Raw genomic sequence first — 54,927 nt, forward strand, 5'->3', positions numbered from 1 at the left:
GCGTCGTCTGGCGACAATGGAAGCGGCCCTCAACGAGGGCACGTAACTTGATGCGCCTGGGGCTTAGCGAAGCTCGCGCCTGCAAATCAGCCTTCAATGGCCGAGGCCCATGGTGGAGCTCAGGCGCATCTCATATGAATCAGGCGCTGCCGAAGAAACTATGGGGTCAGCTTGGGTTAGTTTCGGTACTGGATACGATAAACCGGCTTAGCCGCATAGCTTGAACCGCCGTATACGGATCCGTACGTACGGTGGTGTGAGAGGACGGCGGCTGTAAAGCCGCCTCCTACTCGATCTGGGAAACAGGCTGGGAGTTCCCTCCGTAATCACATCTGCTTTGTAGTCTCTCGCTGTAAGTGTTTGCTTACTCTTTCGTAAGTGTTCGCTAATTCCATGGGTAGCAGCCGTACATATTCCTACGTGAGAGATGATTAACTAATTGATTTATATGCTTATTTTTTAAGATTAATAGCTTGTGACAGCCAGTTTCAGCTAACGGGGGTGATTGCTCTTGGTAGGGAACTCTCTAATATCTGAACTGTGTCGACGGACAGACACGCCCTTCAAGGAAGAGGGGAAAGGACGTCGCAGGAAGCGATTCATCAGGACGATGAAAAGGAACACAGGGAATAGGGAAAAAATGTGGGCGGGTCAAACCGCCCCTTTTTTTGCCTGCAGAAAAGCAAAAAGGCCCGCAAGGGGCCTTTTCGAGAACGCGGGGGTAATCAGCGTTCGAGATCTTTGATCTTGCCTTTGACGCCATCCCACTCTTCGGCATCGGGCAACGATTCTTTCTTCTCGGTAATGTTGGGCCAGATTTCCGCCAGCTCAACGTTCAGCTGAATGAATTGCTGCATGTCTTCCGGGACTTCATCTTCGGAGAAGATGGCCACGGCAGGGCATTCTGGTTCGCACAGTGCGCAGTCGATGCACTCATCCGGGTGAATCACCAGGAAGTTCGGGCCTTCGTAAAAGCAGTCCACCGGACAGACTTCTACGCAGTCGGTGTACTTGCACTTGATGCAGTTGTCGGTGACGACGAAGGTCATTTCTAATTTTCTCCTCAGGCGGCGGCAGCGGAGCCCCTTCACGTTGGGGTCGCCAGGTTTGGGAGCGATAGTCTGCTGGTCAGGCTATAAGCCAGCAGCATCCCAAACCGCGCGAGATTCTAACAGCTTGCAGGCAAGTGCGTTAGATCCGTGTCTTTAGTGTATAGAGCATTTCTAGCGCCCGACGCGGTGTCATGTCGTCCAGATCAAGTTTGGCCAGATCATCCAGCACCGGATGCGGCAGGCTGGCGAACATGTCGCTCTGCTGCGGCGCGGCCGGTTTGCCTTTGGCAGTCTTGGGAACTTCATGAGGCAGGGCGGTCGCTTCCAACCGGCCCAGGTGTTCGCGAGCGCGCACGATCACTTCGCTCGGCACACCGGCCAACTGCGCAACCGCAAGGCCGTAGCTCTGGCTGGCAGGCCCTGGCAGCACGTGGTGCAGGAACACGATGCGTTCGTTGTGCTCGGTAGCGTTGAGGTGGACGTTCGCCACCAGCGGTTGGGCTTCCGGCAATACGGTCAGCTCGAAGTAGTGGGTTGCGAACAGCGTATAAGCTCGCAGATGCGCCAGGCGCTCGGCGGCAGCCCACGCTAGGGACAGACCGTCAAAGGTGCTGGTGCCGCGACCGACTTCGTCCATCAACACCAGGCTGCGCTCGGTGGCGTTGTGCAGAATGTTCGCGGTTTCGCTCATTTCGACCATGAAGGTCGAGCGCCCGCCGGCCAGGTCATCGCTGGAACCGATCCGGGTAAAGATCCGGTCCACCAGAGACAACTCGCAACTGGCTGCCGGCACGAAGCTGCCGATGTGTGCCAGCAGCACGATCAGAGCGGTCTGGCGCATGTAGGTGGATTTACCGCCCATGTTCGGACCGGTGATCACCAGCATGCGGGTGTTGTCGTCGAGGCTCAAGTCGTTGGCCACGAACGGCGTGGTCAGCACTTGCTCGACCACCGGGTGACGACCCTGGCTGATGCGCATGCACGGCTCACTGACGAAGCGCGGGCAGTTCAGATCGAGGTTCAGTGCACGTTCGGCAAGGTTGGTCAGCACGTCCAGCTCGGCCAGTGCCGCGGCGGTGTCTTGCAGCGGTGGCAACTGGGCGATCAAATCTTCGAGCAGTGCTTCGTAGAGCATCTTCTCGCGCGCCAGGGCGCGGCTCTTCGCTGACAGCGCCTTGTCTTCGAACGCCTTCAATTCCGGCGTAATGAAGCGCTCGGCACCTTTCAGCGTCTGGCGACGGATATAGTCTGCCGGCGCCGACTCAGCCTGCTTGCTTGGCAACTCGATGAAGTAGCCATGAATGCGGTTGTAACCGACTTTCAGGTGTGACAGACCGGTACGGGCCTTCTCGCGTGCTTCGAGGTCGATCAGGAACTGCCCGGCGTTCTCGCTGAGCGATTGCAAATCGTCCAACTCGGCGTCGTAGCCGGTTTTCAACACGCCGCCGTCACGGATGACTGCTGGCGGGTTGTCGATGATGGCTTTTTCCAGCAGGGCCGCCAGTTCCGGGTAGGTGCTGGTGGTCTTCGCCAGTTGAATAATGTGCGGAGCTTCCAGCTCGGTCATCGCAACCTGCAACTCAGGCAATGCACCCAGCGCATCGCGCAGGCGAGCCAGGTCACGAGGACGGGCATTGCGCAGGCCGATCCGCGCCAGGATCCGCTCGATGTCGCCGATCTCCTTGAGCTGCGGTTGCAGTTTCTCGAAGCGGTAACCGTCGAGCAGGCAGGTAATCGAGGTCTGGCGCGCCAGCAATACGGTCAAATCCCGCAGCGGACGGTTCAGCCAGCGGGTCAGCAGACGGCTGCCCATGGCGGTCTGGCAGCGATCGACCACCGATTGCAACGTGTTGTCGCGACCGCCAGCCAGGTTAGTGTCCAGTTCCAGGTTGCGACGGCTCGCGCCGTCCAGCACCACGGTGTCGTCCAGGCGTTCATGACGCAGGCTGCGCAAATGGGGCAGGGCGGTGCGCTGGGTTTCCTTGGCGTAGCTGAGCAGGCAACCGGCGGCGCCGATGGCCAGGGTCAGGTTCTCGCAACCGAAACCTTTCAAGTCCTGGGTCGAGAATTGTTGGCAAAGACTTTTCAGTGCCGAGTCACGCTCGAAATCCCACGGCGCACGGCGACGAACCCCACGACGTTTCTCCGCCGGCAGATCCTTCGGCCAGTCGTCCGGAATCATCAGCTCTACCGGATTGACCCGCTCCAGTTCCGCCAGCAAATTTTCCCAGCCCTTGATCTCCAGCACGGTGAAGTTGCCGCTGGTGATATCCAGAACCGCGAGGCCGAACAGACGCTCGTCACCCAGGACCGCTGCGATCAGGTTATCCCGACGCTCATCCAGCAGCGCTTCGTCACTGACCGTACCCGGCGTGATGATCCGCACCACCTGACGATCCACCGGGCCCTTGCTGGTCGCCGGGTCGCCGACCTGCTCACAGATCACCACCGACTCGCCGAGCTTGACCAGTTTCGCCAGGTAACCTTCCGCGGCGTGGTAAGGAATCCCACACATGGGAATCGCCTGACCTGCCGACTGCCCACGGGCGGTCAGGGTGATGTCCAGCAATTTGGCGGCTTTCTTCGCGTCTTCGTAGAAGATCTCGTAGAAGTCGCCCATGCGATAAAACATCAGCTGGTCTGGGTGCTGGTGTTTCAGGCGCCAGTACTGCTGCATCATTGGCGTGTGGGAGGACAGATCGGAGAGCGCTTTATTCATCGGATAATCAGGCAAATTCGTTGAAAGGTGTAGGGCAAAGGAGGGGCATCGGCCCGGCTTTTCCGCGATGGGCGCAAGGTTAACATGGGCGGTCCACCCGACGCAGGCATGAAAGCCCTGCGATACATTTCTTCTGTCTATGCACGGTATATGCGCAATTTATGCAATTTGGCATTTGTCTTCCGCGAAAAGAACAAGCACTATGCGCTTTATGCAAAAACGCAATGTTTCTACCGTCTTAAGAGCGCTGCTCGATCAACACGGGATCTCCCCCACGGAGCTTCACCGTCGCACCGGCGTGCCTCAATCCACTCTCTCGCGGATCCTCGGCGGGAAGATCGTCGATCCCTCGGATAAACACATCTCGAAGATCGCCGAGTACTTCGCCGTGAGCACCGACCAGTTGCGGGGCCGTGCGGATGTCGCGCCGGCAGCCAGCACCGGGCGCGATCAATTGCATTCGGAACTCAAGGACATAAGTCTGTGGGACGACGATACGCCCGTCGATGATGACGAGGTATCAGTCCCCTTTCTTCGCGAGGTTGAATTGGCTGCAGGATCAGGAAGGTTCGTCATCGAAGAGAGCGAACGCTCTAGCCTGCGCTTCGGCAAGCGGAGTCTGCGCCACAACGGCGTGCAGTTCGACCAGGCCAAATGCGTGACGGTGCGCGGCAACAGTATGTTGCCGGTACTGCGCGACGGCGCCACCGTCGGCGTTAATGCCGGCAAGTGCGGGATCGGCGATATCGTGGATGGCGACCTTTATGCCATTAACCATAACGGCCAGATGCGGGTGAAACAGCTTTATCGCCTGCCTACCGGGATACGCCTGCGCAGCTTCAATCGCGATGAACATCCGGACGAGGACTACACCTTCCAGGAAATCCAGGAAGAGCAGATTGTCATCCTCGGTCACGTCTTCTGGTGGGGCATGTACGCCCGATAACCTCACCGCTGTCAGATAAAACCCGCCACCGAGCGGGTTTTTTTTCGCCTGCCGAAAAGCGGCCAGCGCCTTTGCCTACGGGACTTTCATGCGCCTATGCATTTCAAACGCATAAATAAATGCATTAATGCATTGACTGTATATGCATCCATGCATATTCTTTGTCTCAAGCCGCTCAACAAAGCAGCTCGAAACGAAGCTCTTTAGTTCCACCACAAGGCAGCGATGAACCGGCCTCAACGGTTCAGAGGGTTGGCAACTGACCCGGGTGTGCAGCGTAAAGCACCAAAAGCAGTTATCCGGCGGGCAGGGACCGCGGTCGGAAAAACAATTTGAATCGATCCGTACCGCGCCAGTAGCGCCGAAAGATCAACGCGATGGACCGCATTACTGAAAAGCCTGGGCGACCGGGCTTTTTGGAATGCCTGCCTACCGTCAGGTATATCAACCCCCCATTGGGGATCGACTGTGCAGCGACCGTTGCGCAATCAAGACATTCCACTTAATAGGTAAAACCATGAACGGACTCAAGAAAATCATTGCCCCGCTGATGTTGGCTTTGGCCCTTGTCGGCCTTGCTGGCAGTGCCACCGCGGCGAACCTCCTGGTCAACGGCAGCTTTGAACAACCCGGCTGCAGCGACAGCTGCGTGCTGGACACGACGGTGAAAGCCAACTTCATCACGGGCTGGACGACCTTTCTGTCGGGTGCCGAGTATTTCAACATGCGCGCTTCGATCCCTGGATCTGCGGCAGCGGAAGGCGCAGTGATCGTCGATCTGGCTAACAACGTTTACAGCAATGGTGGCGGGATTCAGCAGAACTTTGCCACCGTGATAGGGGCCAAGTACCGATTGACTTTCAGCATGGGCAATTCGATGTACGCCAACCGATCCGGCGATGGTGTCGTGCAAGTGAAAGTGGCCGGTCAGACCGCGCTCTTCAACACACCAACGGTCAAGGGTGGCGTCGTCGAGTGGAATACCGTGACTTATGACTTCACTGCTACCACGAATCAAACAACCCTGGCCTTTTCCAACGAGCAGAACCCGTACGTCAACTTCGCTTTCATCGACAACGTGATCGTTGAAAAGCTGTAGTTCTTCGTCGATCAAAACCAGGCGGCTCATTTCCGAGAGGCGCATCTCATCGATCCCCAGGAGGCGTGACATGACAAACGAGCAACAAGCGTTGCTGGACATGCCGATCTGGCTCGTCATCGTCCTCGCCCTGGTGGGCGGGGTGTCCGGCGAAATGTGGCGCGCCGACAAGGAGGGCGCCCGCGGCTGGTCATTGCTGCGGCGTCTGGCCTTGCGATCCGGGGCCTGCATGGTCTGCGGGGTCTCGGCCATCATGCTGCTGTATGCCGCCGGCGTGTCGATCTGGACGGCTTGCGCGTTCGGTTGCCTTACGGCGATGGCCGGGGCAGATGTTGCCATTGGCCTTTATGAACGTTGGGCAGCCAAGCGGATTGGCGTTTGCGAAGTGCCGCCGCGAGATACCCGCCAGGACCACTGAACACAAAGCCCAATGGAATGGCGAGCAGCGGTGCCGACCAGCATCCGACCCGCAAGGACGCGGGTTTCCCAAGGCCAGTACCTTTCACTCAAACCCGCCAACAAGCGGGTTTTTTATTGCCCGGTGAAAACACCATGAAGATCACCCCGCTGATTTCGCAACTGCGTGATCACTGCCCAACCCTCGCCAATCGCGTGGCCGCCGGCATCGACCTTGACACGCTACAAGCCAGCAATCCGCTGCAAACCCCTTGCGCCTATGTCGTACCGCTCGCCGATCTGACAAGTAAAAGCGTGGCGCAAAACCAAACCCTGCAACCGATCCGCGATCGCTTCGAAGTGACCCTGGTGCTTGACACCACCGACGCTACAAAAGCGCTGGATCTGTTGCACGACCTGCGGGCCGAACTGTGGCGGGCGCTGGTGGGTTTCAAGCCCGGCAGTGATTACGCCGCCATCGCCTATGACGGCGGCGAACGGGTTTCCATCAACAGCAACCGCGTGCTGTATCGCCTGCGCTTTTTTGCCGAGTTCCAGCTCGGTCGCAATCTGCCTGGTCAGCCTGCGGAGAGCTGGCACGAACGTGAACTGGATGGCTTGTCGTCCTTTACCGGGGTCACCGTGCGGGTCGATGCGATCGATCCGGCGGACCCCAATCTGAAACGCCCAGGCCCCGACGGACGCCTGGAACTGACTTTCTCTGGAGACGTAACCCCATGAGCAAACGCATCACCGTGCTGCCGGCCCCAGGCCGCGCCGTGCCGGACCCGGAAGCGGGCGATCTGTTGCCCCTCGAGGGCCGTGAAGTGCCGGACAACGCCTGGTGGCGTCGACGTCTGGCCGATGGCGATATCACTACCAAAGCCGTGAAAGCGGCGAAACCACAGGGAGCCAAATAATGGCGATCGGATTCAGCAACATCCCCGCGGACATTCGTGTTCCGCTGTTCTACGCAGAAATGGACAATTCGGCCGCCAATAGCGCGTCGTCGGCCATGCGCCGTTTGATCGTCGCTCAGGTCAACGACAACATTGCGCCGGCCGACGTCGGGAAACTGGTGTTGGTGTCCAGCGTGGCGCTGGCCAAGAGCATTGGCGGTCAGGGCTCGATGCTCGCCTCGATGTACGAAACCTGGCGCAAGACCGACCCGATCGGCGAGATCTGGTGCCTGCCGCTGCACAACACTAAAGGCAGCATCGCCAAAGGTGTGCTGACCCTGACCGGTGCCGCGACCCAGAGCGGTGTGCTCAACCTGTACGTCGGCGGCGTTCGCGTTCAAGCTGCCATCGTCAACGGCGCCACGGCAGCTCAGGCGGCTGCCGCGCTGGCGCTGAGAATCAACGCCTCGGCAGATCTGCCGGTCAGCGCAGCAGCCGTAGAAGGTATCGTGACCCTGAGCGCCAAATGGACTGGCGACAGCGGTAACGACATCAGCCTGCAATTCAATCGCCTGGGCAAGAGCAACGGCGAAGAAACTCCGGCCGGCCTGACCACGGCCATCACCGCCATCACCGCCATGACCGGCGGCGCCGGTGTGCCGGATCAGGTCGCTGCGGTAGCGGCGCTGGGCGATGAACCGTTCGAGTTCATTTGCATGCCATTCTCGGACCTGTCGACCCTCAACACCTGGCAAGCGGTCATGGATGACAGCACCGGTCGTTGGTCGTGGGCCAAGCAATTGTTCGGTCATGTCTACAGCGCCAAGCGCGGCACCATCGGTACTTTGGTCGCTGCCGGCCAGGCGCGTAACGATCAGCACATGACCATCCAGGCGCTGGAACCAGGCGTACCACAACCATTCTGGGTTCAGGCCGCTGCACTCGCTGCGCGCACGTCGGTGTTCATCTCCGCCGACGCCAGCCGTCCGACCCAAAGCGGCAGCCTGCCAGGTCTCGACCCGGCGCCGGCCAGTGAGCGTTTCACCCTGACCGAGCGTCAGTCGCTGCTCAACTACGGGATCGCCACCGCGTACTACGAAGGCGGCTACGTGCGCATTCAGCGTTCGATTACCACCTATCAGAAGAACGCCTACGGCCAGGCAGACAATTCCTACCTGGACAGTGAAACCATGCACCAGTCGGCGTTCATCGTGCGTCGTCTGCAAAGTGTGATCACCAGCAAATACGGTCGCCACAAACTGGCCTCTGACGGCACCCGTTTCGGCGCCGGCCAGCCGATCGTGACCCCGAGCACTATTCGCGGTGAGCTGATCGCCCAGTACGCCAAGCTCGAACTGGAAGGTCACGTAGAAAACGCCGAGCTGTTTGCCGAGCACTTGATCGTCGAGCGCGACGTGCAGGACCCGAGCCGGGTCAACGTGCTGTTCCCGCCGGATTACATCAACGGTCTGCGCGTGTTCGCGCTGCTCAACCAATTCCGTCTGCAGTACGACGACGCAGCCTGATCGCTGCCTTTGACTGTGTGATTTCAGCCCACCTCGCGTGGGCTTTTTATTTGAAGGGAGAAACACCATGGGTCAACTGATTGCGGGCACCTGCTACGTCAAAGTGGACGGCGCTCAACTGACTATCAATGGCGGCTGCGAAGCGCCGTTGATGGCTGTGAAACGGGAAACCGTCGTACCGGGTTTCTACAAGGAAACTGACATTTCCCCGTCGTTCAAAGTGACGGCGCTGCACACCGCGGACTTCCCGCTCAAGCAACTGATCGCAGGTTCCGACATGACCGTCACCTGCGAATTCAGCAACGGCAAAGTCTACGTACTGGCCGGCGCCTACCTGGTGGAAGAGCCGGTATCGAAAGGCGATGACGCCACCATCGAACTGAAGTTCGAAGGCATCAAGGGGACCTGGCAATGACTGGCGCCGTGAAGCTTCAGGTTGCGATCGAAGCTCACGGCGAGCCCTTGACCGAACTCAACCTGCGCCGTCCAACGGTGCAGGAAGTTCGAGCGATCAAGGCGCTGCCGTACAAGATCGACAAGAGCGAAGAAGTCAGCCTCGACATGGACGTCGCGGCCAAATACATCGCCGTGTGCGCCGGCATCCCGCCGTCGTCGGTCAATCAGTTGGATCTGGCTGACCTCAACGCGCTGAGCTGGGCTGTCGCGAGTTTTTTCATGAGTGCGGCGTCGGAGCCATCACCGACCTGATTTCAGTCGCCTATGACCTGGCCTGGTTCTGGAAGGTTGACCCCGAACAGATGATGGCCAGGCCTTTGGATGTGCTCCGCGAATCGCTGGAGCACGCGCAACGGATCAATGCGATGCAGCAGGTGCAGTGATGGCAGACATGGAAAAGGAAGATAAAAAGTCGGTCCGGCTGACGGGGATCGATGAACTGACCCCCAAGCTCGCCAGCCTTCGAGCGAGGTTCGAGGGCTTCAGAACACACCTTGAACAGACGGGGCTGGGCAAGCTGGACATCAGCGGTCTGTTCAAGGGTGGCAGCGTGATCACGCCCTTCGTGGACGGGATCAAGGCGTCCGCTGCGTTCAAGGGCCAATTGACCGAGGTCAATGAGGCCGCCAAAGGTGTCGATGTGCCGAACGTGCCGACCACCGCTGCGCAAACCCTGAATGTGTTCAGTCGGTCGCTGGAGCAGGTGTCGGCTGCCGCAAACACCGCTTTACAACCCGCCGTCGCGACCGTCACGGCAGGGCTTCAGCCGCTGCTCATTGGCTTTGGCAATCTGCTCAATGACAACCCGAAGCTGGTCGAGGGACTGGCGGCCGGTGCCATTGCGTTTTCGGCGATGCAAACCGCCGTGACCGGCGCGACCCAAGTGTTCGATCTGATGAACATGGTGCTCAAGACCCATCCCATCGTGTTGATTGCCACGGGCATCGCCCTGGCAGCCGGTTTGATTGTGGCCAACTGGAAGCCCATATCGGCGTTCTTCGCCGGGCTTTGGCAAAAGATTTCTCCGGTCGTGATGCCCATGGTCGAGTTCTTCAGGACGATGTTTGCGTTCACGCCGCTGGGACAAATCATCAGCCATTGGGGACCGATCACCGCCGTGTTCGCGGCGATCTGGGACGTCATCAAAGCGGCGGCCACGCCGGTAATCGGTTTTTTCCAGACGCTTTTTTCCTGGTCGCCACTGGGTTTGATCATCAGCAACTGGACTCCGTTGACAGGTCTGTTCTCGGCCATCTGGGACTTGCTCAGAGCGCTGTCGGTGCCGGTCATGGACGTTCTGCACGGCCTGTTCGACTGGTCGCCGCGGGAGATGATCATCGCTGGTTGGGGCGCGGTCACCGAACTGTTTTCCGGGATCTGGGACGGCATCAAGGTCCCGGCGCTGGTGATGTTCGACACGCTGCGCAGCCTGTTTGACTGGTTTCCGCTGGAAGAGATCAAAAAGCGTTGGGAGCCGATCACCGAATGGTTCAGCCAATGGTGGGACAAGCTTCAAGGTGTCGTCGCGCCGATCAAGGAATTCTTTGCCGGTGGTTTCGGCAGCCTTGTCGCCAGTGTGACCGGCAAGGTCGAAGGCCTGACCGAGGCTCAAGAAAAAACCAATGCCGAAGGCAACGGTAAGTTTGCGCCGGCGTTTTTTGGCGCCGATACCGAGCAACCACAAAGCCTGTCAGTGCTGCCCGGCAATCTGCCGCACAAACCCTTGATGCAGCCTGGCTCCTTGACACAAAACTCCAGCGCCCTGATCCAGCAAAGCGCCGCCAATAACCGCACACAACTCGAAGGCGGCCTGACCGTGCGCTTCGAAAATGCGCCGGCCGGCATGCGCACCGATCAGCCGCAAACCAATCAACCGGCGCTGGCGCTCAATTCGCGCATCGGCTACCGCACACTGTCCCTTGGAGGTTCCAATGAGCTGGCGTGACCGTTTAATGCCGGCGTCATTTCGCGGCATCCGGTTCTGGGTCGATCAGGCGAAAAACCCGGTCGGCCAAAAGGGCCAGTTGCACGAGTACCCGCAGCGCGATCTGCCGTATTTCGAGGGCCTTGGCCTGCAGGCGAAGATTCACGATTTGACCGCATTTATCGTCGGCCCCGATTGCCTGGAGCAGCGCGACAAGCTGCTCAAGGCGCTGGAGCAGGGCAGTGGTGAACTGGTTCACCCGTGGCTCGGACGTCTGCAGGTCAAGGTCGGCGAATGCGACATGACTCACACCCGCCAGGACGGCGGGCTGGTGACCTTTACGCTGAAGTTTTACCCCGATCAACCGGTGCCGTTTCCGACGGCGGCGGTCAGCACGCAGAAGTTATTGCTGGTGTCGGCCGACAGCCTGCTGGGCTCCGCGGTGAAACGCTTCGAAGACGCGATGACCTTGATCAAGGCGGCGCGGATCGGCATTGCCAACCTGCGCAACAGCATCAAGGAGGCTTACGAGGTGATTCAGCAGCACCTTCAGCCGTTGATCGATGAGTACCAGCAGATCAGCGATCTGGTCAAAGCCGTCAAGGAACTGCCCAAGGACGTGGCAGCGGAATTCAAGGGATTGATCGGCGACATCAACGAACTGAAGGACTTCGCCCGTGAAGGTTATCGTGGCGTGATTGCCAACGTCTCCCAGCAGGTCGAAGCCATCAAGAAGGCCGACGCGCCGAAGCTGACTACCGGCAAGGACACCACCGCTGCGGCCCAGGCGCTGACCAATCTGGTGCAGGACACCTTGATTGTGCAAGTAGCCCAGTGGGTGGCGTCGATGCCGGTGGCTTCGCAGGCAGTCAAGCGGGTCACCAACCTGCCGGTCGGGCATCAGGCTGTGCAACCGACCACGCACCAGGACGTTCCGGTGGTCGACGATTTAGAGGCCCTGCGTGCGGCACTTGAGGAAGTGTTCAAGCTGCCCGAGGCCAAGGCGGACCCCGCGCACTATCTGGCGATGAGCAATCTGCGTCAGGCGCTCCGGGCGCATTTGAAAGCGGTCGCATCGTCCGGCGTTCGACTGGTCAGCAAGTCTTTCAAGCAAAGCCTTCCGGGGCTGGTCGTGATCTATCAGCAAAGTGGAGACGCCACGCGAATCGCTGAAGTACTACAGCGCAACGGCATTATTCATCCGGGTTTTCTCCCGCTGGACGACATCAAAGTCTTGGGGGAATAGACCATGAATGAACTCGACAACCGCGTGCTGCTGACCGTTGACGGTCTGGAGTATGGCGGCTGGAAAAGCGTTGAAATCACTGCGGATCTCGAGCGTCAGTTCCGCACCTTCAAGCTCGACATCACCTGGCAATGGCCGGGGCAGACGGTCGACCGCCCGATCCGCCCGGGGGCGCCGTGCCAAGTGCGAATCGGCTGCGACCTGGTGCTCAGCGGGTATGTGTTCAAGGCGCCGATCAGCTATGACGGGCGGCAGATCAGCCTGAGCATCGAAGGCAGTTCGAAGACTCAGGACCTGGTGGACTGCGCCGCGATCAACACGCCCAACCAATGGCATCAGCAATCGTTACTCAGCATCGTCGAAGCGCTGGCCTCGCCTTATGCCGGGAAAGTGGTCAGTGAAATCCCCGAAACCGCGCGACTCGGCAGCCACACCATCGTGCCGGGGGAAACGGTCTTTCAATCGATCGACCGCTTGCTCACGCTGTTTCGGGTGTTTTCCACCGATGACGCCGAAGGTCGGGTGGTACTGGCCCGACCGGGCAGCGGTGGGCGAGCCAGTGATGTGCTTGAGCTGGGCAAGAACATTCTGTCGGCCAACGCGCCGATGGACTTCAGTCAGGTGTTCTCCGAGTACCGGGTGATCGGTCAGCACAAGGGCGGCGACGAGAAGAGCGGTGCGGCCGTGAGCGAAGTGTCTGGGGTTTCCACCGACCCGATTATCGGGCGCAAGCGGATCACCGTGATCAGCGAAAGCGCGCAATTGACCCCGGAACTGGCGCAGCAACGTGCCGATTGGGAAAGCGGTATTCGCGTCGGAAAGGCTGGCACCACGACCTATCGGGTACAAGGCTGGCGGCAGTCCAACGGTGATTTGTGGAAGCACAACACCTTGGTGCGGGTGATCGACAAAGTATTGGGTTTTGACCACGACATGCTGATCTCCAAGGTGACTTACTCGCTGTCCGAACAGGGCTCGGTCACCACGCTGCAAGTGGCGCCGCCTTACACCTTCGATGCAAATCCGGCGCCACCAAAAACCTGACACCCCGCCAGCCTCGCTCCTACAAGGTAATCAACATGAGCCTACTGACACGCCTCCTGGCGCGCGGCACTGTCGTGCTCGCCAACTCGGCTACCAAGCTTCAATCCCTGCAAATGCGCCTCACCGCCGGCGAAGTGAATGACGACATGGAGCACTTCGAACCCTACGGTTTCACCAGCAATCCGCTGGCCGGCGCTGAAGGCATCGCCACGTTTCTGGGCGGTGATCGCTCTCACGCCATCGTGCTGGTGGTCGCCGACCGCCGCTATCGCCTCAAGGCACTGGCCCAGGGCGAAGTCGCGATCTACACCGACGAAGGCGACAAGATCCACTTCAAGCGTGGACGGATCATCGATATCGAAACCGCCACCCTGAACATCCGCGCCAGCGCCGCCGTAAACATCGACACACCGACCCTGACCCAGACCGGCAAGATCGTCTCGCAAGGCGATCAGATTGCCGGTGGCATCAGCCAGATCAAGCACGTGCACATCGGCGTGCAGGCGGGCAACGGCCAGACCGGCGTGCCGGCGGGAGGCCAGTGATGTTCATCAGCCAAAACCTCCACGCCGCACTGACCCGTTCAGTGCTGATCAGCCTGTTCACCTGGCGCCGCGCCGCCGATGACGATGCCCTCGATGACGAAGAACGTTTCGGCTGGTGGGGTGACACCTTTCCTACGGTCGCGGATGACCGTATCGGCTCACGCCTGTGGCTGCTGCGCCGGGTCAAGTTAACCCGACAGACCCAGATGGACGCCGAGTTCTACGCCCGCGAAGCCTTGCAATGGCTGATCGACGACGGCCATTGCAGCGCCATCGACATCATCAGCGAACGCCTCGACGCCCAGCGCCTGAACCTGCGCACGGTCCTGACCCTGGCCGACGGCGAGCGCCTGGACATCAACCCTGATAACAGTTGGCAGGTGATCTATGCCGTTTGAAACCCCTTCGCTGCCGGTGCTGATCAAACGCACCCAAAGCGACCTGGCCAGCGATTCGCTGCGCCAGTCCGATGCGCAAGTGCTGGCGCGCACCCTCGGTGGCGCCGCCTATGGCCTGTATGGCTATCTGAACTGGATCGCCGAGCAGATCCTCCCGGACAAGGCCGATGAGTCGACCCTGGAACGGATCGCCGCCCTGCGTCTGAACCAGCCGCGCAAAGCCGCACAATCGGCCAGTGGTAGCGTCAGCTTTACCGCCAGCGCTGGCGCTGTACTGGACGTCGATACGCTGCTGCAATCGAACGACGGTCGCATTTACAAAGTCACTTCCGCCCGCACCACCAGCAATGGCTTGAACAGCACCACCATCGCCGCCCTCGACGCCGGCAGCCTCGGGAATGCCGACGCCGGCATGACGCTGATTCCGGTGCAGCCGATTCTGGGCATTATCGGCAACAGCTTCACGGTGCTGGCGCCGGGGTTGACCGGCGGAATCGCTCGGGAAAGTCTGGAATCCCTGCGGTCCCGGGTGATTCGTTCTTACCGGATCATTCCTCACGGCGGTTCGGCGCAAGACTACGAAACCTGGGCGCTCGAATGTCCGGGAGTGACCCGTGCCTGGTGTCGCGGCAGCTATCCCGGCCCCGGCATTGTCAGTCTGTACATCATGCGGGACGACGATGCGCAACCCGTCCCCAATCCCGAGCAACTGGCTGAAGTCCAGGCCTACATCGAACCTCTGCGGCCAGTCACCGCCGAGTTGCGTGTGCTGCCACCGGTACAAGTACCGGTCGTTTACCGACTGAGCCTGAAGCCCGACACCACGGCCGTTCGCGCCGCCGTTGAGGCGCAACTGCGCGATCTGCATAACCGCGAAGGCGGCCTGGGCGACACCCTGCTGGTGAGTCACATCCGTGAAGCCATCAGCAGCGCGACCGGCGAAAGTGATCACAATCTCAAATCACCTACCGCCGACGTCGATGCTGCGAGCAACCAGTTGCTGACCTTCGGAGGTTGCGTATGGCAGTGATCAGAACCGCCGCGCAATACCAGGCCCAACTGCGCAGCCTGCTACCCAGCGGTCCCGCGTGGGACCCCGAGCGGGTCCCGGAACTCGAAGAAGTCCTTGAAGGCGTCGCCCAGGAACTGGCCCGCCTCGACGCTCGCGCCGCCGACCTGCTCAACGAAATGGACCCGGCCGGCGTCAGCGAACTGGTGCCGGACTGGGAGCGGGTGATGAACCTGCCCGACCCGTGCCTGGGCGCAACGCCACTGTTCGACGACCGCCGCCTCGCCGTACGCCGGCGACTGCTCGCTGTTGGCAGCCAAGCCATCAGCTACTACGTCGAAATCGCCAAGAGTCAGGGGTATCCGAACGCCACCATCACCGTGCTTGAAGTCCCGCGAATGGGGCGGGCCCGGTTTGGCCAGGCGCACTTCGGAACATGGCAGGCGCATTTCATGTGGACGCTCAACACCGGTGGCCGCCTGCTGCTGGGCCGACGTTTCGGCGCCAGTTATTGGGGCGAACGCTTCGGCATGAACCCGGGTTCTGCACTGGAATGCCAAATCCATCGCAGCTCACCGGCGCATACAAAGGTGCACATCAATTATGACTAGGGAGTAGAGGAATGGATTATCCGAAAAGTGTGCCCAGCGCCGGGTTGGTGAATGGGAAGTTTGTGGATGAGAACCCGTTGACCGGGACGCCGGGGTCGTTGATTCCGGCGGACTGGGGTAATGGTGTCACGAGTGAAGTCCTTGAGGTAATCACCGCTGCCGGCCTGACACCCAGTGAGTTCAATCTGACCCAGCTTTTGGGGGCGATTCGTAGTATCAGTCGTTCGTCTGCGGGTCTCGGCATCCAGCGATTCACTGCAAATGGCAGCTTCACTGTCCCGGCGGGCGTGACGAAGATTTGGCTCAGCGGTTGTGCCGGCGGTGCCGGTGGAGGTGCTTGTCCTGGTGGCACCAGCGCAATTGCTTCAGGAGGAGGTGGCGGCGGTGCCGGTCAACCGGTCATCAAACTATTGGTAGCGGTGACACCTGGACAGGTGATCCCGATTGTCATCGGCGCTGCGGGAACTGGAGGAAGCGCTGGTGTGGCTGCAACGGCTGGTGGCAATACGCTCGTGGGAGCATCAGGTGCTCTGCTTGTGTTATCCGGCGGTAGTCCAGGCCTTCCAGGTGTCAACGCCGCCGGGTTTGTTCCCGGCCCCACTGGAGGGCAGGGCTTCCCTGCAGGAGCGGACGCGACAGATACCGTATCCAGCGTAGCAGCTGGTTATGGGGGATTTGGGGCAAGCGGGCCTTTCGGTACCGGCGGAAGCTCCGCTCGTTCCGGCACGGGTTCAGGGTATCCCGGCAAACCGGCCTATGGCTTTGGCTCCGGTGGCGGTGGCGCGGGTGGTTACTACATTCCGGGATTAGGCAGCGCCCAGCCCGGTGCTCCGGGAGCGCCCGGCCTCATGATTGTTGAATGGTGAAGACATGACAAAACAAGTTCTTTATTGCCGTCACTCAGGCGTGGTCATTGAATGGCAAGACACCGAATTGTTCGCCTTTGCCGCGCCCGCGACTGATGCGAGCGTATTGCAAATTACCGCTGAGCAATGGGTCAGGAAAGAGTTGCCGCACCTGGTTTATAAGGGCGAGCTGACGAACGTAGTAATACCTCAACCCTCTCCAGGGCATTGCTGGGATGGAAGTCAGTGGGTATCGGATCCCGCCGATGCGTTGAGGCCGGAACATATGGAGATTGATCAGCTTTGTGCGCGGGTGGACGAGGCGGCTGACAATGCTCGTCAGGTCATTGGTGGCGATCCGCTTCGCTTGATGGAGTATGCAAATGCTGCTGCTCAGGCGCAGGTTTTCAAGGATGAGGGCTACCCAAAAAAGTCTGTACCACTGGCCGTGTCCGCCTGGGTTGTTAAAGGTCGGACAGCCCGGCAGGCGGCGGACCAGATTCTCGCTAAAGCCGCTCAATTCAATGAGAGCCTGCTGACACTTCGAACCCTTCGGTTGAAAGCTAAAGAACAAATCAAAGTTCATATCACCAAAGGCAAAACCGATCTCGCCAATCAAGTCAGTGATGGGGCGATTGCCGCTATCCGTAATGTGGTGAGCGACCTGGCTGGCTAGTTCATTCGAAATATCCGCTGTACCCAACGTCCACTCACCCGTGGGCGTTTTGTTTTTATTCAAACACGACCTGTTGCGCTGTTGTGCCAATAGCCATGCAGGGCTTTATTACAGGGAGCACAAACAATGGATTATCCAAAAAGCGTCCCCAGTGTCGGACTGGTCAATGGACGGTTTGTCGATGAAAATCCGGTGGCCGGTTCGCCTGGGTCGTTGATTCCGGCGGTGTGGGGCAATGCCGTTACGCAGGAGATTTTGAGTGTGGTGGCTGGCGCCGGGATGGCGCCGTTGGAGGCGGACACGGGGCAGTTGTTGAAGGCGATTCAGGCGATTATCGGTGTGAGCAGTCCGATGCGTTCGGTGGTGACCCGGCTAGCGGCATCGAAGCTGCTGGCGCCGGAAGAGCTCGGTCTGGTGCTGATTGATACAAGCCCTGGGGCCGCCACCGTTACCCTGCCATTGGCCAACACCGGCTTGGGGATTCGTGATGTGATCGTGCGACGGGTGGATAACACTGGTAATCGGTTGGTCGTTCGCTGTTCGGGAACAGATTCCATCAAGTTTCACACCCATCTGAGTGCGGGTGGCTATCCGTTTTTGGTGTTGATGGGGGCGGGCGATTGGTGGCATCTGCGCAGTGATGCCTCGGGTAACTGGTGGCCTGTTGGGCGGTATGACGGTACGACGCTGGGACGGGCAGTTTTTGAGACCTCTACGACGGTGATGCCGGGTGGATATGGTGCGCTCAATGGATCTCTGTTCAATCGTACCGAGTGGCCGTGGGTTTGGGATCACGCGCAGGCGTCGGGGATGCTCACCACCGAAGCGTTGCGCGCGGGTAAGGAGGGTATGTGGACCTCGGGCGACGGCGCCACGACCTTCCGTAGCCCAGAGGCCCGTGGTGAGTTTGTGCGAGTTCTTGATGAGTCGCGTACGGTGGATGCAAGCCGTGCGGCGGGTAGCTGGCAGGCCGGCCAAATCGAGTCTCACAACCACTCAACGCCGGGTGCCGGTTCCTTCGGCACACAGATGATGGGCGGCGGCTCCAACAACTACTCACTTTGGCAAGCCGGTGCTACCGGATTTTCCGGCGGATCAGAGACTCGCGGACGCAACATCGCCTATCCCGGCCGCATCAAACTTATCTGAGGTGTCCATGTTTAATTATCTGATTGATAACTCGGGCGCCTTGTCGGGGCCCGTGGAGTTCTTCGTGACGCCGGGAATCGGTATTCAACTGCCCAGTAATGCCGTGAAGTTTTCATTTGAATTGCCGCCTCCGGAACAGGGCCGTACATGGGCACTGGTCAATAATGTCCCGCGCGAAGTGATCGACCGGCGCGGTCTGGTGTATCGCAAAGAGGGCGGGGCTCAGCAGATCTGGAGTGAACTTGGGGAGCTGCCTGACGCCTTTACCACGACTCCATGGCCGGGTGAGTTTTATGTCTGGCGTGATAACACCTGGGAGTTGGACGACCAGGCGCGATTGGCGGATGTCAGGAATCAGGTGTTCACCAAACGAGACGCGCTACTTCGTGACGCAGTCCTGCGTATAGCCCCGCTTCAATATGCCGAAGATATCGGCGACGCCACTCACGATGAACAACTGGCATTGATGGAGTTGAAACTCTACAGCGTTGAGTTGAATCGCCTTGAACGGCAAGCAACCTTTCCTGCAGAGATCGACTGGCCTCAGGTTCCAGGCTCGGCCTGTGTTTATGCCCTACAACTTGAGTAGATCAAATGGACTATCCAAAAAGCGTCCCCAGTGCAGGACTGGTCAACGGTAGATTTGCCGATGAAAACCCGATAGCCGGAACTCCTGGCTCCCTGATTCCAGCCAGTTGGGGTAATAGCGTCACCCAGGAAATTCTCAACGCCATCACCGCCGCGGGGCTGATGCCTTCCGAGAATCAAACTGATCAGTTGAGCCTGGCCATTAAAGAGTTGGCCAAACTTGACCCGCAACAAAATTTTCCGGTGCAGGTTTATCGCAAGAACCTGGTGATTAACGGCAACTTCGATATCTGGCAGCGCGGTACGGTCAACTTGGGGCCTTACACCGGTGCTTATATCGCTGACCGTTTTCGTTGCGACTGGAACGGAAACGCCGGGGTGAATATTTCCCGGCAGAGCTTTGCGCTGGGTCAGGGCGAGGTGCCCAATGAGCCCCGTTACTTTATGCGTTGGCAACAAATCACTGCGGGAGTTGGCGCCAGCGTGCATAAAATTTCCCAGGCTATCGAGTCGGTCAGGACCTTGGCGGGGAAAACCGCGACGCTGACGTTCTGGGCCAAGGCCGACACTGCGCGTCAACTCAATGTGACTGTCGCGCAGTATTTCGGAGCGGGCGGCAGTGTGGATACCGTGACGCCGGTTGGCAGCTTTCAACTCAAAACTTCCTGGACCCGATACAGCGCGACGATTCAAGTACCGTCCCTGGCGGGCAAAACGTTGGGAAGTAGTGGCAATGACTTTCTGCGGCTCTCCTTCGACCTGCCTTTGAATGTTTTGCAGGTGATAGACCTGGCGCAGATCCAGTTGGAAGAGGGGCGGGTGTCGACGCCGTTCCAGCTCCGTAGCCCTGGCGATGAGTTGATGATGTGTCAGCGTTATTACGAAAAAACCTATAGCCAGGATCTGCCGCCTGGAAGCATGACAGGTCCCTACGGTGCACTGTTATCCACAGTGAAACAGGGGCAAACGAGCTTTGCCTCACAGCCCTTGGCTCAGTGGACCTTCAAGGTTGAGAAGAGAGCTATTCCAAGTCTCAGTTTATTTACCACTACTTCGAAGGGGGTCGCTGGGCAATGGCGTTCGGGGAGCGATGAAGTTTCATCGGCTAATGCTCGACCTCTTGGGGTGTCGACTCGCGGCATCTGGGTAGATAACTCCGATATCGGGCTGGTTACTCAGACTTATTACATCCACGCCACTGCCGATGCCGAACTTTAAGGAGGTTATTTTCATGAACTATCAACTCACTGAAGATCCGGCCACGGTCATTCGTCTGCCTGACGGAGCAACCGTGCCTCGGCATCACCGTTTCTGGGATGAATACCAGCAATGGCTGGCGAGCGGTGGTGTGCCGCTATCTGCCATCCAGGCAGGTGCTCCAGAGGCCGTTGCCCGAGCCTGGCGCGACCAGGAACTGGCCGCCAGCCAATGGCTGGTCGAGCGTGATCGCGATGAGCTCGCGGCCGGTACTCCAATGACCTTGAGCAGCGATCAATATCATGACTTGCTCGATTACCGGCAGGACCTGCGCGACTGGCCCTCGCTTGCCAGCTTTCCAAAAGACGCCAGCAAACCCTTGGCGCCGGTCTGGTTAAAAACAACGGCCAATGGAACATGACTAATGCCTCTCACTTCAGCGCAGTTGCAACACATATTCCCTGACTCCCGCTCCCAAGCGGGCGTTTTCATTTCCGCCCTCAACACCGCCATGGCTCACCGCAACATCAATACCCCGAAACGCATCGCTGCCTTCCTCGCGCAAATCGGTCACGAATCGGGGCAGTTGCAGTACGTACGTGAGTTGGGCAGTACTCAATACCTGAGCAAATACGACACCGGCACCCTGGCCGCCCGTTTGGGTAACACTCCGGAACCCGATGGCGACGGCCAAAAGTACCGTGGCCGAGGCCTGATTCAGATCACTGGTCGCGACAATTACTATCAGTGCAGTCTCGGACTCTTCGGTGATGATCGTTTACTATTTTTGCCGGAACTACTGGAACAACCCCAATGGGCCGCCGAATCGGCAGCCTGGTTCTGGGACCAGAACGGCCTGAACGAACTGGCCGACCGCGACCAGTTCAACAGCATCACCCGTCGTATCAACGGCGGCCTGAACGGGCTGCAAGACCGTTTGCAACTCTGGGCGCGGGCGAGGGCGGTGTTATGCCAGCCTTCGGTTTGATCCCGATGTCTTACCGCGTCATTGGTGTTGTTGTGTTTCTGGCTGTGTTGGCCGGTGGTTCAGCGGCGCTGGCCTGGCAGTTTCAGGATTGGCGTTATGGCCGGCAACTGGCGGAGCTGACCAGCGTGCAAGCTGAGACTCTGAATCAACTGACGCTGGCAACCGCAACGCAGCAACAGACCGAGCAGGACAAGCGCCTGGCACTGGAGCAGCGTCTTTCGACCAGCGAACAAACCCATTACCGAGCGCTTAGCGATGCCCAGCGTGATCAAGGTCGCCTGCGCGATCGTCTTGCCACTGCTGATGTGCGCCTGTCAGTCCTCCTCGATGCCCATGACGCTGCCTCTGTCTGTGCAGTGCCAACCGCCTCCGGAGCCAGCCGCGTGGATCATGGAGCAGCGCGCGCCCGACTTGACCCGGCGCATGCTCAACGAATTGTCGCCATCACCGACGCCGGCGACCGCGGACTGATTGCCTTGCAGGCCTGTCAGGCTTATATCAGAGCCCTCGCTCGCTAACATTTTGATCGATCCTGCGCCTTGCAAGCGCTATCCGCTCGTGTACGGTAGTTCTCATTCCGCTTGCTCAGGAGATGACCGTGAAAGAAATCACCCAACTGGCCGCTGAACTTGGCAGGCGCTTGCAGGTTCTCAATGCCCACGTCACTGCCGCCGAGTCCTGTACCGGCGGCGGGATCAGCGAGGCGATCACCCGGGTTCCGGGGAGTTCGGCGTGGTTCGAGGCTGGTTATGTCACCTATTCCAATCGCCAGAAAACCGAGCAATTGAATGTCCCGGTCGAGTTGTTTGCGACGGTGGGGGCGGTCAGTCGCGAGGTGGTCGAGGCCATGGTCCGCGGCGCGCAGGAGAAAAGCCGGGCGCGATTTGCCGTGGCGGTCAGCGGTGTGGCGGGACCGGATGGCGGTTCGCCGAGCAAACCGGTGGGCACCGTGTGGCTGGCCTGGAGCGTTGGAGAACAGGTGTTCAGCGAGGTGCAGTACTTTCCCGGCAACCGTGACGAGGTCCGCCGACAAACGGTGAAGGCCGCGCTAGAGGGGCTGCTGCGCCATGCCGCAGGAGAAATCTCAAATCAGGGGTAGGCGATCCTGAAACGCTGTGGAATAATACTGGCTACTTATACAGGTGTTGGCCGTCAGGCCTTATTGATTACGTGAGGACTTTAATGGACGACAACAAGAAGAAAGCCTTGGCTGCGGCCCTGGGTCAGATCGAACGTCAATTCGGCAAGGGTGCCGTAATGCGTATGGGCGATCAGGACCGTCAGGCGATCCCGGCTATCTCCACTGGCTCTCTGGGTCTGGACATCGCGCTCGGCATTGGCGGTCTGCCAAAAGGCCGTATCGTTGAAATCTACGGTCCTGAATCCTCCGGTAAAACCACGCTGACACTGTCGGTGATCGCCCAGGCTCAAAAAGCCGGCGCGACCTGCGCATTCGTCGACGCTGAACACGCCCTTGACCCTGAATACGCCGGCAAACTGGGCGTCAACGTCGACGACCTGCTGGTTTCGCAGCCGGATACCGGCGAGCAAGCCCTGGAAATCACCGACATGCTGGTGCGTTCCAACGCGGTTGACGTGATCATCGTCGACTCCGTGGCGGCTCTGGTTCCAAAGGCTGAAATCGAAGGCGAAATGGGTGACATGCACGTGGGCCTGCAAGCCCGTCTGATGTCCCAGGCGCTGCGTAAAATCACCGGTAACATCAAGAACGCCAACTGCCTGGTTATCTTCATCAACCAGATCCGTATGAAAATCGGTGTGATGTTCGGCAGCCCGGAAACCACCACCGGTGGTAACGCGCTGAAGTTCTACGCTTCGGTTCGTCTGGACATCCGCCGTACCGGCGCGGTGAAAGAAGGTGACGAGGTTGTCGGTAGCGAAACCCGCGTCAAGGTTGTGAAGAACAAAGTGGCTTCGCCGTTCCGTCAGGCCGAGTTCCAGATTCTTTACGGCAAGGGTATCTATCTCAATGGCGAGATGATCGACCTAGGTGTTCTGCACGGTTTCGTTGAGAAGTCCGGCGCCTGGTATGCCTATGAAGGCACCAAGATCGGTCAGGGCAAGGCTAACTCGGCCAAGTTCCTGGCAGACAATCCGGAAATCGCCGCCAAGCTCGAAAAGCAACTGCGTGACAAGTTGCTGACTCCAGCGCCGGACGTCAAAGCATCGCCAGTCAAAGAGACGGCTGATGACCTGGCTGACGCTGATATCTGATTGATCCGATGACTGCCGTACTCGATACACTCGTCGCGGTGCGGCGAACCGCAATGGACCTGCTCGCGCGACGCGAGCACGGTCGAGTCGAGTTGACGCGTAAACTGCGTCAACGCGGCGCCCTCCCTGAAATGATCGACACGGCACTCGACCGTTTGACGGAAGAAGGCCTGCTGTCCGAATCCCGTTATCTCGAAAGCTTTGTTTCCTACCGGTCCCGTTCCGGTTATGGCCCTTTGCGTATTCGTGAAGAGTTGAGCCAGCGCGGCCTGCAACGTACCGACATCGAACTTGCTTTGCGCGAGAGCGGTATCAACTGGCAGGAACAACTGGAAGACACCTGGCGGCGAAAGTTTTCCGGGCATTTACCGATAGACACCCGGGAACGTGCCAAACAGGGCAGGTTCCTGAGTTATCGGGGATATTCCATGGAAATGATCAGCCGCTTGTTCAGCGGCCGAGGGATGGACGATTGACTGACGGCTCGCTATTTCGATAGCGGGCCGTTTTTTTATCTACGTAACCTTGGACGGTTCCCGAGTGCGCTGTTGCGCCTGGGGTTGGGATTGCGCCCAGTTTTCCGGCAGGTTGATGTAGTCCACCAGTTCCCGCAGGCGTCCATGATCACGGGCGTTGAAGGTGAAGGCGAGTCGTGCAAGGTGGCTGAACTGCGGTTCGTCGTGTTCCTCTCCGCTGTAGGCGTGTTGATGGAAGTGATCGCTCAGACACAGGTCGGCAAATGCCTCCTGCATGTGTTCGAGCGCCTGGTCGCTGAGCTTGTGATTCATGCGAATCACGAATTGATGCTTGAGCCAGCGGCTGGAGTGGAAGTTGCTGTAGAACTGATTGATCTGCTCCACAGCCTCTTCCGCGCTGTAGACCAGACTGACGAGTTTCATATCGGTCGGCAGGATGTAGCGATTCTCCTCCAGTTGATGGTGGATGAAATCCAACGCGCCTTGCCAGAACTTACCGCCGGGAGCGTCCAGCAATATCACGGGCACCAGCGGGCTTTTGCCAGTCTGGATCAGTGTCAGCACTTCCAGCGCTTCATCCAGGGTACCGAAACCGCCAGGGCACAAGACCAGCGCATCAGCTTCCTTGACGAAGAACAGCTTGCGGGTGAAGAAGAAGTGGAAGGGCAGCAGATTGGTTGTGCCATTCACGGTGGGATTGGCATGTTGCTCGAAGGGTAGGGTGATGTTGAATCCCAGGCTGTGTGCCAGGCCAGCACCTTCGTGGGCCGCGGCCATGATGCCGCCACCGGCACCGGTGATGACCATCAGGTCTGAGCGCGCCAGCGCGGCACCAAGTTCTCGGGCCAGACCATACAGCGGATGTTCTATCGGTGTTCGGGCCGAGCCAAAAACGGTGACCTTGCGGCGCCCCCTGAATTGCTCCAGAACACGGAAAGCGTGCTCCAGTTCACGCAGGGCTTGAAGGGTGATCTTGGCATTCCAGCGGTTGTGATCTTCCTGGGCCATGCGCAGCACGGTCAGGATCATGTCGCGGTAGATCGGGATGTTCGGGCTGTTGGGTGAAACCAGGTTGAGTTGCTCTTCGACCTTGCTGATGAGGTCGTGGCCGCTTTCTTCAAAATGACGGCTCAGGAGGTCATTCGGTTGGTAAGGCATCAACTTCTCCTTCCATACAGGCTCTGTTTTTCCCTTGGATGAAGGAAACATTCGCACTACAAGACGTGCAATGGGCAGCCCTTTCCTGCCCTGAAAATTGAACGTGAACACTATGAATCTAGACCCTCGCGGAGATTTCCGCTGACTTGATCATTGCGCCGCAAAGTCTTTCCTGGCAACCGCTTATTGGCGATTTGCAAGGTGCTTTCACCGCTCGTCTGAACGCAAGGCGAGTGTCTGACAGTCTGATTTACTAAATTACAGGCATGGCACGACAACTTTGTTGCGTCAAAGGCAGGACGCACGGTACAAGCGGTTCAAGGATTTTTCGCTCAAGCAAGGGCGAGGTGCAGGGAGGCGGGAAGCTATGACCAGAGTCATTCTGGAGATCGATACGCAACTGTATCGATTGCTGAAATCATCAGCCGAGACCAATCATTTGAGTCTCGAAGAAGAGTGCTGCCGGCGTCTGGAGGGGGCCGAGCGACGTTCACGTTATTTGCAAGCGTTGTTGGCAGAACTGCGCGCCGAGGATGAACAGCGGCGCGCCACTTCCCGATGATTACTTCTTCTTGGCCGGAGCCGCTTTCGGGCAGTCCGATTCCTGATAGCTGGCCGAGCCGACTGAGCGGTTGGTCTTCACCTCAGTGAAGTCGTAACGCATGACCGCGCCCTTGGCCATCAGTTTGCGGAACGATGGGTTGTTGCATACAGAGGCGCCAAGCTGGAAATACACGGCTTTCGGGTCGGCACGCATCTTGTTGGCGTGGCTGCTTTGTACGCTTAGATGGTTGATCAGCGTGTTGCCTTCGACGGTGTAGCCCTGATCAAGAATGTCTTCGTTGATCGCCCGTGGAGTACCAACACTGCTTTGTGTGGCGACGTTTCGCAGCTCTCTGTTGAGATTCTGCTCACTCAAGGAAGCAGCCTGAGCGCTGAAGGACGACGCCAGCAAAATGGCAGCGGTGGGAACGATAAGGCGCAGCATGAAACTCTCCTGGTTCAGTGACTGGTGGTTCGACCCGTCACATGACTGTGCGTTCAGTGGCGGCGAATTATAGGGGACGAGGCCTGGGCGGTACAGGCTTGCGCCGGCTGCTCTGATAAACTGCCGCTACTTTCTGCCCTGCCGAGTGTTTTTCGTGTCGATTTTCTTCCCCTGCCGGCGTTGCCTGCGATGAACCCTGCAACCCCACGCTTTGCTGCCAACGCAGTAGCCCGCTTGCGCGATGAGCGAGAGGAAGAGGGCATCAAGCCGATTCAGGCCCGAGGCTGGAGGGCACCGCGTTGCCGAGCCTGCCGCGTGATCGAGAGTCACTGTCTGTGCGCCTGGCGCCCGCAAGTCGAGGCCCGCTCTGGCGTGTGCCTGATCATGACCAACAAGGAAGTGTTCAAGCCGAGCAACACCGGTTGGCTGATCGCCGATGTGGTGCGCGACAACCATGCATTCATCTGGTCGCGTACGGAGGTTGATGAGCAATTGCTGGCGCTGCTGGCCGACCCGCAATGGCAACCTTATCTGGTGTTTCCGGGTGAGTACGTCGAACCCGAACGTGTCACAAACAGCGTCGATGCCGATAATTCGAAGCGTCCGCTGTTCATTCTCCTGGATGCCACCTGGACAGAAGCCCGGAAGATTTTCCGCAAAAGCCCCTACTTTGATCGGCTTCCGATCCTGAGCCTGTTGCCCGAGAAGTTGTCGCGGTACCGGTTGCGCCGATCGACCCGCAGCGAGCATTTATGCACAGCCGAAGTGGCGGCGTTGTGTCTCGATCTGGCGGGTGATACCGAGGCCGCGTCGGCACTGGACGCTTATTTCGACGTGTTCAGCCAACATTACCTCGATGCCAAACATCAGCTTGAAATGAATGTTTCAACACCGGCACACGCCGAGCTGATGCCTTTTGTGTAAATCGGCGCCCCTGTCACGCGCTGATTGTCGCCCATACTGCAAAGAACTGTACTGGCCATGCACCTTGACCACCCCGGCTTCGCTGGGCATGCTTGGCGCCGATTAGGGCGCGGCCAAAGTTTGATACGCCGTATTCTTTACGTGGATAGCCACGTGATTGGCGTTGAACGTGCCCTGTTGGTACAGCTCCGTGGCTGTACCTCGAGTTGTTTGAAAAACAGGATCATTTGAAAAATGGCCACATACGAAATCCTGATTGCCGATGACCACCCTCTTTTTCGTAGCGCCCTGCATCAAGCGTTGACCCTGGGTCTGGGCCCGGAAGTCCGTCTGGTGGAAGTGGCAAGCATTGCCGAGCTGGAAACCCGTCTGGACGAGAAGTCCGACTGGGATCTGGTGCTGCTGGACCTGAACATGCCGGGGGCCTACGGTTTTTCAGGGCTGGTGCTGCTGCGCGGTCAGTATCCGCAGATTCCGGTGGTCATGGTGTCGGCCCAGGAAGAAGCCTCGATCATGGTCAAGTCCCGTGAGTTCGGCGCCAGTGGCTTCATCCCCAAGTCCAGTGATCTGAGCGTCATTCAGAAAGCCGTACGCGCGGTGCTCGATGGTGATGTGTTCTGGCCGCCCCAGGCGTTCGAGGCGGTCAGCGTTTCCGCCGAAGCCAAGGCCGCGAGCGAAGGCCTTGCGAGCCTGACGCCTCAGCAGTTTCGTGTCCTGACCATGGTCTGTGAAGGCTTGTTGAATAAGCAAATTGCCTACGAGCTGAGCGTTTCCGAAGCGACGATCAAGGCCCATGTGACGGCGATTTTTCGCAAGCTGAATGTGCGGACCCGGACCCAGGCGGCGTTGCTTTTGCAACAACTTGAGTCAATTTCGAACTAATAAGGCGCGGCGCGTTCACGCTTTTTTGACTGTGCTTAATCTAGCCTTCCCACTTCATTTTTTGGTCAGTTGCCTACTTTATGTCACCTTTCAAAGGCCAAACCGGCCTAAAACGCATCCTCAACGCCTCCGGCTATTCGCTGGACGGTCTGCGTGCAGCCTTCACCGGCGAAGCGGCCTTTCGGCAACTGGTGTGGCTCAACGTGATATTGATTCCGCTGTCGTTCTTCCTGAACGTCAGTCGTGTCGAGCAGGCGTTGTTGATTGCAGTCTGCCTGTTGGCGTTGATTGTCGAATTGCTCAATTCGGCAGTGGAAGCGGCCATCGACCGCATTTCCCTTGAATTGCACCCGTTGTCCAAGAACGCCAAGGACATGGGCAGCGCCGCTCAGTTTGTAGCCTTGAGCATGATTGCGCTGGTCTGGGCAGTCATCCTGCTTTAAGCGATAGTCGGCAGAACGATCTCGTCGCTGCGCTGCACCCCGGCGGTGAAGGCGCGGCACAGGTCGAGGAATTCGCGCATCGCTGATGTCTGATATTTCTGTTTGTGCCAGATGAAATAGAATTGCCGCGCCAGATCCAGATCCGGCGTCTCCACGGGCACCAGGCTGCCGCGGCGGAATGCATCGCGCAGTGCCAGGCGAGAAATGCAGCCAATCCCCAATCCGGACTCCACCGCACGCTTGATCGCTTCGGTGTGTTCCAGTTCCAGTCGGATATTCAGCGAGCTGCGATGGTGACGCATGGCCTGGTCAAAGGTCAGACGCGTGCCGGAGCCCTGTTCCCGCAGAATCCAGGCCTCGTGGGTTAGCTCTTCCATGGTCGCCGTGCCGCGCTTGGCCAGTGGATGCTGGGGCGCGCAGAACACCACCAATTCATCCTCGACCCAGCTCTGCACTTCTATGTCTGGATGACTACAGTCGCCTTCGATTAGACCCAGATCAATTTCATAGTGGGCGACCTGCTGCACAATGTTGGCAGTGTTCTGCACGTGCAGCTTCACCTGGCTTTCCGGATGGCGCTGCATGAAGCTGCCGATCAGCAAGGTGGCCAGGTAATTGCCGATGGTCAGTGTCGCGCCGACCGCCAGAGAGCCGAATCCCGACTTGCCATTGAGCAAGTCTTCGATTTCTTTGGACTGGTCGAGCAGCGCCACCGCTTGCGGCAGCAGCTGTTTGCCGAGGGCGTTGAGGCTCAGCCGTTTGCCGGCGCGGTCGAACAGCTGACAGCTGGACTGACGCTCTAGCTCGGTGATCGAGGTGCTCGCCGCCGATTGCGAGAGGTTGAGCAGACCCGCAGCACGGGATACGCTTTCCTGCTGGGCGACGGCGACGAATACTTGAAGTTGACGGAGAGTAAATCGCATATCTATATAACCGATAACCCTTATCTTAATAATCCAGTTAACAGATATTGTGGCTGCCATTAGAATGCGATGCAATTGCGCACAGCAGCTCATTTTTCGCAGAGCAGGCGCAGAGCATGCGCAGACAATCTCCAGGAGTCCCACGTACATGAGCAACATGAACCACGAGCGTGTCCTCAGTGTTCACCACTGGAACGACACTCTGTTCAGCTTCAAGTGCACCCGCGATCCGGGCCTGCGCTTCGAGAACGGTCAGTTCGTGATGATCGGCCTGCAACAGCCCAACGGCCGGCCGCTCATGCGCGCTTACTCGATTGCCAGCCCGAACTGGGAAGAGCATCTCGAGTTCTTCAGCATCAAGGTGCCTGATGGCCCGCTGACTTCCCAGTTGCAGCATCTGAAGGAAGGCGACGAAATCATCATCAGCAAAAAGCCTACCGGCACGCTGGTGCTGGATGACTTGAAGCCTGGCAAACATTTGTACCTGCTCAGCACCGGTACCGGTCTGGCGCCGTTCATGAGCGTCATCCAGGACCCGGAAACCTACGAGCGTTTCGAAAAAGTGATCCTGTGCCACGGCGTGCGTTACGTCAACGAAGTCGCTTACCGCGAGTTCATCACCGAGCACTTGCCGCAGAACGAGTTCTTCGGCGAGGCCTTGCGTGACAAGTTGATCTACTACCCGACTGTGACCCGTGAGCCGTTCGAGAACGAAGGTCGCCTGACCGACCTGATGCGCAGCGGCAAGCTGTTCAGCGACATCGGTCTGCCACCGATCAACCCGCAAGACGACCGCGCCATGCTGTGCGGCAGCCCGAGCATGCTCGACGAGACCAGCGAAGTGTTGAACAGCTTCGGCCTGAAAGTGTCGCCGCGGATGCGCGAGCCGGGTGATTACCTGATCGAGCGAGCGTTCGTCGAGAAGTAAGCACACCGCATCACTGAAAAGCCCCCATTGCCTGTGCAGGCAATGGGGGCTTTTTTATGCCCAATGCAAACCTTGTAGGAGCTGTCGAGTGAAACGAGGCTGCGATCTTTTGATCTTGTTTTTTAAAAGCAACATCAAAAGATCGCAGCCTCGTTTCACTCGACAGCTCCTACAGGTTGGAGGCGGGAATGACTTCAAGGACGCGAATTACACCCGCCTCGGGGTAATGCCAACGTACGTCCAGGTCCCAGAACTGCGCGCCGTATTCCCGTTCGGGTGTAGGAATCTGATACGCCGGACGTGGGTCTTGTGCCAGGCATTGCTCAATCAGCGCCACCAGCGGTTCTTCAAGGCGCTGAGCATGGCTGTGAGCCTGTTGCAGCGCTGAGTCCGTCCACTGCACGGGAATCAGCTGCGGCGCAGCGCTGGCGATGCTGTTGGAGGCCGTATCGATGATGTCGGCGTAAGGCACGTAGGGTTTGATGTCGAGAATCGGTGTGCCGTCCAGCAGGTCGATGCCGGATATCCACAGGCGATTGGCTTCAACCTTGTCCAGTTTGACCACTGACTGGCCGATGCCATTGGGGCGATGCGTCGCGCGGGTGGCGAACACGCCCATGGATTTGTTACCGCCGAGGCGAGGAGGGCGGACTTTCAGCCGTGGCTTTTCTTCCAGTGCCTGATGAAACAGGAACAGCAGCCACACGTGGCTGACCTGTTCCAGACCTTGCACCGCATCGCCCTGATCGAACGGCGCCACCAGTTCCAGTACGCCGCGAGCGGCCGGGGCCAGTTGTGGCTGGCGCGGGATGGCGAACTTCTCCTTGAAGCAGGAGCGCACAAAGCCGATTGGGGAAACGCTGTAGGTCATGGTCTGGGGTCGAGGCGGGGTGAGGGCGGGCATGATAACCCGAGCGACCGTCGGACCGGTGGTGCCTGTCTATCCGTCATCGCGAGCAAGCTCGCTCCCACAGGGAAACGCGGTCAAATGTGGGAGCGAGCTTGCTCGCGATGGCCGCACCGCCGACTTTAGAGACTGAACCCGCCATCCAAAGGGATGATATTGCCGGTCATGTAGGCCCCGGCCGTACTCGCCAGACTGATCGCCAGCGCCGCCATCTCTTCCTCCCGGCCCCAGCGTTTCATTGGAATCAACGCCGTGTCGTCGGCCAACGCCTGCTCATCATTGCCAATGTGCTGAGTCATCTTGCTCGGAAAACGCCCCGGTGCGATGACGTTGACATTGATGTGCTGGTTCACCAGCTCCCGCGCCAGAATCCGCGACAGTTGATGCAGGGCAGCCTTACTCGGTCCATAGGCATATGCCTGCTCGCCAAAAGATGAAATTCCCGCCACTGAACCGATATTGATAATTCGCGCCGGATTCGCTGCCGAACTGGCCTTACGCAGCAGCGGCAAAAACTGCTGAATGCAGTTGAACACCGAGGTCACGTTCAGCTGCATGACCTTTTCCCAGCCCTTGACCGGGTAGCTCTCCAGCGGCGCACCCCACGTAGTGCCGGCGTTGTTCACCAGAATATCCAGATGAGTGATCTGCTCGCCCAGTCGCGTAGCCAGCTCAAGTACGCCTTCTTCGGTGGCCAGGTTGGCCGCCACTCCGTGGCAACGACCGAATGCGCTCAATTCATCGGCCGTTTGCTGACAGGCTTCGGCATCCCGGGCGCAGACGTATACGGTGGCGCCAGCCTCGACAAAAGCCTTGGCGATCATTTTGCCGATACCGCGTGTGCCGCCGGTCACCAGAGCGGTGCGGCCTTGCAGGGAAAAATACGGGTGCATGGCGAATCCTGAGAGCTGAGGGTCAATACACCCTAGTCGTCAGCCGCGGGAAGCGGAGCCACTATTTTTGCGAGGAATGAGGGTCTATACGGTCTTGTAGGAGCTGTCGAGTGCAACGAGGCTGCGATCTTTTGATCTTGTTTTTTAAAATCAAAGTCAAAAGATCGCAGCCTCGTTGCTCTCGACAGCTCCTACACAGTAGATCCGTCTCGCACGTTATTGCGGGCGAACGCGCAGGGTCAGGCCCTTGAGGAAGTTGCGCAGCAACTGGTCGCCGCACGGGCGGTAGTTGGTGTGGCCGAACTTGCGGAACAGCGCGCTCAGCTCAGGCTTGGACACCGGGAACTCGGAGGCCTTGAGGATGGCGTGCATGTCGTCTTCTTTCAGTTCGAAAGCCACACGCAGTTTCTTCAGGATGATGTTGTTGGTCACCGGCACTTCGATCGGCTGTGGCGGACGGCTTTCGTCCTTGCCGCGCTTGAAGATCACCAGGCCATCGAGGAAATGCGCAATGACTTCATCCGGGCAGCGTACGAAGCCTTCCTCGTCTTCCTCTTTCTTGTCGAGGTACGTCACCAGGTCTTCCAGGGCCACGTCCATGCCGCCGAGCTTGATGATCTCGATGACTTTTTTGTCGCTGATGTCGAGCATGTAGCGCACGCTGCGCAGTACGTCGTTATGAATCATGGTGTGCAGTCCTGATATTCAGCAGTGGGCGCCGCATAAACAGCGGCGCCAAAATGTATGGCGGCGTGAAAAGTCTTAGAACTTCTCTTTGCCGGACAGGTAGCGCCATTGCCCCAACGGCACTTTGCCGATGGACACGCCGCCAATGCGGATGCGGCGGATGGCGACGACCTTCAGGCCTACGGCCTGGCAGAACAGGGCGATGACGCCCGGTTGTGGGTTCTTCATCGCAAAACGCAGGCGGTTTTCGTTCTGCCAGCTGGCTTTGACCGGCGGCAGTTCCTTGCCCTTGTAGGTCAGGCCGTGGTTCAGGCGGTTGAGGCCGTGAGCCACCATGTCACCTTCAACTTCGACCACATACTCTTGCTCGATCTTGGCGGAGTCGGCAGTGAGTTTGCGCAGGATCTTCCAGTCCTGGGTGAACACCAAAAGACCGCTGGCGTTGGCCTGCAGGTCGGTGCTGGCGGTCAGCCGCAGGAAGTGGCCCTTGAGCGGACGTTTGCTGAAGCGGTGTTCTTCGCTCAAGGTCTCGGCGCTGATCGTTGCCATGGCCGTTTCCGCATCCATGCCCACGGGCACGTTCAGCAGGATGGTCACCGGTTCCGGCGCCGTGGCCTTGGCTTCTGGATCGAGCTCGACTTTCTGGTTCTCGACCTTGAACTGCGGCTCGTCGATGACTTCACCGTCCACGGTGACCCAGCCGCCCTCGATGAACAGCTCAGCCTCCCGACGGGAACAGCCGACGAGTTCGATGAGGCGTTTGGAGAGACGAATCGGGTCAGTCATGACAGGGCCGTAACAAAAAAGGGGTGGGCATTGTACCTGCGTGGCGCCGGTTAATCCCGGCTCCATTTGCCGCATTTGCTTTTAATGTGGGAGCGGGCTTGCTCGCGAATGCGGTAGATCAGTCAATTTATCTGTTGAATGACACACTGCATTCGCGAGCAAGCCCGCTCCCACATTGTTCGATGTTGTGTCAGCCATTGCGTGTCAATTGTTGTGCCCGACGCAAACGCATATGCAGCAGCGGATAAGGCTGGCCCATGCCATCGACTTCCGAGCGACCGATCACCTCAAAGCCTTGCTTGAAGTAGAATCCCAGCGCCTGCGGGTTCTGTTCGTTGACGTCCAGTTCGTCGGCATTCAGGTGTTCCATCGCATAGCGTAGCAACTGCTTGCCCAGGCCCTGACCACGGTGAGCAGGGTCGATGAAAAGCATTTCGATCTTGCCCGCTGCGATCCCGGCGAACCCGGTGATGCGCTGGCGCGGGTCTTTGGTGCAGATCAGCATCACCGCATCGAGGTAGCGCGTCAGCACCAGGTTCTTCAGCAGTTCAATGTAGCTGTCCGGCAGAAAGTCATGGGTGGCGCGCACCGAGGCTTCCCAGACCTGAGTGAGTTCTTCGTAGTCGCTCTGTTTCGGCGTGTGGATGACCGAATGTTGGCGCATGGCCGGCTGCCCCTTTTGCAGTTGATGATGCGAATCCTTTCTCCTACAAAACGATAGACGTAAAAAAGCCCCGCATCTCGTCAAGAGAGCAGGGCTTTTCGTATTTTTTGCGTTTAGATCTGTTCAGCCCACAGGTCGTATTCGTCGGCGTCGGTCACTTTGCACCAGACTTTATCGCCTGGTTTGAGGTTGCTGCCGTTGTCGATGAACACATTGCCGTCGATTTCCGGGGCATCGAAGAAGCAGCGGCCGACTGCACCTTGCTCGTCGACTTCGTCGACCAATACTTCGATTTCACGGCCGACGCGCATTTGCAGACGAGCCGAACTGATCGCTTGCTGGTGCGCCATGAAGCGATCCCAGCGGTCTTGCTTGACGTCGTCCGGCACGATGGCCGCGTCCAGCAGGTTGGCTGGTGCGCCTTCGACCGGCGAATACTGGAAGCAGCCGACGCGATCGAGTTGCGCTTCGGTCAGCCAGTTCAGCAGGTACTGGAAGTCTTCTTCGGTTTCGCCAGGGAAGCCGACGATGAAGGTCGAACGGATGATCAGGTCCGGGCAGATTTCGCGCCAGTTCTTGATGCGCGCCAGGGTCTTGTCTTCGAAGGCCGGGCGTTTCATCGCTTTCAGGACTTTCGGGCTGGCGTGCTGGAAGGGGATGTCCAGGTACGGCAGGATTTTCCCGGCGGCCATCAGCGGAATCAGCTCGTCGACGTGCGGGTACGGGTAAACATAGTGCAGACGAACCCAGACGCCGAGGGTGCTCAGGGCTTCACAGAGTTCGGTCATGCGGGTTTTCACCGGCGCGCCGTTCCAGAAACCGGTGCGGTACTTCACGTCAACACCGTAAGCGCTGGTGTCTTGCGAGATCACCAACAGCTCTTTGACGCCGGCCTTGACCAGGCGCTGGGCTTCGTCCAATACATCACCGACTGGACGGCTGACCAGTTTGCCGCGCATCGACGGGATGATGCAGAAGCTGCAGCTGTGGTTGCAGCCTTCGGAAATTTTCAGGTAGGCGTAGTGGCGCGGGGTCAGCTTGATGCCTTGCGGCGGCACCAGGTCGATCAGCGGGTTGTGATCCTGACGCGGTGGCACGGCGTCGTGCACGGCGTTGACCACTTGCTCGTATTGCTGCGGGCCGGTCACGGCCAGCACACTTGGGTGCACCTTGCGAATGTTGCCTTCTTCGACGCCCATGCAGCCGGTCACGATGACCTTGCCGTTTTCCTTGATGGCTTCGCCGATCACTTCCAAAGATTCAGCCTTGGCCGAGTCGATGAAGCCGCAGGTATTGACCACCACGACGTCAGCGTCCTGATAAGTGGACACAACGTCATAGCCTTCCATGCGCAGCTGGGTAAGGATGCGCTCGGAGTCGACCAGTGCTTTGGGGCAACCCAGGGATACGAAGCCAACCTTTGGATTGGCCGGCGCAGGAGTGGTGGACATGTCTAACCTCGGTATTTGTGACGCCTCCAGCCGAAGACGGCAAGGCGACAGACGGGCGCTTTGCTGCGCCTCTGATCAAAAAGTGCGCAATTCTAGCGATGAGAGGCGCACTTGACCAGCTTTATGCAGGGAAATACGACGAGTGCTGCGCTATGCTTCGCGCCGTTACGCTTTACCGATTTTTTACAGCCAACAAAACGTCTGTAACCTTAAGTAAAACAGCGCATGCTGCACGGCAAAGCATAGTGCTTCTTATAAGAAGTCCGGGTCTGAGTAGTAGGAGTTTTGGATGGGGCAGGCAAGTAGTCAGACGGCGGGCTCTGAGCATTCGGCGGCAAAGCCGATCGGCATGCTGGTCGCGGCGGTCGGGGTGGTTTATGGCGATATCGGCACGAGCCCGCTATACACCCTCAAAGAAGTGTTTTCCAGTGCCTATGGCGTGCCCGTCAATCATGACGGCGTGCTGGGGATTCTGGCGCTGATCTTCTGGTCGCTGATCTGGGTCGTGTCGATCAAGTACATGATGTTCGTACTGCGCGCCGACAACCAGGGCGAAGGCGGGATCATGGCCTTGACCGCTTTGGCTCGACGGGCCGCAGCGGGGCATCCGAAGTTGCGTAGTTTGCTGGTGGTCTGCGGGCTGATCGGCGCGGCGTTGTTCTACGGCGACAGCATGATCACCCCGGCGATTTCCGTGCTCTCGGCGATTGAAGGCCTGGGGCTGGCATTCGACGGCATCGACCATTGGGTGGTGCCGCTGTCGTTGGTCGTGCTGGTGGCGCTGTTCCTGATTCAGAGTCACGGTACCGCGCGGATCGGCATTCTGTTCGGGCCGATCATGGTCACCTGGTTTGTGGTGCTGGGGGCGCTGGGTGTCTATGGCATTCTGCAGCACCCGGAAGTGTTGCACGCGATGAACCCTATGTGGGGCGTGCGCTTCTTCATGGACCACCCGGGCATGGGCGTGACGATCCTCGGCGCGGTGGTGCTGGCGTTGACCGGTGCCGAAGCGCTGTACGCCGACATGGGCCACTTCGGTCGCAAGCCGATCGCCCGTGCATGGTTCATCCTTGTGCTGCCGGCACTGGTGCTGAACTACTTCGGCCAGGGGGCGCTGCTGCTCGGTGATCCGGAAGCCGCGCGCAACCCGTTCTATCTGTTAGCACCGAGCTGGGCGCTGATTCCATTGGTGGGATTGTCGACCATGGCCACGGTGATTGCCTCCCAAGCGGTGATTTCCGGTGCGTTCTCCCTGACCCGTCAGGCGATCCAGCTCGGCTACATTCCGCGCATGCACATTCGACACACCTCCAGCGCCGAACAAGGCCAGATCTACATTGGCGCGGTGAACTGGGCGCTGATGGTCGGCGTGATTCTTCTGGTGTTGGGTTTCGAATCCTCCGGCGCGCTGGCCTCGGCCTATGGCGTGGCGGTGACTGGCACCATGCTGATGACCAGCATTCTGGTATCGGCGGTGATATTGCTGCTGTGGAAATGGCCTCCGGTCCTCGCGGTTCCGCTGTTGCTTGGTTTCCTGTTTGTGGACGGTCTGTACTTCGCTGCCAACGTGCCGAAAATCATTCAGGGCGGGGCGTTCCCGGTGATCGCCGGTATCGTGCTATTTGTGCTGATGACCACCTGGAAACGCGGCAAGCAACTGCTGGTCGATCGTCTCGACGAGGGTGGCTTGCCGCTGCCGATCTTCATCAGCAGCATCGCCGTGCAACCACCGCATCGCGTTCAGGGCACTGCCGTGTTCCTGACCGCTCGCCCGGATGCCGTGCCTCATGCCCTGTTGCACAACCTGCTGCATAACCAGGTGCTGCACGAGCAAGTGGTGCTGCTGACGGTGGTGTACGAAGACATCCCGCGTGTGCCTGCATCCCGGCGTTTCGAGGTGGATGCCTACGGCGAAGGTTTCTTCCGGGTGATCCTGCACTTTGGCTTCGTCGACGAGCCGGACGTGCCGCAAGCGCTGAAGCTGTGTCATCTCGATGACCTGGACTTCAGCCCGATGCGCACCACCTACTTCCTTAGCCGCGAGACGGTTATCGCCTCCAAACTCGAAGGCATGGCGCGCTGGCGCGAGGGGCTGTTCGCCTTCATGTTGCAGAACGCCAACGGTAATCTGCGCTTCTTCAATTTGCCGTTGAACCGGGTGATTGAGCTGGGGACGCAGGTAGAGATGTAAGCCACAACAAAAAGCCCCCGTTGCCATTGCGGTTGCGGGGGCTTTTTTATGTCTGGTCTCTTGGTGCCTTTAATTGCGCTCAGGCAGCTATTTTTTAGATTCGGCCTTTGTCCGAGCAGCTGGAGGTGGCGGCGTCAGTACCTTCACTACATCATCAATTACGGCCTTGCTCATTGCCGTCAGGTAATGCGCGGCCCAGGCGTGTCGGTCGGTGTCGCGGGCGTAGGCAGCATCTTTAGTCAGGTCCTTGGCAAGGAACAGAAAATCAGAGGCCATGGCTAGCGCATCACCGAGGGGGACGTCTCGACTGACACGGAACAGTGCCTTGTTTGAGCAGTAGATGAAGGGGGTGAGGCCGATGGTTTTCAGTTCGTCTGGTTCTGATGGATTTGTTTTGGTCATGGTTTTATTCCTGGGTTCGAGGAGCTGCCATTTCCGTTACCACACGAAAGGGAGGCAGCTGTACGCAGGGTGGTAAACCGGGAACCAAGGAAACCGGCACGCCCGAGGGCGTCCCACGCACAGCCGCCATAACTTGAGATCGCAGACATAAAAAATGCCTGTGTTCGGGATGAAGGCGCTGTTGCGCTGGTTTCGCCGGGTTACCACACCCGATCGCTGAATGGTCAGCGACGTCCGGAGAGTATCCCTTCGAAGAAAAGCGCAACAAGGCATCAAAGTGCCCAAAAAGAACGATTCGGAGTTTGCCTACAAGGTATGCGGGCGTCATCCGATATTTCGACACCTTAAGTAAACGATACGTTGAGCTGCGTGTTCAGATTTGCACGATGTGAAGAGAGGTGAGTATGACGGCATTATCAGTGCGTGCTGTCCAAGCAGTATCGACGACTGCAATGGTCAGGGGCTTCAGTACGAGACTCAAGGAGATCTCTAGCCGTGCCCTTGAGTGCTTGGTCATTGTCGAAAATAATCAGCCAGCAGCGGTCATTATCAATGTCGATGCCTATCAGGAAATGCTCGACGAGCTTAAGGATCTTCGCGTTGAAGCAGCGGCTGTGGAGCGCTTGACCGGTTTTGATCAGGCCAATGCAATTTGTCACGACGTTATGAGGGCACGGTACGCCAGGAAAGACTAGGTGCCAGTATCGAGGGCGGTAGACGCATCCGCACAGGCGGCACGCGGATCCTGTGGTAGCGGGCTTGCTCGCGAAAGCGGTCTGACATTCAAAATTGATGTCGGCTGATAGATTGCATTCGCGAGCAAGCCCGCTCCCACAGGGGATTTGTGGTGTTTGCAATGAATAAAAAAAGCCCCCGCAACCTTAAGGCTGCGGGGGCTTTTTCGTAGGCAGGACTCAGATCACTCCTGAGCCGCCGTCTCCTTCGCTTGACGCTTCTCGATCACATCAACCAACCGCTGAGCCAGCGCCGGATAGTTCTCGTCGAAGTGGTGACCACCCGGCAGTTTCATCGCCTCGCCAACCGCGGTCTTGTCGGTACAGCCGCTCTCGTCGACTTCCTCTTCGCCGTAGATGCATACCACTTTCTCCGGCGGCAGTTTGGCCATTTCCGGGCCGGTGGCGGCTTCTTTGCCGGCGTTGCCGAGCCAACCCTCGACTTCGATTTCGAAGCTGCCGGTGCGGGCGAAGGCCAGCAGGATGATTGCGTCGACACGCTGCTGTTCCGATGCCTCCAGGCGGTTGTAGATCGCTGGCAGGACGTCGGCGCCGAACGAGTAACCGGTCAGGATGAAGCGCTTGGAGCCCCATTTCTGCCGGTAGTGCTGCATCAGCTCGGCGAGGTCCAGGGCGCTTTGCTCCGGGCTCTTGTGCTGCCAGTAGTAGCGCAGGGTATCGATGCCGACCACCGGGTAGCCGATCTTCGCCATCTCGCCCGCTACGTCGCGGTCCAGGTCGCGCCAGCCGCCGTCACCGGACAGGAACAGGGTCACGGTGTCCTTGGCTTGGCCGGCAGGCACTTCGACCACCGGGATCTGCAAGCCGCCAGCGGCTTTATCGCCGCCAACGAGGATCTTGCGCAGTTCGTTGTTCAGCACTTGCGGCAGGTTGATGTCGTAGTCACTGATGCTGGTTTCGGCATTGGGTTGGTCGCGCACGAAGCCGGCACTGGTGTCGTCCGGGTTGTCGTTCCAGGCCACCAGCCAGTGCCCGTGAGCGGCGCTTTTCGGTAGCAGGTGAGTGCAGCCGGGTCTTTCCAGGGCCAGGTCCACCGAAACGGCCTGGGCCTTGTCACTCTTCTGCTCGGACAACCAGCGCCATGCCAGCACGGCGCCAGGGCCGATGCCGCTGACCAGGGTCGCCGGGCCTTTGAGTTCTCTCAGGGCCGATTGCAGGGCGCGACTTTGCAGCAAGCAGTCTTTGGGCAGGATCACCTGAACAATCTGCGCCGAGCCGGCGCGGCTCAGGGTCATCAACTGTTTGTTGCTGAGCTTCTGCTCTTCATTTACCGCCACCAGCACCTGCGCGCGTGGCGTGTTGCCGGGGATGACGCGGGTCATCGCGGCGCCATCGGCCGGCGTCAGCTGTTCGAGGGTCGGTTCGGGTGCCGGGCGTTTCAGGTACCAGTAACCGCCACCGAGAATCAGGGCCAGCACTACCAGTGTGGCCAGTACGTACCGCAATGAGCGTTGAATCATCAGCGTTTCACCAATCCAGTCAAGCCACCCGCAATCAGGGCAGCAGTGTCGGCCAGGGCAACCAGCGGATCGAGTCCGGCGGGCACGGCCATATAACGGGGTTCCCAGTCAGGCTGGAATTTGTCTTTGAAACGGCGCAAGCCTTGAAAGTTGTAGAGCTGCTCACCACGGCGGAAAACCATCGAGCCCAGACGCTGGGTCAGGGGTGCACCACGACGGGGTTGCAACCCCGACAACGGCACCATGCCCAGGCTGAAGCGCGCGTATCCATGATTTTTATAATGTTGAATCAGGCCGACCATCATGAACTCCATGGTCAGCTTGGGGGCATCCGGGTGCGCGCGCATCAGGTCGAGGCTGGCCAGTTCATGGCCGTAAGTCTCGAGCAGGTTGGCGAACGCCACCGGGCGCCCTTCGAAACGAATCACCGCGACGCGGAAATGTTTGAGGTAATCATCGCTGAAACGGCCGAGCGAGAAGCCTTTCTCGCGCACGTTCTTGCCAGTCAGCCAGGCTTCGGAAATTACCTTGAGCTCATCCATCGGTGCTTGCCCTGGATCAAAGATCTCCAGCGACAGGCCATCGCGAGTGCCGCGGTTCCAGGTGTAGCGCAGGTCTTTCATCTCTTTGCCTTTGGCCTCGAGATCAAAGCGCAGCAGATCGACCCGGGCTTCTTCGCCGAGCTTGATCGCGGTCAGGCCGATGTCCATGTAGTACGGCAGGTTCTCGGCGCGCACTTGATAGAACACAGGACGGGCGTGGTGGATGTCGCAGAGGTCGCGGAACTGCCAGATCATTTCCGCCCGCTGCTGGGTCGGGCCGATCGGGTCATACAAGGCCACCAGGCTGCGACCACGGCGTGCGTACATCAGGAACGCCTGGTCGTTGGGGTGAAACAACAGCGCCTTGTCACCGGTCAGGGCGAGGCCGCCATCCGGTTGTGCGGAGGCCATGAGGATCTTTACCGCGCGACCCAGTTCATCGGGTGTTGGCAAATGAATAATCGGGCGCGCGGTGCGCAGCAGCCAGGTCAGGGACACCACCACCAGCAGCACGGCGGCGCCGAGCAGCGAGCGCAAGCCACGCGGGGCATCGGCGTCGAGGGTGAACTGCCACCAGAGCTGATGGCTATACGGGACGTCCTGATAGGCGAACAGCAGCAGCCAGATCGACGCACCGAGTACGCACAGGCTGGCCACCAGATACAGCGGCGAGAACGGCACCTCGGTCAGACGGCTCGGGCGATAGAACGAGCTGCGGAAAACCCCCAGCAGGCTCGCAGTCAGGGTCAGCAGGCAGGCTTCTTCCCAGTCGAAACCCTTGAGCAGAGAGAGCAAAGCGCCGACCAGCAACAGAATGGTGGTCAGCATCCACGCGGCGGACAGCCGACGGCGCAAGCCTTGAGCGAGCAGCAGGCAGAGGACGCCGGCCAGGCTGGCGCCGAAGTGCGAGGCATCGACCAGTCGGTGCGGAATCAGAAAACCGATGTGTTCCAGGCGGGTGTCGATTTCCGGGGTCACACCGGAGAACAGCAAAACGACACCGGACAGAAACACCAGTACCGCGAGGATCGGTGCGGCCAGACCAGAGGCTGCGCGCAGTGTCTGACGTGTCTGAAACAGGCGCTGGCCTTCATTGATCAACAAGAACACACAGGCCACCAGCAAGGGCAGCACGACATAGATCAGGCGATAGAGCAGAAGCGCGGCGGCCAGTGGTGCGGCGCCGAGTGTGTCGGCGAAGGCGGCCAGCAGGATGGCTTCAAATACGCCGACACCGCCGGGCACATGGCTGAGCACGCCTGCGGCCAGGGCCAGCAGGTACACCAGCAGGAACGCACCGAAGGGCGGTGCTTCCGGCAGCAACAGATAGAGCACGGTCGCGGCGGCGGCCACGTCCAGGGCGGTGATGATCAATTGCAGGAAGGTCAGGCGGCGGCCGGGGAGGCGCAAGGTGCGGCGTCCGACCTTGATCTTGATCAGCAGGTTGTCCGGGGAAGGCTGGTCCGGAAGGCGACGGCGGTAGATGCCGATGGCCAATACGCTGAAGAGCAGCAAGACGGCCGCGGCAACGATGCCCAGCAAACCTTCGGACAGTCCCAGGGCAGCCGAGGCGGCCGGCAGGTTGCTGAGGGTCGCGAGGGCGGCCAGTGGGGGCAGGGCGCAGCCGAGCGAAAGGCTGGCGAACAGCGTCATATGGGCGACGTCCGAAGCCCCCAAACCATGACGTGCATATAAACGGTAGCGGACCGAGCCCCCCGAGAGCATCGACAGGCCGATGGCATTGCCAATGGCAAAGGCGGTGAAGCCGCCCAGCGCCAGGGTTCGCGGTGCCAGTGTCACACCTGCGTAGCGGCTGGCGGACCATTCGTACCCGAGCAGAATGATGAAGCCGATCACGGTCGCCGCCAGTGCGCCCAGCAGTGCCGGTTTCGGAACTTCGAGAATCGAGTCATGCAAAGCGTACAGGTCGAGTTCGCTCAGCAGATGACGACAGGCAATCAGCGCGATAGCGAACAACAGCAAAGTGACCGCCAGGCCGATAGGCTGACGATATTTGCTGACCAGATCCAGCAAGCGCAGACGCTCGGCCTTGATCGGTTGTGTCGCTGTGACGGTGTCTTGTGGATCAGACGAGTTGGCGCGCATCAATCACCTCTTGGATTGTGCGCGACAGGATGGGGGTATCCAGCCAAGTTACCAATCCCTGTAGAAAAAAATAATCACAAATATTAACGCCTCTCACCGGCTATCGGCGATGGTACGTCATCAGTCGTAGAGGGTTCTGTCTGTGGCTCAGCATAGTCTGGGCTCAGAGCATCGGTGATCCTGAACGGCTCGCTACACAGTGGCAGATCATTGTTGCGAAAGGACTTTTTCAACAGATACAAAAAAGGCCACTCTTTCGAGTAGCCTTTTTTGATGTTTGGTTGCGGGAGCCGGATTTGAACCGACGACCTTCGGGTTATGAGCCCGACGAGCTACCAGACTGCTCCATCCCGCGTCTGTGTGGCGGCATTCTACAGGCGAACGCCGGAGTGTCAACCGTTAATCCGGAATAGGGTCAAATATGCGTAAATGAGCGGCGAACGGTAGTGGGGGAGTCTTATGTTTCGGAATCAGATCGATTTATCATTTCTGCGCCGTCAGACGTACCCGCTCGTTTCTATGATCATTTTTACAAAAGAGACGCGCACAAAAAAGGCCACTCTTTCGAGTAGCCTTTTTTGATGTTTGGTTGCGGGAGCCGGATTTGAACCGACGACCTTCGGGTTATGAGCCCGACGAGCTACCAGACTGCTCCATCCCGCGTCTGTGTGGCGGCATTCTACAGGCGAACGCCGAAGTGTCTACCGTTAATCCTGAATACGGTCAAATAAGCGTCAATGAGCGGCGAACGGTAGTGGGGGAGACTTAAGTTTCGGAATCAGAACGATTTCTCAATCCTGCACCGTCAGCCGTTACCCGCTCTTTTCTATCTCGTTGCTACAAAAGAGACGCGCACAAAAAAGGCCACTCTTTCGAGTAGCCTTTTTTGATGTTTGGTTGCGGGAGCCGGATTTGAACCGACGACCTTCGGGTTATGAGCCCGACGAGCTACCAGACTGCTCCATCCCGCGTCTGTGTGTCGGTATTCTACAGAGGATCGGCGGGCTGTCAACCTTCAATCCAGAGAAAACCTCTTCCCGTTCAATCGCTTAGCTTGAAAATAGGGCTGGGTGATTGGCTGTAAGGTAGGTGTGGCAGGGCTTTCAGCTCTATCGGGTGAATCTTTTCGATTGAAAAAATAAATTCATCTGGCACTTTTCCTACGGGTGGAAAAGAACATTCAGACTACTGGTGCTATATACAGGTGTCAGTGAGATACTGCCGATCTGACTCGCCAATACGCCATTTCTTCACCATGAACACTGCTTTTATATGACGCAGCGAAAAATCATCCACGTCGATTGTGACTGCTTCTACGCCGCCATCGAGATGCGTGACGACCCGCGCCTGGCCGGGAAACCCCTGGCAGTGGGTGGTTCGGCGGATCGGCGTGGAGTGATCGCTACCTGCAATTATGAAGCGCGGGCTTATGGGGTGCGCTCGGCCATGTCTTCCGGGCATGCCTTGAAGCTGTGCCCGGACCTGACCATCGTCAAGCCACGCATGGAGGCCTATCGAGAAGCCTCCAAGGAAATTCACACGATCTTTCGCGATTACACCGACTTGATCGAGCCGCTTTCGCTGGATGAGGCCTACCTCGACGTGTCCGACAGCGCGCATTTCGGTGGTAGCGCCACGCGGATTGCCCAAGACATTCGCCGTCGCGTCTCTAATCAGCTGCACATCACCGTTTCGGCGGGCGTTGCGCCGAACAAGTTTCTGGCCAAGATCGCCAGCGACTGGAAGAAGCCCAACGGCTTGTTCGTCATTACGCCGGATCAGGTCGAGGATTTTGTCAGTGGTTTGCCGGTGAGCAAGTTGCACGGTGTTGGCAAAGTGACCGCAGACAAATTAGGCAGGCTCGGCATCGTCGATTGTTCGCATCTGCGCGAATGGGGCAAGTTGGCGCTTGTGCGCGAATTTGGCAGCTTCGGCGAGCGACTCTGGAGCCTGGCCCGTGGGATCGATGACCGGTTGGTGCACAACGACAGTCGTCGGCAGTCAATCAGTGTCGAAAACACCTACGACGTCGACCTGCCGGATCTGGTGAGCTGCCTCGATAAATTACCCGAGTTACTGGAGACCCTCGCCGGCCGCATGGCGCGAATCGACAGCAGCTATCGACCGGGCAAGCCGTTCGTCAAAGTGAAATTCCATGACTTCACCCAGACCACTCTGGAGCAGGCCGGGGCAGGGCGGGATTTGGGGAGCTATCAGTTGTTGCTGACTCAGGCGTTCAATCGCGGCGGGAAACCGGTGCGGTTGCTGGGTATTGGGGTAAGGCTGGAGGATTTGCGGGGCGGGTTTGAGCAGATGGAGTTGTTTGAGCGGTAGTGGCAGGTTTGGTGCTGTTGTGAATGTCAGGCCGCTTTCGCGAGCAAGCCCGCTCCCACATTAGATCGCATTCGTCTGAACAACGCGGTCAACTGTGGGAGCGGGCTTGCTCGCGAAGCTTTTGACTTTAATTCGGTCCCGGATCCGCTACCAGTCGCCCGGCATCCTTGGTCAATGACTTGAGGAATTCGGTCTGCAACTCGGGATCGTTGCGCGTCAGTTCGATCAGGCTTTGTTCCAGCTCGGTGGCTTCTTCTTCCAGCCCCAGTTCCGACAAGCGTTTGACCCGGTGTACCCACTGGCTCACTTCGTCGTCTTCGAGGTCGTCGTAAATCAGCCCGTGAGCTTCGAGCAGCTTGCCGCGCAAGGAGCTACTGACCGCCAGGGACGAGTTGGTGTGCACGTCGTCCTGAGCATCCTGGACACTGATCAGTAGCCGGCTCAAATGATTGATGTCATGTTCGGCAAACGGGCTGTCCAGCAGGTTCACGCGCAAAACGCCGTTTTTGTCGGTGCTCAAGTTGAACGTTTCCTTACCGGCCTTGACCTCAACCGGACGCTCGCTCCATGGCAGGCTCGAGTACTCGGTGCGTTTGTCGAGCTGGACCTCGTCGATTCCCGCCAGATTCTGCTGCGCGCGACCATGAGACTGCGTGTTCATGAACGGGTTGAGCCCGGCGAAACCGTAGCTCAACCAATCCTTGGTCACGCTGTCCGGCAGGTTGCCGAGGGCGAACACGTTGACCACGTTCGCACCGACACCGGCCACCACGGCCACCGCGCCCAGCGGAATCTCGTAAACCTCCCGCCAGGGTTGGTAAGGCGTATAGCGATCGTAGTGACGCGTGACTTCGAATTCGGTGACTTCGAAAGTCTTCTGCTCGTGGATCTTCACCCGACGTTGCGGCAGCTCAAGCACCTTTGGCTCGCCGACATCAATCTGCAGGCTGTGATCGAGCAATTTACGCTCGACACGTTCCTCGTGCTCGCTGCGTTGTGACATGTGGTTGGCACAGCCGCTGACCAGCAGGGTGCCGCACAGGGCGGCACCACCGAGGCCTAAGGTGTTTCGCTTGAACATGACTTCTCTATCTGGTGTCAGCGGCGGATACGGGACTGAAGGAAGGACAGCACGTCTGCGACCGGCAGCGCTTGCGCTTCGGGCTCGGTGCGGCTCTTGTATTCCAGATTGCCTTCGGCGAGGCCGCGGTCACTGACCACGATCCGGTGAGGAATGCCGATCAGCTCCATGTCCGCGAACTTGATGCCCGGGCTGGTTTTCTTGTCGCGGTCGTCCAGCAGTACTTCGAAGCCGGCGGCAGTCAATTCTGCATACAGCTTGTCGGTGGCTTCGCGAACCTGTTCGGTTTCGTAGCGCAGCGGTACCAGAGCGATCTGGAACGGGGCCAGCGTGTCACTCCAGATGATCCCGTTGGCGTCGTTGTTCTGCTCGATGGCCGCAGCCACCACGCGGGAAACGCCGATGCCGTAGCAACCCATTTCCAGGGTCACTGGCTTGCCATTCTCGCCCAGCACTTCGCACTTCATCGCTTTGCTGTACTTGTTGCCCAGCTGGAAGATGTGCCCGACTTCGATGCCGCGCTTGATTTCCAGGGTGCCCTTGCCATCCGGGCTCGGGTCGCCGGCGACCACGTTGCGCAGGTCGGCAACGGTCGGAACCGGCAGGTCACGCTCCCAGTTCACGCCGAAGTAGTGTTTGTCGTCGATGTTGGCGCCGATGCCGAAGTCGCTCATCAGCTCGACGGAACGGTCGATGATGATTGGCAGCGGCAGGTTCAACGGGCCGAGGGAACCGGCGCCGGCGCCAATGGCGTCGCGCAGTTCGGCTTCGGAGGCCATGACCAGCGGGCTGGCAACGCCAGGCTGGTTGCCGGCCTTGATTTCGTTCAGCTCGTGATCGCCACGGATGATCAGGGCAATCAGCTTGCCTTTCTCTTCAGCTTGAACCACGAGGGTCTTGATGGTCTTTTCAATCGGCAGGTTGAAGCCTTCGACCAGTTGCGCAATGGTCTTGGCGTTCGGCGTGTCGACCAGACGCAGCTCTTCGGCAGGTGCGGCGCGGGAGGTCTCGCGTGGCACGGCTTCGGCTTTCTCGATGTTCGCCGCGTATTCGGAACCGTTGCTGAAGACGATATCGTCTTCGCCGGATTCGGCCAGTACGTGGAACTCGTGGGAGCCAGCACCACCGATCGAGCCGTTGTCGGCTTCAACCGGGCGGAACTTCAGGCCCAGGCGGGTGAACACGTTGCAATACGCCTGATGCATGCGGTCGTAGGTGGCCTGCAGCGATGGCTGGTCAGCGTGGAACGAGTAGGCGTCCTTCATGATAAATTCGCGACCGCGCATCAAACCGAAGCGTGGACGGATCTCGTCACGGAATTTGGTCTGGATCTGGTACAGGTTGATCGGCAGCTGTTTGTAGCTGCTCAATTCGTTGCGCATCAGGTCAGTGATGACTTCTTCGTGAGTCGGGCCGGCGCAGAAATCGCGACCGTGGCGATCCTTGAAGCGCAACAACTCAGGGCCGTATTCTTCCCAGCGACCGGATTCCTGCCACAGCTCAGCCGGTTGGGTGCTCGGCATCAACACTTCGAGAGAGCCTGCGGCGTTCATTTCTTCACGAACGACGGCTTCGACCTTGCGCATAACTCGCAAGCCCATCGGCAGCCAGGTGTACAGGCCCGAGGCGAGTTTGCGGATCATGCCGGCGCGCAGCATCAGCTGATGGCTGATCACGACCGCGTCGGAAGGCGTTTCTTTCTGTGTGGCGAGCAAAAATTGACTGGTGCGCATGGTTGGCCGTTGTCGGTTGCTGATGACGAGAAATGACGGAGCATTGTACGGGCGAGATCTGCTGGCGTACAGGCGTGCGGTCGGCGGGGTGTGGCGGGAGGGCGGGAATCCCCGCGCCCTTGGCGCTGCATCCTGCTAAAGAACCTACGATTCTTCCGCGACCTGGGTCGGAACCGGTTCTGGTGTCGGCGTTGGCGTCGGACCTTCGCGGCGGCTCTCCTGGAACCAGTGCAATGCGATCAACAGCAGCGTCGGAACGCCCAGCAGGGCGGTGATCAGGAAGAAGTTGTGATAGCCGAATTTCTCCACCATGACCCCCGAGTAGCCGCCAATCAGGCGTGGCAGCAAGAGCATGATCGAGCTGAGCAGGGCGTACTGGGTCGCGGAGAACTTCAAGTTGGTCAGGCTCGACAGGTAGGCGACAAACGCCGAGGTCGCCAGGCCCGAGCTGAAGTTATCCAGGGAAATGGTGAGGATCAGCATGTTCAAGTTGGCGCCCATGTCGGCGAGCATCAGGAACAGCAGGTTGGTGCCCGCTGATGCAATGCCGCCGATGAGCAGAATCGGCAAGATGCCGAAGCGCACGATCAGCAAGCCGCCCATGCCGGCACCGACCAGGGTCATGATCAGGCCAAAGATCTTGCTGACGCTGGCAATCTGATCCTTGGTGAAGCCCTGGTCGATATAGAACACGTTAGCCATCACGCCCATGACCGTATCGGACATCCGATAGGTGGCGATCAGCCCAAGCAGCAGGAACGCTTGCCAGCGGTAACGCAGAATGAAGTCGTTGATCGGCGTCAGCACCGGCGCCAGGCCGCGGCGGCCAATGGCCGACAGGCACAGGGCGGTGAGCGTGGTGTAGAGGATCGCCCGCAGGAACGCGCGGTCTTCGAGCAGCAGGTCGAGCACGCTCACGCCTTGGAAAAGCACGCTGGCGAAATCGGTGTTGTACAGCTGGGTGAACATGGCCGGCACTGAAACCAGCAACACAATCAGCACAAACACTGAGGCCAGTTGATGCACAAAGCTGTAGCGCCCGGCCTGAAGCTGCGTGCGTAGCGGCACCGGCGGTTCGCGCATGAAAAAGGAGGTCAGCAGCGCCGGAACCATCAAGGCGCCGAACAGGATGTAGGTGCCGGCCCATGCCGAATGCTTATAGTTGAAACCGGTGGAACCGAAGCCTTCAGCGAAGAACAGGGCGCCGGCGGTGGCCAGGAGCGCGGCGATCCGATAACCCGACATGTAACTGGCGGCGAGCGCGGCCTGACGGCTGTCTTCAGCGATTTCCAGGCGATAGGCGTCGACCGCGATGTCTTGCGTCGCCGAAGCGAAGGCGACAACCACAGCAATGGCGATCAGCCAGGACAAATGCTTTTGCGGGTCGCAGAAACCCATCCCTATCAGGCCGAGGATGACCAGTGCCTGGGAAAGCACCAGCCAGGAACGTCGTCGACCGAGCTTGCCGAGAAATGGCAGGCGCCATTGGTCGAGCAGCGGTGACCAGACCCATTTAAAGGCGTAGGCCAGGCCGATCAGGCTTGCATAGCCAATGGTTTCGCGAGCCACACCGGCTTCGCGCAGCCAGACCGAAAGTGTCGAAAACACCAGCATGTAGGGCAGGCCGGCGGCGAAACCAAGCAGCAACAGTACAAGGGTCGATGGGCTGGCATAGGCGGCGAGCGCGGCGCGCCAGGTTTTACGGGGCATGGGCTGGAGTCTGCCTCAAGAAATACGGAAACAAAGCGCGCACTCTAACCGCTGTGCTCTACCGGGCGCCAGCCATGGCGCTGAATATCAACACGATTGTTCAGGATACTGATGCCCTCCATGCGCAAACGCGCGCGTTGTTCATCCCCTGACGGGCTGCCCGCAGGCAGGCTGATACGCCCGCCGGCGCCGAGCACGCGGTGCCAGGGTAATTTGCTGTCGCCCGGCAGTTGGCTCAATGTCCGTCCGACGAAGCGGGCGGCACGACCCAGTCCCGCCAGCTCGGCGAGCTGACCGTAACTCACGACTTTGCCCTCCGGGACTTGCGCCAGTGTCAGGTACAGCGCCGTGCGTCGGATTTGCGCCGGACTATCGGTTTCAGTGGTTGAGTCGGTCACGTCGGCAGTTCCTGAAAAAGTTCGCCTTACCGTCTGTAGAGTAAATCCTGGATCACCCATTGAGAAATGAACTCAATAGAAATAGTCGGGTCAGTCCTTGCTAGGGTTTTATTCGTATGGATAATGCCGACTTTTTTTCGCAAACTTGAGCCTGTATTTGCTTATGTTGTCCAGAACCCTGCTGTGCCTGGCTGTCGTCAGTGCCTCCACGCCCTTGCTCGCCGATACCGTCTGGTTGAAGAACGGTGACAAGCTGAGCGGCAAGATCACCGTTTTCGATGGCGGCAAGCTGTTGATCCAGACTGAGTATGCCGGTTCCGTCCCGATCGATTGGAAACAGGTTAAAACCCTGGAAAGCGATCAGGAATTGCTGGTCAAGCAGGATGCCTACACCGGCGAAAAGGCCAAGGCGCTGCATGCGGCAGAAGACGGCAAGGTCATCTTGGCTAACGGCGAGGCTCCCAAGACTGTGGAGCTGGCAAGTATCCAGCAGATTCTAAAGCCCAAGCCTGTCGTCGAGGATTTGGTGTGGAAGGGTAATATCGATGCAGCGCTGGATTATCAGCGGGCCGAGAAGGACACCGACGATTACGATATCGACTTCAAGACCACTGCGCGTCATGGCAGATGGCGGCACACTGCAGAAGGCGAGTACAACCGCGAATTTCAGGATGGCGTGGTCACTACCGACAACTGGCGGGGTGAATACTCGCTCGACCGGTTCCTGACTGAAAAATGGTTCTGGCAAGGGCGCGCGGTCTATAAGCGCGACAAGGTCGAAGAGCTGGCCCGCCAGCGCACAGTCGGTACCGGCCCCGGTTACCAATTTTGGGACGACGAGCTGGGCGCATTTTCCCTGGGGTCGCTGGTCAACCGCACGGACTATGAGTTCGCTGACGGCAGCAAAGAAAACTTCTATTCCGTGGCGATGAAGTGGGACTACAACCGCTACCTGATTGGCAAGAAGGTGGAGTTCTTCACGAACGGCGAAGTGGGCAAGCCGTTGTCGGGCGTGGCGGATTACGCCCTCGATGCCGAAATGGGCTTGCGCTACAAAGTGACCGAATGGGCGTCGCTTAACCTGAAGGCTGAGCGCGACATCATCAGCGGCACCGACGATGCTGATTTGGACAAGACCCGTTACACCGCAGGGTTTGGCGTGGCCTGGTAGGACGCAAAAAATCGCAGCCATGGGCTGCGATTTTTTTTGCCTGCAAAACAGGCAGGCACAAAAAAGCCCCGCTTTTGAGGGCGGGGCTTTTTACTAAAGCAAGTACAAGTTAGATAACTTGAACTTCTTCAGCTTGCATGCCTTTCTGACCGCGGGTAGCGATGAAAGAAACCTGTTGGCCTTCTTTCAGGCTTTTGAAGCCGTCGGATTGGATAGCTTTGAAGTGAACGAACAGGTCGTCACCGGATTGTGGAGTGATGAAGCCGAAGCCTTTTTCATCGTTGAACCACTTAACGGTACCAGTTTGGCGATTAGACATGGTGTAACTCCTTGAACAAAGATAACTGCGACGCAGGAAGAACCCTGGCCGAGACTGAGTGCAAAGAGCAGGAAAAATTCTTGTAGATGGTTGGATCGAAATTCAACATATCGTGTAGAGATTCTCAGTGACACAAGCAGCACAGTGGCGCCACCTTAACCCTTTTTCCGGAACGTGCCAATGCTTCCTGCGAAGGTTTCTCTGTTTTCATGACTGACGGTCCGCCGGTTTACCCGCAAGGGCCGGAAATTACGGGGGATCGGCAAGATTTGTGACCCGGACTTTGAACCCGAAGCGCGCGCCCGGTAAGATGCCGGACAGATTTTTTCCACCTCGCTATTCAGGACACCCGCCATGAGCATCAAATCGGACAAGTGGATTCGCCGCATGGCGCAAGAGCACGGCATGATCGAGCCCTTCGTAGAGCGCCAGATGCGCGGCGAAGGCGCCGACCGAGTGATTTCCTACGGCGTGTCGAGCTATGGCTACGACGTACGCTGCGCCGATGAATTCAAAGTGTTCACCAACATCAATTCGGCGACCGTTGATCCGAAGAACTTCGACGAGAAGAGCTTCGTCGACGTCAAGAGCGATGTCTGCATCATCCCGCCGAACTCCTTTGCCTTGGCACGCACCGTGGAATTCTTCCGTATTCCGCGCAATGTGCTGACGATCTGCCTGGGTAAAAGCACCTACGCGCGTTGCGGCATTATCGTAAACGTGACGCCGCTCGAGCCCGAGTGGGAAGGCCACGTGACCCTGGAATTCTCCAACACCACCACGCTGCCGGCAAAAATCTACGCCAACGAAGGTGTGGCTCAGATGCTGTTCTTCGAATCCGACGAAGAGTGCGAAGTGTCCTACAAGGACCGTGGCGGCAAGTATCAGGGTCAGCGCGGAGTCACCCTGCCACGCACCTGATCCGTTCGTCTGGCAAGTCGTGGGAATTCTTGAACGGGTGGACACTCTATTGGGTGTACTGCCCGGTTCGCGCAACGCGGACGGGGCCATCGCTCAGGAGTGCCCTATGAAGATCGATCCACGAATAAGTGCCGAACTGGCAAGGCTTGAGCCCAATCAGGTTGGCGTTTTGGCCTGGTCCTTGTTGGCACATCCACCTATCAGCGCGGCGGGGGGCATCCCCGGTCAGCCTGATCCCGATACCCCCAACGAACAACCCAACGAGCCCGGTGAGCCTACGCTGCCGGATGAGCCGCCTCCCGCGCCCGTTGCCTAAGGTCTGACTACATCAGTCCTGCAACCTGTAGATACTCTGTTCACGGTCAAGCTTTCGCGAGATTTTATAGCCGAAAAGCAAGATCAAAAGATCGCAGGCTTCGCCAGCTCCTACAGTGATCTGTAGCGGCGTGCGAAACCTGTGATTTTTTTACTTCAGGTTGCCGCTCAGGAACTGCTTCAACCGCTCACTTTTCGGATTGCCCAGCACATCGTCCGGCGCACCTTCTTCCTCGACCAGCCCTTGGTGCAGGAACAACACCTGGCTCGATACTTTGCGGGCGAAGCTCATTTCGTGGGTCACCATGATCATGGTCCGGCCTTCTTCGGCCAGGCCCTGGATCACCCTGAGCACCTCACCCACCAGTTCGGGATCGAGTGCCGAGGTCGGTTCGTCGAACAGCATGACTTCTGGTTCCATGGCCAACGCCCGAGCAATGGCGACCCGTTGCTGCTGACCGCCGGACAAAAACGCAGGGTACTGATCCGCCACCCGCGCCGCCAGCCCGACCTTGTCGAGATAACGCCGCGCGCGGTCTTCGGCTTCCTCTTTGCTGCAACCCAACACCCGACGTGGGGCCATGGTGATGTTTTCCAGCACCGTCATGTGGCTCCACAGGTTGAAGTGCTGGAACACCATGGCCAGGCGGGTGCGGATCCGTTGCAGTTCGTCGTCATCGGCCACGTGCATGCCGTGGCGATCCTTGATCATGCGGATGTTCTGGCCGTCCAGACTCATGGCGCCGTCGTTGGGCTGTTCGAGAAAGTTGATGCAACGCAGGAAGGTACTTTTGCCCGAGCCGCTGGCGCCGATCAGGCTGATGACGTCGCCGGTGTTGGCCTTGAGCGAAACGCCTTTGAGTACTTCATGTTCGCCATAGCTTTTATGCAGGCCTTCAATGGTCAGTTTGTACATGGGACATGCATCCTCAAGGCGAAAGTAGGTAGCCGCTGCGATAGGCTTCGGTGCCCGCAATGTGGGCGATCACCATGCCGGCAGTGGCCATGCGCCGTAGCGAGCGGGCGTACATCAACCCGGCGACGGTGCAATGAACGGGGGTGACGCGGTCAAAGATCGGGTCGATGATTTCAGCGATCAGTTGCCCGGCTTCGAGGTATTCCCCTGGTAGCGCGGTGAACACCAGCAGCCCGCCGACCGGTGTTGCCACCGGTTCAACACCGGCCAGCGGCGTAGCCGGGTAGGGCAGCTCGGGCAGCGACGCGGGTTCGCCGGCAATGGCGCCGAAGTGAATCAGGTAATTGATCAGCGCCTGGCAATCAAGGCTGGCCAGCGGGTGATTGACGTCACCCTGACCGCGCAATTCGACGGTGACCGAAAAACTGCCCAGCGGAATATCAAAGTGTTCGCCGAAGCGTTCCTTCAACTGCCACCAGAGCAGGGTGAAGCATTCATCGAACGACTGACCGCCGGAATCGGTGGCCAGCAGGCTGGCTTCGGCACCGATGTACCGCGCCAGCGGCTCGACCTGCGGCCACGCCTCGGGCGTGGTGTAAAGGTGGGCGACCGCTTCGAAATCGCAATGCAGGTCCAGCACCATGTCGGCATCGCAGGCCAGCCGTTGCAGAACCAGGCGCTGGGATTGCAGTTGCGTGCTGGCAGTCTGTTGGGCGAGGGCATTGCGCAGGCTGCTGCGAATCAGTTCGAGGTTGTGCTGCGGATCGTCGCCGAGCAGGCCTTCGATCTCGTTGCCGACGGCTTCGCTCAGATCGACGAACCAGCGGTTGAAGTTTTGTCCGCTTTCGAGGTCGTAACGGCCCAGCGGCACATCCATCAGCACTTGTTCGAGGCCGACCGGGTTGGCGATTGGCA

Annotated in this window: 58 protein-coding genes, 3 tRNA genes and 1 pseudogene (1 of these 62 cut by a window edge); 38 read left to right on the forward strand and 24 right to left on the reverse strand. The window is 58.8% G+C overall.

Annotated features, from left to right (window positions below; all coding sequences use genetic code 11):
• Positions 1-224 (forward strand): annotated as a pseudogene (locus CUN63_RS32265) (group II intron reverse transcriptase/maturase); the annotation flags it as partial.
• Positions 225-725: 501 nt separating this feature from the next.
• Here the strand turns inward: CUN63_RS32265 and fdxA are convergent.
• Positions 726-1,049, reverse strand: a complete 324-nt coding sequence (gene fdxA / locus CUN63_RS19405) for a ferredoxin FdxA (RefSeq protein ID WP_008154011.1) — start codon at positions 1,047-1,049, stop codon at positions 726-728.
• A gap of 142 nt (positions 1,050-1,191) precedes the next feature.
• On the reverse strand, positions 1,192-3,771 hold the full coding sequence (gene mutS / locus CUN63_RS19410) for a DNA mismatch repair protein MutS (RefSeq protein WP_129441655.1): 2,580 nt from the start codon (positions 3,769-3,771) through the stop codon (positions 1,192-1,194).
• Between the two features lie 211 nt (positions 3,772-3,982).
• Between mutS and CUN63_RS19415 the strand changes: the two genes are divergently transcribed.
• From CUN63_RS19415 to recX, 26 genes are all read left to right on the forward strand, one after another.
• Positions 3,983-4,717, forward strand: coding sequence for an XRE family transcriptional regulator (locus CUN63_RS19415; RefSeq protein WP_129445119.1), 735 nt, complete (start codon positions 3,983-3,985; stop codon positions 4,715-4,717).
• 517 nt (positions 4,718-5,234) lie between these two features.
• Positions 5,235-5,816 (forward strand): DUF642 domain-containing protein, encoded by a 582-nt coding sequence (locus CUN63_RS19420; RefSeq protein WP_129441657.1) that lies wholly within the window; start codon positions 5,235-5,237, stop codon positions 5,814-5,816.
• 70 nt (positions 5,817-5,886) lie between these two features.
• A complete protein-coding gene (locus CUN63_RS19425; RefSeq protein WP_056739181.1) occupies positions 5,887-6,234 on the forward strand; it encodes a phage holin family protein in 348 nt (115 codons plus the stop codon).
• 134 nt (positions 6,235-6,368) lie between these two features.
• Entirely contained in the window at positions 6,369-6,953 is a 585-nt protein-coding gene (locus tag CUN63_RS19430) for a hypothetical protein (RefSeq protein WP_129441659.1), read from the forward strand.
• The gene (locus CUN63_RS19435) at positions 6,950-7,132 is read left to right on the forward strand and encodes a DUF2635 domain-containing protein (protein WP_003198311.1); all 183 of its coding nucleotides are present in this window, start codon (positions 6,950-6,952) and stop codon (positions 7,130-7,132) included. The genes CUN63_RS19430 and CUN63_RS19435 overlap by 4 nt, the downstream gene beginning before the upstream one ends.
• Positions 7,132-8,637 carry a phage tail sheath subtilisin-like domain-containing protein gene (locus CUN63_RS19440; RefSeq protein WP_129441661.1) on the forward strand — a complete coding sequence of 502 codons (1,506 nt, stop codon included), beginning with the start codon at positions 7,132-7,134 and terminating at the stop codon, positions 8,635-8,637. The genes CUN63_RS19435 and CUN63_RS19440 overlap by 1 nt, the downstream gene beginning before the upstream one ends.
• Before the next feature lie 67 nt (positions 8,638-8,704).
• Positions 8,705-9,052, forward strand: coding sequence for a phage tail tube protein (locus CUN63_RS19445; RefSeq protein ID WP_129441663.1), 348 nt, complete (start codon positions 8,705-8,707; stop codon positions 9,050-9,052).
• Complete coding sequence (locus CUN63_RS19450) at positions 9,049-9,345, forward strand: phage tail assembly protein (RefSeq protein WP_046054588.1); 297 nt, start codon at positions 9,049-9,051, stop codon at positions 9,343-9,345. Before CUN63_RS19445 ends, CUN63_RS19450 begins: the two co-directional genes overlap by 4 nt.
• A 130-nt stretch (positions 9,346-9,475) precedes the next feature.
• Positions 9,476-11,038, forward strand: coding sequence for a phage tail protein (locus CUN63_RS19455; protein WP_129441665.1), 1,563 nt, complete (start codon positions 9,476-9,478; stop codon positions 11,036-11,038).
• Positions 11,025-12,263: a DNA circularization protein gene (locus tag CUN63_RS19460; RefSeq protein WP_129441667.1), complete on the forward strand. Its 1,239-nt coding sequence runs from the start codon at positions 11,025-11,027 to the stop codon at positions 12,261-12,263. Before CUN63_RS19455 ends, CUN63_RS19460 begins: the two co-directional genes overlap by 14 nt.
• Before the next feature lie 3 nt (positions 12,264-12,266).
• Entirely contained in the window at positions 12,267-13,307 is a 1,041-nt protein-coding gene (locus tag CUN63_RS19465) for a phage baseplate assembly protein (RefSeq protein WP_129441669.1), read from the forward strand.
• Positions 13,308-13,342: 35 nt separating this feature from the next.
• A complete protein-coding gene (locus CUN63_RS19470) occupies positions 13,343-13,852 on the forward strand; it encodes a phage baseplate assembly protein V (RefSeq protein ID WP_129441671.1) in 510 nt (169 codons plus the stop codon).
• Positions 13,852-14,250 carry a phage GP46 family protein gene (locus CUN63_RS19475; RefSeq protein ID WP_038979177.1) on the forward strand — a complete coding sequence of 133 codons (399 nt, stop codon included), beginning with the start codon at positions 13,852-13,854 and terminating at the stop codon, positions 14,248-14,250. The genes CUN63_RS19470 and CUN63_RS19475 overlap by 1 nt, the downstream gene beginning before the upstream one ends.
• On the forward strand, positions 14,240-15,280 hold the full coding sequence (locus CUN63_RS19480) for a baseplate J/gp47 family protein (protein WP_129441673.1): 1,041 nt from the start codon (positions 14,240-14,242) through the stop codon (positions 15,278-15,280). The genes CUN63_RS19475 and CUN63_RS19480 overlap by 11 nt, the downstream gene beginning before the upstream one ends.
• The gene (locus CUN63_RS19485; protein ID WP_129441675.1) at positions 15,271-15,870 is read left to right on the forward strand and encodes a YmfQ family protein; all 600 of its coding nucleotides are present in this window, start codon (positions 15,271-15,273) and stop codon (positions 15,868-15,870) included. The genes CUN63_RS19480 and CUN63_RS19485 overlap by 10 nt, the downstream gene beginning before the upstream one ends.
• Before the next feature lie 11 nt (positions 15,871-15,881).
• On the forward strand, positions 15,882-16,736 hold the full coding sequence (locus tag CUN63_RS19490) for a hypothetical protein (protein WP_129441677.1): 855 nt from the start codon (positions 15,882-15,884) through the stop codon (positions 16,734-16,736).
• A gap of 4 nt (positions 16,737-16,740) precedes the next feature.
• Positions 16,741-17,391 (forward strand): hypothetical protein, encoded by a 651-nt coding sequence (locus tag CUN63_RS19495; protein ID WP_129441679.1) that lies wholly within the window; start codon positions 16,741-16,743, stop codon positions 17,389-17,391.
• 126 nt (positions 17,392-17,517) lie between these two features.
• On the forward strand, positions 17,518-18,540 hold the full coding sequence (locus CUN63_RS19500) for a phage tail protein (RefSeq protein ID WP_129441681.1): 1,023 nt from the start codon (positions 17,518-17,520) through the stop codon (positions 18,538-18,540).
• 7 nt (positions 18,541-18,547) lie between these two features.
• A complete protein-coding gene (locus CUN63_RS19505) occupies positions 18,548-19,129 on the forward strand; it encodes a tail fiber assembly protein (RefSeq protein ID WP_129441683.1) in 582 nt (193 codons plus the stop codon).
• Between the two features lie 5 nt (positions 19,130-19,134).
• Positions 19,135-20,346 (forward strand): carbohydrate-binding protein CenC, encoded by a 1,212-nt coding sequence (locus CUN63_RS19510; RefSeq protein ID WP_129441685.1) that lies wholly within the window; start codon positions 19,135-19,137, stop codon positions 20,344-20,346.
• A gap of 13 nt (positions 20,347-20,359) precedes the next feature.
• The gene (locus CUN63_RS19515; RefSeq protein ID WP_256657551.1) at positions 20,360-20,746 is read left to right on the forward strand and encodes a phage tail assembly chaperone; all 387 of its coding nucleotides are present in this window, start codon (positions 20,360-20,362) and stop codon (positions 20,744-20,746) included.
• 3 nt (positions 20,747-20,749) lie between these two features.
• Entirely contained in the window at positions 20,750-21,313 is a 564-nt protein-coding gene (locus CUN63_RS19520; protein ID WP_129441689.1) for a glycoside hydrolase family 19 protein, read from the forward strand.
• Complete coding sequence (locus CUN63_RS19525) at positions 21,295-21,831, forward strand: lysis system i-spanin subunit Rz (protein WP_129441691.1); 537 nt, start codon at positions 21,295-21,297, stop codon at positions 21,829-21,831. The genes CUN63_RS19520 and CUN63_RS19525 overlap by 19 nt, the downstream gene beginning before the upstream one ends.
• An 80-nt stretch (positions 21,832-21,911) precedes the next feature.
• The gene (locus tag CUN63_RS19530) at positions 21,912-22,412 is read left to right on the forward strand and encodes a CinA family protein (RefSeq protein WP_129441693.1); all 501 of its coding nucleotides are present in this window, start codon (positions 21,912-21,914) and stop codon (positions 22,410-22,412) included.
• Between the two features lie 83 nt (positions 22,413-22,495).
• Entirely contained in the window at positions 22,496-23,548 is a 1,053-nt protein-coding gene (gene recA, locus CUN63_RS19535) for a recombinase RecA (RefSeq protein WP_007907270.1), read from the forward strand.
• An 8-nt stretch (positions 23,549-23,556) separates the two neighbouring features.
• Positions 23,557-24,024: a recombination regulator RecX gene (gene recX / locus CUN63_RS19540; RefSeq protein ID WP_129441695.1), complete on the forward strand. Its 468-nt coding sequence runs from the start codon at positions 23,557-23,559 to the stop codon at positions 24,022-24,024.
• Positions 24,025-24,063: 39 nt separating this feature from the next.
• Here recX and CUN63_RS19545 read toward each other — a convergent pair whose 3' ends face one another.
• Positions 24,064-25,182 carry a TIGR00730 family Rossman fold protein gene (locus tag CUN63_RS19545; RefSeq protein ID WP_129441697.1) on the reverse strand — a complete coding sequence of 373 codons (1,119 nt, stop codon included), beginning with the start codon at positions 25,180-25,182 and terminating at the stop codon, positions 24,064-24,066.
• 367 nt (positions 25,183-25,549) lie between these two features.
• Between CUN63_RS19545 and CUN63_RS19550 the strand changes: the two genes are divergently transcribed.
• Positions 25,550-25,744, forward strand: coding sequence for a hypothetical protein (locus CUN63_RS19550; protein WP_129441699.1), 195 nt, complete (start codon positions 25,550-25,552; stop codon positions 25,742-25,744).
• Here CUN63_RS19550 and CUN63_RS19555 read toward each other — a convergent pair whose 3' ends face one another.
• Positions 25,745-26,170 (reverse strand): PA3611 family quorum-sensing-regulated virulence factor, encoded by a 426-nt coding sequence (locus tag CUN63_RS19555; protein ID WP_008153984.1) that lies wholly within the window; start codon positions 26,168-26,170, stop codon positions 25,745-25,747.
• Positions 26,171-26,359: 189 nt separating this feature from the next.
• On the opposite strand from CUN63_RS19555, the gene CUN63_RS19560 reads away from it, so the two are divergent.
• The 3 genes from CUN63_RS19560 to CUN63_RS19570 all read left to right on the forward strand — a co-directional run bounded on the left by CUN63_RS19560 (position 26,360) and on the right by CUN63_RS19570 (position 28,419).
• Entirely contained in the window at positions 26,360-27,094 is a 735-nt protein-coding gene (locus CUN63_RS19560) for a tRNA-uridine aminocarboxypropyltransferase (protein WP_129441701.1), read from the forward strand.
• Between the two features lie 234 nt (positions 27,095-27,328).
• On the forward strand, positions 27,329-27,976 hold the full coding sequence (gene erdR, locus CUN63_RS19565; RefSeq protein WP_033053926.1) for a response regulator transcription factor ErdR: 648 nt from the start codon (positions 27,329-27,331) through the stop codon (positions 27,974-27,976).
• Between the two features lie 80 nt (positions 27,977-28,056).
• Positions 28,057-28,419 carry a diacylglycerol kinase gene (locus CUN63_RS19570; RefSeq protein ID WP_129441703.1) on the forward strand — a complete coding sequence of 121 codons (363 nt, stop codon included), beginning with the start codon at positions 28,057-28,059 and terminating at the stop codon, positions 28,417-28,419.
• Here CUN63_RS19570 and CUN63_RS19575 read toward each other — a convergent pair.
• Positions 28,416-29,342, reverse strand: a complete 927-nt coding sequence (locus CUN63_RS19575; protein ID WP_008153977.1) for a LysR family transcriptional regulator — start codon at positions 29,340-29,342, stop codon at positions 28,416-28,418. The genes CUN63_RS19570 and CUN63_RS19575 overlap by 4 nt on opposite strands.
• 148 nt (positions 29,343-29,490) lie before the next feature.
• Here CUN63_RS19575 and fpr point away from each other — a divergent pair, with 148 nt between their 5' ends.
• Complete coding sequence (fpr, locus tag CUN63_RS19580; protein ID WP_003443014.1) at positions 29,491-30,270, forward strand: ferredoxin-NADP reductase; 780 nt, start codon at positions 29,491-29,493, stop codon at positions 30,268-30,270.
• 169 nt (positions 30,271-30,439) lie between these two features.
• Here fpr and tsaA read toward each other — a convergent pair whose 3' ends face one another.
• The 6 genes from tsaA to rimO form a co-directional block, all read right to left on the reverse strand.
• A complete protein-coding gene (tsaA, locus tag CUN63_RS19585; RefSeq protein WP_129445120.1) occupies positions 30,440-31,141 on the reverse strand; it encodes a tRNA (N6-threonylcarbamoyladenosine(37)-N6)-methyltransferase TrmO in 702 nt (233 codons plus the stop codon).
• Between the two features lie 158 nt (positions 31,142-31,299).
• A complete protein-coding gene (locus CUN63_RS19590; RefSeq protein ID WP_129441705.1) occupies positions 31,300-32,070 on the reverse strand; it encodes an SDR family oxidoreductase in 771 nt (256 codons plus the stop codon).
• A 216-nt stretch (positions 32,071-32,286) separates the two neighbouring features.
• Complete coding sequence (locus CUN63_RS19595; RefSeq protein ID WP_008153972.1) at positions 32,287-32,757, reverse strand: DUF1456 family protein; 471 nt, start codon at positions 32,755-32,757, stop codon at positions 32,287-32,289.
• A 75-nt stretch (positions 32,758-32,832) separates the two neighbouring features.
• On the reverse strand, positions 32,833-33,543 hold the full coding sequence (locus tag CUN63_RS19600) for an rRNA pseudouridine synthase (RefSeq protein ID WP_008153970.1): 711 nt from the start codon (positions 33,541-33,543) through the stop codon (positions 32,833-32,835).
• Positions 33,544-33,733: 190 nt separating this feature from the next.
• Positions 33,734-34,207, reverse strand: coding sequence for a GNAT family N-acetyltransferase (locus CUN63_RS19605; RefSeq protein WP_129441707.1), 474 nt, complete (start codon positions 34,205-34,207; stop codon positions 33,734-33,736).
• Positions 34,208-34,320: 113 nt separating this feature from the next.
• Positions 34,321-35,658 carry a 30S ribosomal protein S12 methylthiotransferase RimO gene (gene rimO, locus CUN63_RS19610; protein ID WP_064676142.1) on the reverse strand — a complete coding sequence of 446 codons (1,338 nt, stop codon included), beginning with the start codon at positions 35,656-35,658 and terminating at the stop codon, positions 34,321-34,323.
• Between the two features lie 289 nt (positions 35,659-35,947).
• Between rimO and CUN63_RS19615 the strand changes: the two genes are divergently transcribed.
• Entirely contained in the window at positions 35,948-37,849 is a 1,902-nt protein-coding gene (locus CUN63_RS19615) for a potassium transporter Kup (RefSeq protein WP_129441709.1), read from the forward strand.
• Between the two features lie 87 nt (positions 37,850-37,936).
• Here the strand turns inward: CUN63_RS19615 and CUN63_RS19620 are convergent, their stop codons facing one another.
• Positions 37,937-38,251 carry a DUF3077 domain-containing protein gene (locus tag CUN63_RS19620; protein ID WP_129441711.1) on the reverse strand — a complete coding sequence of 105 codons (315 nt, stop codon included), beginning with the start codon at positions 38,249-38,251 and terminating at the stop codon, positions 37,937-37,939.
• A gap of 404 nt (positions 38,252-38,655) precedes the next feature.
• On the opposite strand from CUN63_RS19620, the gene CUN63_RS19625 reads away from it, so the two are divergent.
• Positions 38,656-38,946: a type II toxin-antitoxin system Phd/YefM family antitoxin gene (locus CUN63_RS19625; protein ID WP_129441713.1), complete on the forward strand. Its 291-nt coding sequence runs from the start codon at positions 38,656-38,658 to the stop codon at positions 38,944-38,946.
• Between the two features lie 224 nt (positions 38,947-39,170).
• Here the strand turns inward: CUN63_RS19625 and CUN63_RS19630 are convergent, their stop codons facing one another.
• The 5 genes from CUN63_RS19630 to CUN63_RS19650 all read right to left on the reverse strand — a co-directional run bounded on the left by CUN63_RS19630 (position 39,171) and on the right by CUN63_RS19650 (position 44,085).
• The gene (locus CUN63_RS19630) at positions 39,171-40,466 is read right to left on the reverse strand and encodes a virulence factor family protein (protein ID WP_129441715.1); all 1,296 of its coding nucleotides are present in this window, start codon (positions 40,464-40,466) and stop codon (positions 39,171-39,173) included.
• Complete coding sequence (gene mprF / locus CUN63_RS19635; RefSeq protein ID WP_129441717.1) at positions 40,466-43,114, reverse strand: bifunctional lysylphosphatidylglycerol flippase/synthetase MprF; 2,649 nt, start codon at positions 43,112-43,114, stop codon at positions 40,466-40,468. The genes CUN63_RS19630 and mprF overlap by 1 nt, the downstream gene beginning before the upstream one ends.
• 278 nt (positions 43,115-43,392) lie before the next feature.
• Positions 43,393-43,469, reverse strand: a tRNA-Met gene (locus tag CUN63_RS19640).
• A 231-nt stretch (positions 43,470-43,700) separates the two neighbouring features.
• Positions 43,701-43,777, reverse strand: a tRNA-Met gene (locus tag CUN63_RS19645).
• Between the two features lie 231 nt (positions 43,778-44,008).
• A tRNA-Met gene (locus CUN63_RS19650) sits at positions 44,009-44,085 on the reverse strand.
• Positions 44,086-44,386: 301 nt separating this feature from the next.
• Here CUN63_RS19650 and dinB point away from each other — a divergent pair.
• On the forward strand, positions 44,387-45,448 hold the full coding sequence (dinB, locus tag CUN63_RS19655) for a DNA polymerase IV (protein WP_129441719.1): 1,062 nt from the start codon (positions 44,387-44,389) through the stop codon (positions 45,446-45,448).
• A 127-nt stretch (positions 45,449-45,575) separates the two neighbouring features.
• Here dinB and CUN63_RS19660 read toward each other — a convergent pair whose 3' ends face one another.
• The 4 genes from CUN63_RS19660 to CUN63_RS19675 form a co-directional block, all read right to left on the reverse strand.
• Positions 45,576-46,529, reverse strand: a complete 954-nt coding sequence (locus CUN63_RS19660) for a hypothetical protein (RefSeq protein ID WP_129441721.1) — start codon at positions 46,527-46,529, stop codon at positions 45,576-45,578.
• Between the two features lie 17 nt (positions 46,530-46,546).
• Positions 46,547-48,262 carry a proline--tRNA ligase gene (locus tag CUN63_RS19665; RefSeq protein ID WP_129441723.1) on the reverse strand — a complete coding sequence of 572 codons (1,716 nt, stop codon included), beginning with the start codon at positions 48,260-48,262 and terminating at the stop codon, positions 46,547-46,549.
• 144 nt (positions 48,263-48,406) lie between these two features.
• A complete protein-coding gene (locus CUN63_RS19670; protein WP_046046261.1) occupies positions 48,407-49,972 on the reverse strand; it encodes an AmpG family muropeptide MFS transporter in 1,566 nt (521 codons plus the stop codon).
• Positions 49,973-50,016: 44 nt separating this feature from the next.
• Positions 50,017-50,370, reverse strand: coding sequence for an MGMT family protein (locus CUN63_RS19675; protein WP_008153938.1), 354 nt, complete (start codon positions 50,368-50,370; stop codon positions 50,017-50,019).
• Between the two features lie 163 nt (positions 50,371-50,533).
• Here CUN63_RS19675 and CUN63_RS19680 point away from each other — a divergent pair, with 163 nt between their 5' ends.
• Complete coding sequence (locus CUN63_RS19680) at positions 50,534-51,541, forward strand: DUF481 domain-containing protein (RefSeq protein WP_129441725.1); 1,008 nt, start codon at positions 50,534-50,536, stop codon at positions 51,539-51,541.
• 109 nt (positions 51,542-51,650) lie between these two features.
• Here the strand turns inward: CUN63_RS19680 and CUN63_RS19685 are convergent, their stop codons facing one another.
• Positions 51,651-51,860, reverse strand: a complete 210-nt coding sequence (locus CUN63_RS19685) for a cold-shock protein (RefSeq protein WP_002554837.1) — start codon at positions 51,858-51,860, stop codon at positions 51,651-51,653.
• A 354-nt stretch (positions 51,861-52,214) separates the two neighbouring features.
• Here CUN63_RS19685 and dcd point away from each other — a divergent pair, with 354 nt between their 5' ends.
• Both dcd and CUN63_RS19695 read left to right on the forward strand, forming a co-directional pair.
• On the forward strand, positions 52,215-52,781 hold the full coding sequence (gene dcd, locus CUN63_RS19690) for a dCTP deaminase (RefSeq protein WP_074874089.1): 567 nt from the start codon (positions 52,215-52,217) through the stop codon (positions 52,779-52,781).
• A gap of 106 nt (positions 52,782-52,887) precedes the next feature.
• Positions 52,888-53,097, forward strand: coding sequence for a hypothetical protein (locus tag CUN63_RS19695; RefSeq protein WP_129441727.1), 210 nt, complete (start codon positions 52,888-52,890; stop codon positions 53,095-53,097).
• Between the two features lie 150 nt (positions 53,098-53,247).
• Here the strand turns inward: CUN63_RS19695 and CUN63_RS19700 are convergent, their stop codons facing one another.
• Together CUN63_RS19700 and CUN63_RS19705 are read right to left on the reverse strand one after the other, a co-directional pair.
• Positions 53,248-54,012: an ABC transporter ATP-binding protein gene (locus tag CUN63_RS19700; protein WP_129441729.1), complete on the reverse strand. Its 765-nt coding sequence runs from the start codon at positions 54,010-54,012 to the stop codon at positions 53,248-53,250.
• A 13-nt stretch (positions 54,013-54,025) separates the two neighbouring features.
• Positions 54,026-54,927 carry the 3' portion of a succinylglutamate desuccinylase/aspartoacylase family protein gene (locus tag CUN63_RS19705; protein WP_129441731.1) on the reverse strand. 217 nt of this gene lie beyond the right edge of the window, so only the last 902 of its 1,119 coding nucleotides appear in the window; its start codon lies off the right edge, out of view — the gene reads right to left on this strand; its stop codon occupies positions 54,026-54,028.

Source organism: Pseudomonas sp. ACM7 (genome assembly GCF_004136015.1).
Lineage (GTDB): Bacteria > Pseudomonadota > Gammaproteobacteria > Pseudomonadales > Pseudomonadaceae > Aquipseudomonas > Aquipseudomonas frigoris.

Excerpts from the sequence above, each read along its gene's own strand:
- fdxA (WP_008154011.1), bottom strand. The coding sequence starts at position 1,049 with ATGACCTTCGTCGTCACCGACAACTGCATCAAGTGCAAGTACACCGAC.
- mutS (WP_129441655.1), bottom strand. The coding sequence starts at position 3,771 with ATGAATAAAGCGCTCTCCGATCTGTCCTCCCACACGCCAATGATGCAG.
- CUN63_RS19415 (WP_129445119.1), top strand. The coding sequence starts at position 3,983 with ATGCAAAAACGCAATGTTTCTACCGTCTTAAGAGCGCTGCTCGATCAA.
- CUN63_RS19420 (WP_129441657.1), top strand. The coding sequence starts at position 5,235 with ATGAACGGACTCAAGAAAATCATTGCCCCGCTGATGTTGGCTTTGGCC.
- CUN63_RS19425 (WP_056739181.1), top strand. The coding sequence starts at position 5,887 with ATGACAAACGAGCAACAAGCGTTGCTGGACATGCCGATCTGGCTCGTC.
- CUN63_RS19430 (WP_129441659.1), top strand. The coding sequence starts at position 6,369 with ATGAAGATCACCCCGCTGATTTCGCAACTGCGTGATCACTGCCCAACC.
- CUN63_RS19435 (WP_003198311.1), top strand. The coding sequence starts at position 6,950 with ATGAGCAAACGCATCACCGTGCTGCCGGCCCCAGGCCGCGCCGTGCCG.
- CUN63_RS19440 (WP_129441661.1), top strand. The coding sequence starts at position 7,132 with ATGGCGATCGGATTCAGCAACATCCCCGCGGACATTCGTGTTCCGCTG.
- CUN63_RS19445 (WP_129441663.1), top strand. The coding sequence starts at position 8,705 with ATGGGTCAACTGATTGCGGGCACCTGCTACGTCAAAGTGGACGGCGCT.
- CUN63_RS19450 (WP_046054588.1), top strand. The coding sequence starts at position 9,049 with ATGACTGGCGCCGTGAAGCTTCAGGTTGCGATCGAAGCTCACGGCGAG.
- CUN63_RS19455 (WP_129441665.1), top strand. The coding sequence starts at position 9,476 with ATGGCAGACATGGAAAAGGAAGATAAAAAGTCGGTCCGGCTGACGGGG.
- CUN63_RS19460 (WP_129441667.1), top strand. The coding sequence starts at position 11,025 with ATGAGCTGGCGTGACCGTTTAATGCCGGCGTCATTTCGCGGCATCCGG.
- CUN63_RS19465 (WP_129441669.1), top strand. The coding sequence starts at position 12,267 with ATGAATGAACTCGACAACCGCGTGCTGCTGACCGTTGACGGTCTGGAG.
- CUN63_RS19470 (WP_129441671.1), top strand. The coding sequence starts at position 13,343 with ATGAGCCTACTGACACGCCTCCTGGCGCGCGGCACTGTCGTGCTCGCC.
- CUN63_RS19475 (WP_038979177.1), top strand. The coding sequence starts at position 13,852 with ATGTTCATCAGCCAAAACCTCCACGCCGCACTGACCCGTTCAGTGCTG.
- CUN63_RS19480 (WP_129441673.1), top strand. The coding sequence starts at position 14,240 with ATGCCGTTTGAAACCCCTTCGCTGCCGGTGCTGATCAAACGCACCCAA.
- CUN63_RS19485 (WP_129441675.1), top strand. The coding sequence starts at position 15,271 with ATGGCAGTGATCAGAACCGCCGCGCAATACCAGGCCCAACTGCGCAGC.
- CUN63_RS19490 (WP_129441677.1), top strand. The coding sequence starts at position 15,882 with ATGGATTATCCGAAAAGTGTGCCCAGCGCCGGGTTGGTGAATGGGAAG.
- CUN63_RS19495 (WP_129441679.1), top strand. The coding sequence starts at position 16,741 with ATGACAAAACAAGTTCTTTATTGCCGTCACTCAGGCGTGGTCATTGAA.
- CUN63_RS19500 (WP_129441681.1), top strand. The coding sequence starts at position 17,518 with ATGGATTATCCAAAAAGCGTCCCCAGTGTCGGACTGGTCAATGGACGG.
- CUN63_RS19505 (WP_129441683.1), top strand. The coding sequence starts at position 18,548 with ATGTTTAATTATCTGATTGATAACTCGGGCGCCTTGTCGGGGCCCGTG.
- CUN63_RS19510 (WP_129441685.1), top strand. The coding sequence starts at position 19,135 with ATGGACTATCCAAAAAGCGTCCCCAGTGCAGGACTGGTCAACGGTAGA.
- CUN63_RS19515 (WP_256657551.1), top strand. The coding sequence starts at position 20,360 with ATGAACTATCAACTCACTGAAGATCCGGCCACGGTCATTCGTCTGCCT.
- CUN63_RS19520 (WP_129441689.1), top strand. The coding sequence starts at position 20,750 with ATGCCTCTCACTTCAGCGCAGTTGCAACACATATTCCCTGACTCCCGC.
- CUN63_RS19525 (WP_129441691.1), top strand. The coding sequence starts at position 21,295 with ATGCCAGCCTTCGGTTTGATCCCGATGTCTTACCGCGTCATTGGTGTT.
- recA (WP_007907270.1), top strand. The coding sequence starts at position 22,496 with ATGGACGACAACAAGAAGAAAGCCTTGGCTGCGGCCCTGGGTCAGATC.
- recX (WP_129441695.1), top strand. The coding sequence starts at position 23,557 with ATGACTGCCGTACTCGATACACTCGTCGCGGTGCGGCGAACCGCAATG.
- CUN63_RS19545 (WP_129441697.1), bottom strand. The coding sequence starts at position 25,182 with ATGCCTTACCAACCGAATGACCTCCTGAGCCGTCATTTTGAAGAAAGC.
- CUN63_RS19550 (WP_129441699.1), top strand. The coding sequence starts at position 25,550 with ATGACCAGAGTCATTCTGGAGATCGATACGCAACTGTATCGATTGCTG.
- CUN63_RS19555 (WP_008153984.1), bottom strand. The coding sequence starts at position 26,170 with ATGCTGCGCCTTATCGTTCCCACCGCTGCCATTTTGCTGGCGTCGTCC.
- CUN63_RS19560 (WP_129441701.1), top strand. The coding sequence starts at position 26,360 with ATGAACCCTGCAACCCCACGCTTTGCTGCCAACGCAGTAGCCCGCTTG.
- erdR (WP_033053926.1), top strand. The coding sequence starts at position 27,329 with ATGGCCACATACGAAATCCTGATTGCCGATGACCACCCTCTTTTTCGT.
- CUN63_RS19570 (WP_129441703.1), top strand. The coding sequence starts at position 28,057 with ATGTCACCTTTCAAAGGCCAAACCGGCCTAAAACGCATCCTCAACGCC.
- CUN63_RS19575 (WP_008153977.1), bottom strand. The coding sequence starts at position 29,342 with ATGCGATTTACTCTCCGTCAACTTCAAGTATTCGTCGCCGTCGCCCAG.
- fpr (WP_003443014.1), top strand. The coding sequence starts at position 29,491 with ATGAGCAACATGAACCACGAGCGTGTCCTCAGTGTTCACCACTGGAAC.
- tsaA (WP_129445120.1), bottom strand. The coding sequence starts at position 31,141 with ATGACCTACAGCGTTTCCCCAATCGGCTTTGTGCGCTCCTGCTTCAAG.
- CUN63_RS19590 (WP_129441705.1), bottom strand. The coding sequence starts at position 32,070 with ATGCACCCGTATTTTTCCCTGCAAGGCCGCACCGCTCTGGTGACCGGC.
- CUN63_RS19595 (WP_008153972.1), bottom strand. The coding sequence starts at position 32,757 with ATGATTCATAACGACGTACTGCGCAGCGTGCGCTACATGCTCGACATC.
- CUN63_RS19600 (WP_008153970.1), bottom strand. The coding sequence starts at position 33,543 with ATGACTGACCCGATTCGTCTCTCCAAACGCCTCATCGAACTCGTCGGC.
- CUN63_RS19605 (WP_129441707.1), bottom strand. The coding sequence starts at position 34,207 with ATGCGCCAACATTCGGTCATCCACACGCCGAAACAGAGCGACTACGAA.
- rimO (WP_064676142.1), bottom strand. The coding sequence starts at position 35,658 with ATGTCCACCACTCCTGCGCCGGCCAATCCAAAGGTTGGCTTCGTATCC.
- CUN63_RS19615 (WP_129441709.1), top strand. The coding sequence starts at position 35,948 with ATGGGGCAGGCAAGTAGTCAGACGGCGGGCTCTGAGCATTCGGCGGCA.
- CUN63_RS19620 (WP_129441711.1), bottom strand. The coding sequence starts at position 38,251 with ATGACCAAAACAAATCCATCAGAACCAGACGAACTGAAAACCATCGGC.
- CUN63_RS19625 (WP_129441713.1), top strand. The coding sequence starts at position 38,656 with ATGACGGCATTATCAGTGCGTGCTGTCCAAGCAGTATCGACGACTGCA.
- CUN63_RS19630 (WP_129441715.1), bottom strand. The coding sequence starts at position 40,466 with ATGATTCAACGCTCATTGCGGTACGTACTGGCCACACTGGTAGTGCTG.
- mprF (WP_129441717.1), bottom strand. The coding sequence starts at position 43,114 with ATGCGCGCCAACTCGTCTGATCCACAAGACACCGTCACAGCGACACAA.
- dinB (WP_129441719.1), top strand. The coding sequence starts at position 44,387 with ATGACGCAGCGAAAAATCATCCACGTCGATTGTGACTGCTTCTACGCC.
- CUN63_RS19660 (WP_129441721.1), bottom strand. The coding sequence starts at position 46,529 with ATGTTCAAGCGAAACACCTTAGGCCTCGGTGGTGCCGCCCTGTGCGGC.
- CUN63_RS19665 (WP_129441723.1), bottom strand. The coding sequence starts at position 48,262 with ATGCGCACCAGTCAATTTTTGCTCGCCACACAGAAAGAAACGCCTTCC.
- CUN63_RS19670 (WP_046046261.1), bottom strand. The coding sequence starts at position 49,972 with ATGCCCCGTAAAACCTGGCGCGCCGCGCTCGCCGCCTATGCCAGCCCA.
- CUN63_RS19680 (WP_129441725.1), top strand. The coding sequence starts at position 50,534 with ATGTTGTCCAGAACCCTGCTGTGCCTGGCTGTCGTCAGTGCCTCCACG.
- CUN63_RS19685 (WP_002554837.1), bottom strand. The coding sequence starts at position 51,860 with ATGTCTAATCGCCAAACTGGTACCGTTAAGTGGTTCAACGATGAAAAA.
- dcd (WP_074874089.1), top strand. The coding sequence starts at position 52,215 with ATGAGCATCAAATCGGACAAGTGGATTCGCCGCATGGCGCAAGAGCAC.
- CUN63_RS19695 (WP_129441727.1), top strand. The coding sequence starts at position 52,888 with ATGAAGATCGATCCACGAATAAGTGCCGAACTGGCAAGGCTTGAGCCC.
- CUN63_RS19700 (WP_129441729.1), bottom strand. The coding sequence starts at position 54,012 with ATGTACAAACTGACCATTGAAGGCCTGCATAAAAGCTATGGCGAACAT.